Origin of the sequence: Blautia sp. 210820-DFI.6.14 (genome assembly GCF_020558815.1) — a bacterium.
GTDB lineage: Bacteria > Bacillota > Clostridia > Lachnospirales > Lachnospiraceae > Blautia_A > Blautia_A obeum.
This window is the reverse complement of sequence record NZ_JAJCKS010000010.1, coordinates 57672-108480: the sequence shown is the minus strand read 5'-3', so window position 1 is coordinate 108480 and position 50809 is coordinate 57672. Positions and strand designations below refer to the sequence as shown.

Annotated in this window: 41 protein-coding genes, 2 tRNA genes and 1 other annotated feature (1 of these 44 running past the window's edge); of the genes, 37 read left to right on the top strand and 6 right to left on the bottom strand. The window is 43.3% G+C overall.

The window, feature by feature from the left end; all coding sequences use genetic code 11:
• The first annotated feature begins 182 nt into the window (after positions 1-182).
• The gene (locus tag LI112_RS09690) at positions 183-371 is read left to right on the top strand and encodes a 4Fe-4S binding protein (RefSeq protein ID WP_046415770.1); all 189 of its coding nucleotides are present in this window, start codon (positions 183-185) and stop codon (positions 369-371) included.
• A gap of 68 nt (positions 372-439) precedes the next feature.
• Here LI112_RS09690 and LI112_RS09685 read toward each other — a convergent pair whose 3' ends face one another.
• Positions 440-703, bottom strand: coding sequence for a LysR substrate-binding domain-containing protein (locus tag LI112_RS09685; RefSeq protein ID WP_227190641.1), 264 nt, complete (start codon positions 701-703; stop codon positions 440-442).
• 261 nt (positions 704-964) lie between these two features.
• Here LI112_RS09685 and nhaC point away from each other — a divergent pair, with 261 nt between their 5' ends.
• Genes nhaC through LI112_RS09665 form a run of 4 tightly spaced genes read left to right on the top strand, consistent with a single transcriptional unit; the run spans position 965 to position 5927 of the window.
• On the top strand, positions 965-2410 hold the full coding sequence (nhaC, locus tag LI112_RS09680) for a Na+/H+ antiporter NhaC (protein ID WP_227190640.1): 1446 nt from the start codon (positions 965-967) through the stop codon (positions 2408-2410).
• A 5-nt stretch (positions 2411-2415) separates the two neighbouring features.
• Positions 2416-3594 (top strand): beta-aspartyl-peptidase, encoded by a 1179-nt coding sequence (iadA, locus tag LI112_RS09675; protein ID WP_227190639.1) that lies wholly within the window; start codon positions 2416-2418, stop codon positions 3592-3594.
• Between the two features lie 53 nt (positions 3595-3647).
• Positions 3648-4808, top strand: coding sequence for a beta-aspartyl-peptidase (gene iadA / locus LI112_RS09670; RefSeq protein ID WP_138344083.1), 1161 nt, complete (start codon positions 3648-3650; stop codon positions 4806-4808).
• Positions 4809-4832: 24 nt separating this feature from the next.
• Complete coding sequence (locus LI112_RS09665; protein ID WP_227190638.1) at positions 4833-5927, top strand: GGDEF domain-containing protein; 1095 nt, start codon at positions 4833-4835, stop codon at positions 5925-5927.
• Positions 5928-6172: 245 nt separating this feature from the next.
• Here LI112_RS09665 and LI112_RS09660 read toward each other — a convergent pair whose 3' ends face one another.
• On the bottom strand, positions 6173-6622 hold the full coding sequence (locus LI112_RS09660; RefSeq protein ID WP_227190637.1) for a MerR family transcriptional regulator: 450 nt from the start codon (positions 6620-6622) through the stop codon (positions 6173-6175).
• Positions 6623-6649: 27 nt separating this feature from the next.
• Complete coding sequence (locus LI112_RS09655; RefSeq protein WP_138344080.1) at positions 6650-7615, bottom strand: P1 family peptidase; 966 nt, start codon at positions 7613-7615, stop codon at positions 6650-6652.
• A 153-nt stretch (positions 7616-7768) separates the two neighbouring features.
• Between LI112_RS09655 and LI112_RS09650 the strand changes: the two genes are divergently transcribed.
• Both LI112_RS09650 and LI112_RS09645 read left to right on the top strand, forming a co-directional pair.
• Positions 7769-8245: a flavodoxin gene (locus LI112_RS09650; RefSeq protein WP_138344079.1), complete on the top strand. Its 477-nt coding sequence runs from the start codon at positions 7769-7771 to the stop codon at positions 8243-8245.
• A gap of 193 nt (positions 8246-8438) precedes the next feature.
• Complete coding sequence (locus LI112_RS09645) at positions 8439-9092, top strand: trimeric intracellular cation channel family protein (protein ID WP_227190636.1); 654 nt, start codon at positions 8439-8441, stop codon at positions 9090-9092.
• A 109-nt stretch (positions 9093-9201) separates the two neighbouring features.
• On the opposite strand, the gene LI112_RS09640 is transcribed toward LI112_RS09645, so the two are convergent.
• Both LI112_RS09640 and LI112_RS09635 read right to left on the bottom strand, forming a co-directional pair.
• The gene (locus LI112_RS09640) at positions 9202-10944 is read right to left on the bottom strand and encodes an ammonium transporter (protein ID WP_227190635.1); all 1743 of its coding nucleotides are present in this window, start codon (positions 10942-10944) and stop codon (positions 9202-9204) included.
• Positions 10945-11194: 250 nt separating this feature from the next.
• Positions 11195-13306, bottom strand: a complete 2112-nt coding sequence (locus LI112_RS09635) for a glutamine synthetase III (RefSeq protein WP_227190634.1) — start codon at positions 13304-13306, stop codon at positions 11195-11197.
• Between the two features lie 294 nt (positions 13307-13600).
• Between LI112_RS09635 and purF the strand changes: the two genes are divergently transcribed.
• The 30 genes from purF to LI112_RS09485 all read left to right on the top strand — a co-directional run bounded on the left by purF (position 13601) and on the right by LI112_RS09485 (position 50622).
• On the top strand, positions 13601-15010 hold the full coding sequence (gene purF / locus LI112_RS09630) for an amidophosphoribosyltransferase (protein ID WP_055065544.1): 1410 nt from the start codon (positions 13601-13603) through the stop codon (positions 15008-15010).
• Positions 15011-15176: 166 nt separating this feature from the next.
• Positions 15177-16814, top strand: coding sequence for a CTP synthase (locus LI112_RS09625; protein WP_005426374.1), 1638 nt, complete (start codon positions 15177-15179; stop codon positions 16812-16814).
• Between the two features lie 74 nt (positions 16815-16888).
• Entirely contained in the window at positions 16889-21442 is a 4554-nt protein-coding gene (gltB, locus tag LI112_RS09620; protein ID WP_227190633.1) for a glutamate synthase large subunit, read from the top strand.
• Positions 21443-21457: 15 nt separating this feature from the next.
• Entirely contained in the window at positions 21458-22942 is a 1485-nt protein-coding gene (locus LI112_RS09615) for a glutamate synthase subunit beta (RefSeq protein ID WP_138344074.1), read from the top strand.
• 128 nt (positions 22943-23070) lie between these two features.
• Entirely contained in the window at positions 23071-24378 is a 1308-nt protein-coding gene (gene glnA / locus LI112_RS09610) for a type I glutamate--ammonia ligase (RefSeq protein WP_005426380.1), read from the top strand.
• Positions 24379-24432: 54 nt separating this feature from the next.
• Entirely contained in the window at positions 24433-24981 is a 549-nt protein-coding gene (locus tag LI112_RS09605) for an ANTAR domain-containing response regulator (protein WP_138344073.1), read from the top strand.
• A gap of 33 nt (positions 24982-25014) precedes the next feature.
• Positions 25015-26346 carry an aspartate--tRNA(Asn) ligase gene (aspS, locus tag LI112_RS09600; protein ID WP_138344072.1) on the top strand — a complete coding sequence of 444 codons (1332 nt, stop codon included), beginning with the start codon at positions 25015-25017 and terminating at the stop codon, positions 26344-26346.
• 23 nt (positions 26347-26369) lie between these two features.
• Positions 26370-26663, top strand: a complete 294-nt coding sequence (gene gatC, locus LI112_RS09595) for an Asp-tRNA(Asn)/Glu-tRNA(Gln) amidotransferase subunit GatC (RefSeq protein ID WP_022388178.1) — start codon at positions 26370-26372, stop codon at positions 26661-26663.
• Between the two features lie 31 nt (positions 26664-26694).
• Positions 26695-28170 carry an Asp-tRNA(Asn)/Glu-tRNA(Gln) amidotransferase subunit GatA gene (gene gatA, locus LI112_RS09590; RefSeq protein ID WP_227190632.1) on the top strand — a complete coding sequence of 492 codons (1476 nt, stop codon included), beginning with the start codon at positions 26695-26697 and terminating at the stop codon, positions 28168-28170.
• On the top strand, positions 28167-29612 hold the full coding sequence (gene gatB, locus LI112_RS09585) for an Asp-tRNA(Asn)/Glu-tRNA(Gln) amidotransferase subunit GatB (RefSeq protein ID WP_055065552.1): 1446 nt from the start codon (positions 28167-28169) through the stop codon (positions 29610-29612). The genes gatA and gatB overlap by 4 nt, the downstream gene beginning before the upstream one ends.
• 20 nt (positions 29613-29632) lie before the next feature.
• A complete protein-coding gene (locus LI112_RS09580) occupies positions 29633-30847 on the top strand; it encodes an LL-diaminopimelate aminotransferase (RefSeq protein ID WP_055056737.1) in 1215 nt (404 codons plus the stop codon).
• Positions 30848-31024: 177 nt separating this feature from the next.
• Complete coding sequence (locus tag LI112_RS09575; RefSeq protein ID WP_138344070.1) at positions 31025-32293, top strand: M18 family aminopeptidase; 1269 nt, start codon at positions 31025-31027, stop codon at positions 32291-32293.
• Positions 32294-32312: 19 nt separating this feature from the next.
• The gene (locus LI112_RS09570; protein ID WP_227190631.1) at positions 32313-33161 is read left to right on the top strand and encodes a Cof-type HAD-IIB family hydrolase; all 849 of its coding nucleotides are present in this window, start codon (positions 32313-32315) and stop codon (positions 33159-33161) included.
• A 46-nt stretch (positions 33162-33207) separates the two neighbouring features.
• Entirely contained in the window at positions 33208-34260 is a 1053-nt protein-coding gene (locus tag LI112_RS09565) for a tyrosine-protein phosphatase (RefSeq protein WP_227190630.1), read from the top strand.
• Between the two features lie 141 nt (positions 34261-34401).
• The gene (gene ilvN, locus LI112_RS09560) at positions 34402-34899 is read left to right on the top strand and encodes an acetolactate synthase small subunit (protein ID WP_055065555.1); all 498 of its coding nucleotides are present in this window, start codon (positions 34402-34404) and stop codon (positions 34897-34899) included.
• Between the two features lie 89 nt (positions 34900-34988).
• Positions 34989-36008: a ketol-acid reductoisomerase gene (ilvC, locus tag LI112_RS09555; protein ID WP_005426401.1), complete on the top strand. Its 1020-nt coding sequence runs from the start codon at positions 34989-34991 to the stop codon at positions 36006-36008.
• A 451-nt stretch (positions 36009-36459) separates the two neighbouring features.
• The gene (locus LI112_RS09550) at positions 36460-36951 is read left to right on the top strand and encodes a signal peptidase I (protein ID WP_173904184.1); all 492 of its coding nucleotides are present in this window, start codon (positions 36460-36462) and stop codon (positions 36949-36951) included.
• A 1-nt stretch (position 36952) separates the two neighbouring features.
• Positions 36953-37582 (top strand): TasA family protein, encoded by a 630-nt coding sequence (locus tag LI112_RS09545; RefSeq protein ID WP_227190629.1) that lies wholly within the window; start codon positions 36953-36955, stop codon positions 37580-37582.
• Positions 37583-37607: 25 nt separating this feature from the next.
• On the top strand, positions 37608-38165 hold the full coding sequence (locus LI112_RS09540) for a hypothetical protein (protein ID WP_227190628.1): 558 nt from the start codon (positions 37608-37610) through the stop codon (positions 38163-38165).
• A gap of 15 nt (positions 38166-38180) precedes the next feature.
• On the top strand, positions 38181-39395 hold the full coding sequence (locus tag LI112_RS09535; RefSeq protein ID WP_005425586.1) for a hypothetical protein: 1215 nt from the start codon (positions 38181-38183) through the stop codon (positions 39393-39395).
• On the top strand, positions 39392-41533 hold the full coding sequence (locus LI112_RS09530; RefSeq protein WP_227190627.1) for an isopeptide-forming domain-containing fimbrial protein: 2142 nt from the start codon (positions 39392-39394) through the stop codon (positions 41531-41533). The genes LI112_RS09535 and LI112_RS09530 overlap by 4 nt, the downstream gene beginning before the upstream one ends.
• A 75-nt stretch (positions 41534-41608) precedes the next feature.
• Positions 41609-41682 (top strand) — tRNA-Pro (locus LI112_RS09525).
• Between the two features lie 82 nt (positions 41683-41764).
• Positions 41765-42026, top strand: a binding site (T-box leader).
• Positions 42027-42115: 89 nt separating this feature from the next.
• Entirely contained in the window at positions 42116-43771 is a 1656-nt protein-coding gene (locus tag LI112_RS09520; RefSeq protein WP_227190626.1) for a 2-isopropylmalate synthase, read from the top strand.
• Positions 43772-43962: 191 nt separating this feature from the next.
• Positions 43963-44781 carry a xanthine dehydrogenase family protein subunit M gene (locus LI112_RS09515; RefSeq protein WP_195967253.1) on the top strand — a complete coding sequence of 273 codons (819 nt, stop codon included), beginning with the start codon at positions 43963-43965 and terminating at the stop codon, positions 44779-44781.
• A complete protein-coding gene (locus tag LI112_RS09510) occupies positions 44771-45238 on the top strand; it encodes a (2Fe-2S)-binding protein (RefSeq protein ID WP_005425595.1) in 468 nt (155 codons plus the stop codon). Before LI112_RS09515 ends, LI112_RS09510 begins: the two co-directional genes overlap by 11 nt.
• A 2-nt stretch (positions 45239-45240) precedes the next feature.
• Positions 45241-47550, top strand: a complete 2310-nt coding sequence (locus tag LI112_RS09505) for a xanthine dehydrogenase family protein molybdopterin-binding subunit (RefSeq protein ID WP_227190625.1) — start codon at positions 45241-45243, stop codon at positions 47548-47550.
• Positions 47547-48590 carry a DUF6077 domain-containing protein gene (locus LI112_RS09500; protein ID WP_227190624.1) on the top strand — a complete coding sequence of 348 codons (1044 nt, stop codon included), beginning with the start codon at positions 47547-47549 and terminating at the stop codon, positions 48588-48590. The genes LI112_RS09505 and LI112_RS09500 overlap by 4 nt, the downstream gene beginning before the upstream one ends.
• A 15-nt stretch (positions 48591-48605) precedes the next feature.
• Entirely contained in the window at positions 48606-49424 is an 819-nt protein-coding gene (locus LI112_RS09495) for a hypothetical protein (protein ID WP_227190623.1), read from the top strand.
• A 122-nt stretch (positions 49425-49546) separates the two neighbouring features.
• Positions 49547-49618, top strand: a tRNA-Arg gene (locus LI112_RS09490).
• Positions 49619-49701: 83 nt separating this feature from the next.
• Positions 49702-50622 (top strand): SH3 domain-containing protein, encoded by a 921-nt coding sequence (locus LI112_RS09485; protein ID WP_227190622.1) that lies wholly within the window; start codon positions 49702-49704, stop codon positions 50620-50622.
• A gap of 53 nt (positions 50623-50675) precedes the next feature.
• Here LI112_RS09485 and LI112_RS09480 read toward each other — a convergent pair whose 3' ends face one another.
• Positions 50676-50809, bottom strand: the end of a protein-coding gene (locus tag LI112_RS09480) for an N-acetylmuramoyl-L-alanine amidase family protein (protein ID WP_117628508.1). 400 nt of this gene lie beyond the right edge of the window; the window shows 134 of its 534 coding nt (coding positions 401-534); its start codon lies beyond the right edge, outside the window; the stop codon is at positions 50676-50678.

The window sequence follows — 50809 nt, the reverse complement described above, 5'->3', positions numbered from 1 at the left end:
ATGATAGGGGTCTCCAAAACCTTTGGTGGGAGTTCGATTCTCTCATCCCCTGCTCTTAATAACGTTGGAAAGTCTTGTGAGTCAAGGTTTCTGGCGTTTTTTGTTTTTGAAATTTTATATAGGTAATCAAAAAGGTAACCACATTTGTAAGTGACATAGATAAGATAAAGGAGATACGACAGATGGACGAAGAGATTACATATTATATAAATACAGACTGCATTAATTGTGGCTTATGTGTGAAAGCCTGTCCGGAGCATTGCATTGACGTATATAAAAAGCCGGCAGTGATCGATCAGAGTAAATGCAGACATTGTGGGGCCTGTGCAGAGATTTGTCCACCGGGGGCGATCAGAGATTGGGATGAGTAAATAAAAAGAGAGCAAATACAGAATCTGCCATTATAGCAGTATATAATCTGTAGTTGTTCTCTTTTTTATTAGAAGTTTTCAATAAATTTAATTACTTTTTCGGTCGTAGTGTTCTGGTATTTACCTTTTTTCCAGATGACACCGATTCGCTGTTCGATGGAAGGCATGACAGGAATTCCTACAATATCAGGATGTGCCTCCACGATAGAACGATAGAGGAAAGTTCCAACCCGGTCAGATTTTATCATATTAAGTAAAGTAGTAATCTGACATGTATTGAGTAAAATGTGTGGAGTCACACCGACTGCCTTGAACTGCCTGTTCAGTGTCATGACCTGCACAGAATCCGTATTATTTTCCTTTCTGCTTTTTGTCCAGATGGTTGGACATTTTGCACAACCCTAAATAAAAAAATTAGTAGCATCAGAACTGCTGTTCTTTATACTACTAATTATAAAACTCACAAAAAATAAAAAAATATAAAGTTTTAGTTGTGGCCCGTCATCTTTTCTGATATAATAAGTCCGATTTTTAATACTCTGTCGTGATAAAAGTGAAACTGTCACGAAGGAGGCTAAAAGGAGAAACTACAAATGAAAGAAAAGAAAGAACGGGCCAAACGTCTGCCCACTTTTGCGGAATCGATCACACCGATCGTCGCAATGCTCCTGATCCTTACCATCGGAAAAGGCGTATTCGGCTACAGCACAGAGCCGCTTCTGATCATGGTAGCTGCAATCGCAGCATTTATCGCGTTCCGTGTAGGCGTTACCTGGGATGAGATGATGGATGAGATCTGCACCAAGATCGCAAAGGGCATGCCGGCCATCCTGATTCTTGTATGTGTTGGCGCTATGGTTGGTACCTGGATGGCAGCCGGTACCATTCCGATGATGATTTATTACGGCGTCCAGATCGTAAACCCGAAATTCATGCTGGTTACCGCGTTCCTGATCGAGGCAGTGGTTTCGGTTGTTACCGGTACCTCCTGGGGTTCCGTTGCAACCATGGGTGTTGCCCTGATGGGAATCGCAAGCGCCCTTGGCGTATCCCTTCCGGCTACCGCAGGTGCCTGCATCGCAGGTTCCTACTTTGGTGACAAGATGTCTCCGCTGTCCGATACCACAAATCTGGCTCCAATCGCGGCAGGCAGCACACTGTATGAGCATATCGGACATATGTTCTACACCACTGTCCCAGCAACCATCGTTTCCCTGGTGGTATATGCCATTGTTGGTATGAACGCAGATGTAAGCGCAGATATTACTTCTGACACCGTTACTACTTTATTAAGCCAGCTTTCTTCCATGTACAGCTGGAACCTGCTGATCATCATTCCGGTAGTGATCGTGCTGGGCGGCTCCCTGTTTCACAAGCCAACCATTCCGGTTATGCTTCTTTCTACCTTTGTAGCAGGCTTGGAGAGTGTCTTCATTCAGCACGTAGCGTTAGGAGATGTGTTAAATGCAACTGTAAACGGTTTTAATGTATCCATGATCCACCGTGCAGGATTTGACACCGAGACCTGTTCCGAGGCCGTAACCAAGCTGTTAAACCGCGGCGGTATGAACGGCATTATGAGTACCACACTTCTGGTATTCTGCGCATTCTGCTTCGCAGGTATCATGAGCCGGGCTGGCTGTCTGGATGTGGTACTCCAGAAGATCTTAAGCGTGGCAAAGAGTACCGGTGCGCTGATCACCGCAACCGTTGCAGCCTGCATTACCATGGCACTGACCACCGGTAACTCTTACCTTTCCATTCTGATTCCGGGCGAGATGTTCCGTGACGCTTACAAAGAGCGCGGGCTTGCGGCAAAGAACCTGTCCAGAACCCTTGAGGATGCCGGTACCGTAGTTGTACCGCTGATCCCGTGGTCCGCAGCAGGTGCTTACATGGCTTCCACCCTTGGCGTAGAGACTCTGGATTACCTTCCATGGGCAATCCTGTGCTACACCGGCTGGATTTTTGCGATCATCTGGGGCTTTACCGGATTTGGTATTGCCAAGCTCGATGATGAGAAGAAAAAGGAGAACTAAATACGATGTCCAGAGTGCTTTTGATTAAAAATGCGAATCTGTATGATCCGGATCCAAAAGGAATCCGTGATATCCTGATCGTAGATGAAAAAGTATTTTCTGTGGCAGAACACATCGATCCACCGGAACTTTCTGTTCCGGTGGAAGTTGTTTCTGCAGATGGAAAAACGGTAATTCCTGGTTATGTGGACCAGCATGTTCATGTAATTGGCGGGGGCGGCGAGGCGGGGCCTTATAGCCGGACTCCGGAAGTATTTCTTTCCGATGTAACCACAGCTGGAGTAACCACGGTTATTGGCGTTCTCGGAACCGACGGAACCGGACGCCATCCGGAATCCCTGCTTGCGAAAGTGCGGGGGCTGGAAACAGAAGGAATCAGCGCTTATATGCTGACTGCTTCCTACGAAATCCCGCTTAGAACCATGACCGGAGACGCAAGGCGCGATATTATCCTGATCGACAAAGTCCTTGGAATCGGAGAAATCGCGCTGTCAGACCACCGTTCCTCCCAGCCTACCAAGGATGAGCTGAAACGAATCCTGACCCAGGCGAGACTGGGCGGCATGCTTTCTGCCAAGGCCGGTGTGGTGCAGTTCCATATGGGAGTCGGAAAGAACGGAATCCAGATGCTGTTTGACATTCTGGATGAGACAGAGATTCCGCCCCGCCATATGATACCAACCCATGTAAACCGTGCGCCGCATCTGTTTGAGCAGGCAAAAGAGCTGGCGAGGCGGGGAGGCTATATTGACATTACCTCCGGAATCCGGGAGCAGGACGGCTTTACGAACTGCATCAAGCCAAGCGAGGCCATCCGCATCTGTATGGAAGAGGGTGTTCCCATGGAGCAGATCACCATGAGTTCCGATGGAAACGGAAGTATGAGTGTTCCGCTGCCGGATGGCGGCGCAAAGCTTCTGGTTACCCGGCTTTCTTCCCTGCATGAGGAAGTGCGTGATGCTGTAAAGGCAGGGGTTCCGGTGGAAAAAGCCATCCGCATCTGCGGGGAGAACCCGGCCAGAGCCAACGGATTATTCTCGAAAAAGGGCTGCATCCGTCCGGGCAGCGACGCGGATCTTGTGATCCTGGATGAGGAATTTCTGGTAGATACGGTATTTGCCCGTGGACAGAAAATGGTGGAGTATGGAAAAGCACTGGTAAAAGGCACCTTTGAGACAGACTGACAGAAGCTTTGAAATAGAAAAGCGGAAAAGAAAGAGACAGGAGAATTGACATTATGATCAAGTTATTGAAAAACGCGAATGTGTACGCACCGGAGAAACTGGGAAAGAAAGATATCCTTATTGAGGGGGAAAAAATCCTTCTGATGCAGGATACTATTGAGGGATATGAGGGACTTCCGGGAGTGGAAACCTATGATCTGGAGGGAAAGACCGTTGTTCCGGCTTACATTGACATGCACGTGCATATCACAGGCGGCGGCGGAGAGCAGGGTCCGGCATCCCGTGTACCGGAATCCCAGCTCAGTGAATTCTTCAAAAATGGTATTACCACGGTAGTCGGACTTCTGGGAACCGATGGCGTAACCCGCAGTGTGGAAAATCTGGTCGCAAAAGCTCGCGCCCTGACCGAAGAGGGCATGACCGTGTACACTCTGACCAGTTCCTATGGTTACCCGCCGACCACCCTGACCGGAAGTGTAGAGCGCGATATCATCCTGGTTCCGCCGATGATTGGTGTGAAGGTAGCGGTATCGGACCACAGAAGCTCCAACCCAGGCGGAGAAGAGCTAATCGCGCTGGCTACTGCAGCGCGCAGAGCCGGCTTACTCAGCAATACCCCTGGCCTGGTAACCATGCACATGGGTGACGGAGAGGGAAGACTGGATCCGATTTTCTATGTGCTGGATCATTCCGACGTTCCAGCCAAGAACCTGCTGCCGACCCACATCTTACGCAATCCTGGCCTGATTGATGCCAGCGCGGATCTGGTACGCCGTGGCGGCTACATTGACTGCACCGCCGGCGCCGATGATGTGGAGGTCGAATCCGATGCTCTGAAGCTCTATGAGCTGTTGCACCGCGAAGGTGTGAGCCTGGATCATGTAACCATGTCCAGTGACGCGTTCGGAAGCCAGCCGCGCTTCAACGAAGAGGGCGAGTGCATTGGCCTGACCTACGCGTCCCCGAAGTATCTGCACCGTACCATCCAGATTCTGGTAAGAGAGGGCATGCCGCTGGAGGATGCCTTACAGCTTCTGACCAGCACTCCGGCCGTACTCCTTGGCAAAGAAGGAATCAAGGGCTGTGTAGCGGAAGGCGCAGACGCAGACCTTCTGATACTGGATGAGAATCTCAACATCAACAGCCTGTTTGCCCGCGGCAAGGTCGCTGTGTGGGAGCAGGAAGTGAAGATGAAGGGCAGATTCGAGCAGTAAGGAAAAACATACAGGAGAAGGACTGTGACTGACTTATACTTTTTTATACTGACTGCCATCAACCTGTTCGTCCTGATTTTTATGTGCGGTCTGGTGAAGTTAAGCGAAACCCTGAATCCCAAACAGGCAAAAGGGTTTCTTGCCACGTTTATTCTGATTGGTGGAATCTCCATTCTGGAGATGATTTCCGTGCTGGTGGATGACGGACCGGTCTGGTTGCGCTGGCTGAATGTGATGTCCAACTATCTCGGATTCGGCCTGACACCGGTTGTCCCAATTTGTCTGGCTTATACGCTGGAACGTTCCAAGCGTATGTCCTGGGGGGTGAAAATTGCGGCGGCTGCAGAAATTCTGTATCTGCTGGTTCTGACGGTCTCCCTTTTCTCCAGCGGACTGGTATTTACGGTGGATGCGGCAAATCACTATTCCAGACAGAAGGGGTTCCACATCTACATGATCATGTATTATGCGGGAATTATGTATTTGCTGGTAAAAACGCTGGAGATGGCGCGAAACTTTCAAAATCGTGGGAAGGAGCTGATTTATGGTCTAACTGGGTTTCTGGCAGTGGGAACTCTGGTCCAGGTGCTGATTCCATCGGTACATATTACCTGGCTTTGTGTCACGCTCAATGCGGTGCTGTATTTTCTGTACTGCAATGAGATGTGGAACCAGTTAGACGGCCTGACCGGGTTGCTGAGCCAGAAGAGCTACTTAAACCGGACTCTGAATCTGCGTCCGGAGGACCGGATGCTGATTGTGCTGGATCTGGACGATTTTAAGTACATCAACGATACGTACGGCCATTTGGCTGGAGACCGGTGCCTGAGGGAAATTGCCGGATGCCTGAAAAAAGCCTATAGCCGTTATGGAAACTGTTACCGCATTGGAGGAGATGAATTCTGTGTTCTTTTGCGGGAACCGGAAAAGGAAGAACTCTGCAAAGAGAAATTCTTCTGGGTGATGGAAAAACGCAGAAAGGTGGTTTCCATTCTGCCGTTTGTCTCCTATGGCAGTGCGGAGCTTCTTGAGCAGGAGAGTATCCGCGACACCAAGGCGAGAGCAGACCAGAAAATGTATGAGGATAAAAAGGAACACAAGGAGAGAAAGGGCAGATGATGAACAGTCCCATTATCGAGTTTGATGTACACGGAATGCGCACGGAAGATGCGGTTGCGGCTATTCAGAAAAAGGTGGATCAGGCCGGAACTGCCGTCTACAAGATCCGGGTGATCCACGGATACAATGGCGGTACCCGGATCCGCTCAGCTATCCGGGAAGAGTTCAGTTATGGACGGGAACCGAAGGTAAAGCGCATCACAATGGGCGCAAATGAGGGGATTACGGAACTAAATAATAAAAAATTATGCGGATTTTGTCTTGTGGGCGTGAGCGTAGGCTTCCTGGATCTCTTCTGGCATGGAATCCGGGATCATCGCATGAAGCTGTTCTTCGCTGACACCTTTCATTGCCTGGTCATAAAACCAGCATTTGTATTTCAGCATATCAAGTGCCTGGTTCATACGCTCGATCTCAGCCTCGATGTTCTGACGCTGACGCTGGAACATGGCACGGCGCTGCGGGTAGGTTTCCTTCCCCATGGCGCACCATTCGATGAACTGGCGGATATCCTTGATCTCCATGCCGGATTTTTTGAGACAGTCGATGACACGCAGAGTCTCCAGCTCACGGTCGCTGAATTTACGGACTCCGGAGACACGCATCATATCCGGAAAAAGCCCCTCCTTATCATAATAGCGGAGCGTAGAGACAGGCAGACCAAACATTTCAGATACTTCTCCGATAGAATACATAATAAAAAACCTCCTGATGTTTTGAATTTAAAATTTAAGATCACGAAGCGCAGGATAACCATAAGCCGATTCTGCACTTCGAACAGCACAGAGGATCGCTTCTGACATGACATCAGCTGCAAGCGTGCCGACCATATCGCAGTCTGCAGCAACGGTTCCGACAGAAAGAGCGTAGATACTGTCGCCGTCGGCAGAAGTATGGACCGGACGGATGGAACGGGCATAGCCATTATGTGTCATACCGGCAATCTTGCAGAGCTGGCTTTTGTCGAAGCGTGCATTGGTGATGATGGCACCGATCGTGGTGTTGTCGACATATTTGTTTTCATGTACTTTATAGGACTGATAGAGTAGTTTTGCAGAATTAGCAAAAGAATTACGGTCTTCGCTGAGCAGACCGGCAACGATCCTGCCAGAGTGATGATCGTAAATATCGCCGAGTGCATTTACCGCAACGATCGCACCGACTTTAAGTTCACCGATCTGTACGGCGTAGCTTCCGATGCCGGATTTCATACAGAAATCCATCCCCTTAAATTTACCGACGGTTGCTCCTGTGCCCACACCGAAGTTTCCATCCTGGTAATTGTCAAGATAAGCATTCTTACAGGCTTCATATCCCATTGCCTTATCCGGGCGGCAGTGTGGATCGGCTACGGTCAGGTCAAAGAGATCCGACTGGCAGACAAGAGGTACTTTAGTCACACCTACATCAAAACCGATGTCCTTTTCTTCCAGAAACTGCATGACACCGCCGCCGGCATCCAGCCCGAATGCACTGCCTCCGCCGAGAAGTACGGCGTGGATCGTCTGTGCGCTGGCAAGCGGTTTGAGAAGTTCACTTTCTCTTGAAGCAGGACCGCCCCCGCGGACATCAAGTCCCGCACACATGCCGCTTTCACTCAGGATAACGGTACAGCCTGTTCCTCCCTCGACATTCTGTGCATTTCCAATGCGGATCCCAGGAAAGTCTTTGATACTGATAACATCCATGATATTCCTCCATAATCTGTAAAACCGTAAAATAAAACCGGAATTTACTCTTATATTTTACTCAAAGGTATTGACCTAAAGTCAGGTTTAAGTGCTATACTCATAGTAACAAATTAAAAATTCAATGTCAAACAGAATGGAGGAAACTTTATCATGTCAAAGAAATTAGTAGCATATTTTTCAGCAAGTGGAGTAACAGAAAAAATGGCAAAGACACTTGCAGAAGTGACAGGGGCAGATTTATTTGAGATTCAGCCGGCAGTTCCGTATACAACAGCAGATCTGGACTGGATGAATAAAAAGAGCCGCAGCAGTGTGGAAATGAGTAATCCGGATTCCAGACCGGAAATTGGAAATAAAATACCGGATATGGGACAGTATGATACGGTATTTGTAGGATTCCCAATCTGGTGGTATGTGGCACCGACCATTATCAATACATTTCTTGAGAGTTATGATTTCACAGGAAAGAAAATTGCAACATTTGCAACTTCCGGAGGAAGTGGAATGGGTAAGACAGACAGCATCCTGAAGAAATGTGCACCGAATGCGGACTGGAAAGAAGGAAAACGGTTCGGCAGTGCGGACAAAAATGCATTGAAAGCATGGGCTGAATCACAGGGGATGTAAGCCGGACAGATAAGATATGAATGCAGAAAGAGCGATACAACTTTTCTTCTGAAAGGAAGTGGGGGTGTACCGCTCTTTTTGTATACAAAAAAAATTCGCCGGATAAAAAAATATTGTAATATGTAATTGCAAGAATAAAAAAATATAGTATAATGAAATTTCATAGAACAGGGGAAACCGGAGAGGGAAAATTATGGATTATCAGCAGCTTATTACCTTTATTATGGAAATGGTCGGAACGGTTGCGTTTGCAGCTTCGGGAGCGATGATTGCAGTGGACCGGGCGATGGATATTTTTGGTGTGATCGTACTGGGAGTTACGACAGCCGTAGGTGGTGGAGCTATAAGAGATGTGATTCTTGGAATCGTACCACCGGCAATGTTCCAGAATCCAATCTATACACTGGTAGCGACAATTACATCGTGTGTGGTCTTTCTGATCTTGTATCTGAAAAAAGAACTTCTGCAGGGGCATAACCGGGAAACTTACGACAAGATCATGCTGGTCATGGATTCCATCGGACTTGGGATTTTTACAGTAGTAGGAGTGAATACGGGAATTTCACATGGCTATGTGAATTATATGTTCCTGTTGGTGTTTCTTGGAACGATCACCGGAGTTGGAGGAGGTTTGCTGCGAGATATCATGGCAGGAGTGCCGCCATATATTCTGGTTAAGCATATCTATGCCTGTGCATCAATTGTTGGTGCGATCGTCTGTGTGGTGCTGTACCGGAATTTTGGTGCAGTTGTTTCTATGGTCGGAGCATCTGCAGTTGTGATTTTAATTCGATATCTGGCAGCACATTACCGGTGGAATCTTCCGAAACTGACAAGAAGTGAATAGCAGAAAAATTAATACAGAGCATATGAAAAACAGCCCTTCCCGACATGGAGAAGAGCTGTTTTCGCTTAAAAGAGGAAATCCAATATATAGGTTATTTACTGTTTTTAAATTATTCCAGCGGCTGAGTATCCTGAAGAGCCTCGAATCCTTCTTCGCCGGTACGGATCTTAACGACGTTCTCGATATCGTATACAAATACTTTACCATCACCGTACTGACCTGTATGAAGTGTTTTCTTAGCTGTCTCAATAACAGTTCTTACAGGAATAAGGCTGACTACGATTTCAATCTTGATCTTCGGCAGCAGGTTCATATCCATTTCAACACCACGGTAGTAGGAGCGGGCACCCTTCTGTACACCACATCCCATAACGTTTGTAATGGTAATACCGGTAACACCGATTTCGTTCATTGCATGCATGAATTCTTCAAGCTTACTCTGACGTGTGATGATAACAACTTTTGTCAGTTTATGTACGCCTTCTCTTGGAAGTTCAGGAATAGTATCAGCAACTTCAGCAGGAGCAACGTTTGCGGAAGTATTTGCAGAAGGTGTTGCTTTTGTAACGCCCATAGGAGTTGGAACTGTCATAGTATCATGTACAACAAATCCGTCGTAAGCACTTGTAAGACCGTGTTCTTTGGAATCCAGACCTTCGATCTCTTCTTCAGCGGATACACGAAGACCAACGGTATGTTTGAGTGCCTGGAAGATGATTGTCATAGTAACAGCAACCCATGCAATGGTGATGATCATTCCGATAAACTGTACACCAAATCCGTGGAAACCACCGCCTACAAGAAGACCTTTCCATTCTGTACCTGTACCATCGGAGAAAAGACCAACAGCAAGAGTACCGAAGGCACCGTTTAATCCGTGAACGCCGACAGCACCAACAGGGTCATCGACTTTGAGTACTTTGTCAATAAATTCAATACCAAATACTACAACAAAACCAGAGATAATACCAATAATAGCTGCGGATGTCGGAGAAACTGTATCACATCCTGCTGTGATAGCTACCAGACCTGCAAGAGATCCGTTGAGGGACATGGAAACATCAGGTTTTTTGTATCTGATCCATGTGATGACAAGAACAGTTACTGTTGCAACAGCTGCTGCAAGGTTTGTAGTTACGAAGATTTTACCTGCACTTACAATGGCATCACCTTCCATGCTGACAGTAGATGCACCATTGAATCCGAACCAGCAGAACCAGAGGATGAATACACCTAAAGCACCGATGGTAAGGTTATGTCCAGGAATCGCTTTGGATTTTCCACTCTTGGAATATTTACCGATACGAGGTCCAAGGATGAGAGCACCGATAAATGCTGCAACACCGCCGACCATATGTACTGCACAGGAACCTGCAAAATCATGGAATCCCATCTGGCTGATGAAACCACCGCCCCAGATCCAGTGACCAGATACCGGGTAAACGATCAGGCTGATCAGGAAGCTGTAGATACAATAGGAAGAAAATTTTGTACGTTCTGCCATGGCACCAGATACGATAGTAGCGGATGTTGCACAGAATACAGTCTGGAAGATCAGAAATGCCCAGAACGGAACACCGTCAGGAAGCATTGCAGAACCATAATTAGCTTCTGTGGCAATACCGCCAATCTTTCCAAAGAATCCATTACCGGCTCCAAACATGATACCAAATCCGACGATCCAGAAGGTAGGAGTACCAATACAGAAGTCCATAAGGTTTTTCATAATGATGTTACCTGCATTTTTTGCCCTGGTAAAGCCAGTCTCTACCATAGCAAAGCCTGCCTGCATAAAGAAGACAAGTGCGGCACCTAAAAGTACCCAGATTGTGTTTACTGATGAATAGTCCATAAAGTTACCTCTCTTTCCCTTAAAAAGTTTAGCAGTTTAACAGTTTCTTAAAATAAAATTGAAAAGGCACGGGAATGATGAAAAATCATTCTCGCGCCTTTACGAATCAAATGTATATGTAAAACAGGGGATGTCTCGTATCGTGTGATTAATGGATGAGGAAATCGATAATGAATTATGAAGTAGTTCATGTTCATAATGACATCCCCCGGTTTTACCATTGTGAAATTATCAATGTATTCTCTTATTCTCAGTCGGAGATGGAGAATAACAGTTTGCCATAGGTTGGATATGGAAGAATAGAATCCGGAATGAGCGCTTCAGCTGCATCCGCAGAAACACGAACTTTTTCCATATCGGTGAGAACAACGCTCTGGTAGAGCTTTGCACTCTTGAGAAGATCTTTGCCAACTTCATATTCGGCCATTGCAGTATCTGCTTTCAGTGTTTCCAGATCTTTGGTCATTGTTTCGGCAAGCTCAGTCAGTCTGGAAAGAAGAGATGCTTCTGTGGATACAGAGATATCCGGAACAACAGATTTCTTGAGAGACGCTGTCTGAGCAAGTTTTTCCATATATGTAGTAATACTTGGAAGAAGATCTTTCTGAATGATCTCAACCAGTGTATTTGCTTCAATGTGAAGAGTTTTTACATAGTTTTCCAGTTTGATCTCATAACGGGAATGCAGCTCTGCATCTGTGAAAATATGATGGCTTGTAAGAAGTTTTTCATTCTTTTCATCGATGAAGTGCGGCAGTGCATCCGGTGTGGATACCAGATTATAAAGACCACGTTTTTTGGCTTCTTCCAGCCATTCATCGGTATAACCGTTTCCATTGAAGATAACACGTTTGTGGTCGATGATTGTCTGTTTCAGTAATTCATGTACGGCAGATTCCATTTCATCTGCCGGAACATCTTTCAGTTTCTCATAGAACTGACGCAGAACTTCTGCAACAGCAGTGTTGAGAATGATGTTCGGATTTGCAACAGAGGAAGAAGATCCAAGCATACGGAATTCGAATTTGTTTCCTGTGAATGCAAACGGAGAAGTACGGTTTCTGTCTGTATTATCTTTTACAAAGTGTGGAAGTACTTTTGCACCGATATCCATCTGAACAGCACCGTGTCCTGCGAAGAATTCATCGTTTTCGATTGCTTTGAGGACTTCTGACAGTTCATCTCCAAGGAAGATAGAAACAACTGCCGGCGGAGCTTCGTTAGCACCAAGACGATGGTCGTTTCCTGCACTTGCAACGGAAATACGGAGCAGATCTGCATAATCATCAACTGCTTTAATAACAGCTACAAGAAATACCAGGAACTGAGTATTTTCAGCAGGTGTTTTGCCAGGATCAAGAAGGTTGACGCCGGTATCTGTACTCATGGACCAGTTATTGTGTTTACCACTTCCGTTGATACCTTCAAATGGTTTTTCATGAAGCAGGCATACCATATTATGCTTGGCAGCAACTTTTTTCATGATTTCCATTGTCAGCTGGTTATGATCGACTGCAACGTTTGTTGTATCGAATACCGGAGCCAGCTCATGCTGAGCAGGAGCAACTTCATTATGTTTTGTTTTGGCCGGAATTCCAAGTTTCCAGAGCTCTTCATCAAGATCGTGCATATAAGCAGATACACGAGGCTTCAGAGTTCCGAAATAATGATCTTCCATTTCCTGGCCTTTTGGAGCCGGAGCACCGATCAGTGTACGTCCACAGAAAATCAGGTCTTTTCTCTTATTATAAAGATCTTTGTCTACCAGGAAGTATTCCTGTTCAGGACCTACGGTTGTGTTGATGTGTTTAACTTCGGTATTTCCGAGAAGACGAAGAATTTTCACTGCTTCTTTATTCAGAGTATCCATGGAACGAAGAAGAGGTGTCTTCTTATCCAGTGCCTCGCCGCTGTAAGAACAGAATGCTGTCGGGATGTAAAGTGTACGGTCTTTAATAAATGCCGGTGAAGTAGGATCCCAGGCTGTATAACCTCTTGCTTCAAATGTAGCTCGAAGACCGCCTGACGGAAAACTGGAAGCATCCGGCTCACCTTTTACAAGTTCTTTGCCGGAGAAATCCATGATCACCTGTCCATCTACTGTAGGGGAAATGAAACTGTCATGTTTTTCTGCTGTAAAGTTAGTCATTGGCTGAAACCAGTGAGTATAATGAGTAGCACCATGTTCCAGTGCCCATTCTTTCATGGCAACTGCTACGGAGTTGGCAACATCAAGTTCAAGATGAGTGCCGTTCTCGATTGTTTTTTTCAGCGCTTTGTACATATCTTTTGGTAATTTCTCACGCATGATCTTGTCATTAAAAACAAGACTGCCGTAAAGTTCAGGAATGCTCTGTGCCATAATTAAAATCTCCTTTCGATTCCATTAATCTTATTATCCTCAGATAAACAAAAAAGGCGCCTTGGAATTTAATCCAAAGCGCCGTTGCTTATGTGATGTAGTATACACAAAAAAATCAGGATGTCAATAATTTTTGTGAAAAAAATTTCAAATTTTTTGTTTGGGTAAATGAATTTATTTGTATGGATTTTTGAAGGGACAAGGGTTGACAAAAGTCGATCTTCTATTATAATTTCAGATAGATTCACAGGTGAAATTCACATTGATAAACATTGATAATGGGAGGAAATTCTGATGGCAGGAATTAAGGAAGCCTGTGGTGTATTTGGTATTTATGATCTGGATGGAGGAAATGTTGTTCCATCCATTTATTATGGCCTTACATCACTTCAGCATCGTGGACAGGAGTCTTGCGGACTTGCAGTTTCCAGAACAGACGGAGAGCGTGGCAATGTCCAGTTTCATAAGGATCTGGGACTGGTAAGTGAAGTTCTCAGGGAAGATACCATACGGAATATGGAAGGTGATCTCGGAATCGGACATGTACGTTATTCTACGACAGGCGCATCTGTGGCAGAAAATGCACAGCCTCTGGTATTGTCCTATATTAAAGGGACACTTGCACTGGCACATAACGGAAACCTGATCAATACCCCGGAACTGAAATGGGAGCTGATTCAGAACGGAGCGATTTTTCATACAACGACTGATTCGGAAGTTATTGCGTTTCATGTAGCACGTGAGCGAGTGCACTCCAAAACAGTAGAAGAGGCTGTCCTCAAAACTGCCCGTAAGCTGAAAGGTGGATATGCTCTCGTTATCATGAGTCCGAGAAAATTGATTGGTGTCAGGGATCCGTTTGGACTGAAACCATTGTGTCTTGGAAAACGCGATAATACTTATGTACTTGCATCTGAGAGCTGTGCACTTACCTCTGTGGGCGCTGAGTTTATAAGAGATATTGAGCCAGGAGAGATGATTACGATTTCCAGAAATGGTATTGAGTCTAATAAAGAATTGAGTACCGGTAAACATGCCCATTGTGTATTCGAATATATTTATTTCGCAAGACTGGACAGTATGATGGATGGAGTGAAGATTTATGATGCTCGTATCCGAGGCGGTAAATCACTTGCAAAATCCTATCCGGTAGAGGCTGATCTTGTTACCGGTGTGCCGGAATCTGGTATCCCGGCAGCAAAGGGATATTCGGAAGAATCGGGTATACCGTTTGGCTTTGCTTTTTATAAGAACAGCTATATTGGAAGAACATTTATCAAACCAACGCAGAAAGAACGAGAGTCCAGTGTACATTTGAAACTCAGTGTTCTAGATTCTGCGGTCAAAGGCAAACGAATCGTTCTGGTGGATGATTCCATTGTCCGTGGAACAACGATTGCAAACCTTATCCGTATGCTTAAAAAAGCAGGCGCACTGGAGGTACATGTACGAATCAGTTCTCCGCCGTTCCTGCATCCATGCTATTTTGGAACAGATGTACCATCTAATGATCAGCTGATTGCCAGCAATCACAGTGCACAGGAAATCTGTGAGATGATCGGAGCAGATTCTCTTGGATATATGCAGAGTGATTACCTGGAGGGAATGGCAGGTCACCTTCCATTATGTAAAGCCTGCTTTGATGGTAAATATCCGATGGATGTGGAAGCAGAACTGAACAAAAAAATTGACTGCGGATGTTGAAAATTATAGAAATTACATATTTACAAACGAAAAAAAATAAGGTATAGTAAATCTCATATTTTAAGATCTTATCTGACAAAGGCGTCAGAAGCGATAGAGGGAATTGTCACTTTGTCTGCTTCTGACGCCTTTTGTTTAAGATATAAAATGGAGGAGGAAATCGATAATGGCAGTAAAATACGTTTTTGTTACAGGTGGTGTTGTATCCGGTCTTGGTAAAGGAATCACAGCAGCTTCCCTTGGAAGACTTCTGAAAGCACGTGGATATCAGGTAACAATGCAGAAGTTTGATCCTTATATCAATATTGATCCGGGTACCATGAACCCAATCCAGCATGGAGAGGTTTTTGTTACAGATGATGGTACAGAGACGGATCTGGATCTTGGACATTATGAGAGATTTATTGATGAGAGCCTTGATAAAAACTCGAATGTAACGACCGGAAAGGTCTATTGGTCTGTATTACAGAAAGAACGTCATGGAGACTTTGGCGGAGGTACTGTGCAGGTCATCCCTCACATCACCAATGAGATTAAGAGCCGCTTCTACAGAGCGAAGGAACAGGATGAAGAAAAAATTGCGATTATAGAGGTTGGTGGAACTGTTGGTGATATTGAAAGTCAGCCGTTTCTTGAGTCTATTCGTCAGTTCCAACATGATGTGGGACATGACAACGCGATTCTGATTCATGTAACACTGATTCCTTATTTGAAAGCATCTGAAGAGATGAAGACAAAACCGACACAGGCCAGTGTAAAAGAACTTCAGGGAATGGGAATTCAGCCGGATGTTCTGGTATGCAGAAGTGAGCATCCACTGACTGATGAAATCAAAGGAAAGATTGCACTGTTCTGTAATGTACCGGTCAGCCATGTGCTGCAGAATCTTGATGTAGAATATCTTTATGAAGCACCTCTTGCCATGGAGCGTGAAAAACTGGCAGATGTGGTACTGGAATCTTTAAGACTGGAGAATCGCAAACCGGATCTTACCGAATGGACACAGATGGTCAATGACCTGCGCAATCCGGAAAGCACTGTAAATATTGCCATGGTAGGAAAATATACACAGCTTCACGATGCATATCTGAGTGTTGTGGAAGCACTGAAACATGGTGGGATTTCATGCAAAGCAAAAGTAGAGATCATATGGATTGATTCTGAAGAATTGAATGAAAAGAATCTGGATCAGATGCTTCATAAAGTAGACGGTATTCTGGTTCCGGGTGGATTTGGAAATAGAGGTACCGAAGGTATGATTCTGGCAGCACAGTATGCCCGTGTACACAAAATTCCGTATCTTGGAATCTGCCTTGGCATGCAGATGGCAATTGTTGAATTTGCAAGACATGTTCTGGGATATGAAGATGCGAACAGTATAGAACTGGATCCTGCAACCAAACATCCGGTAATTGCATTGATGCCGGATCAGGAGAGCGTAGAAGATCTGGGCGGTACGTTGAGACTTGGAAGTTATCCGTGTGTATTGGCAGACAGTTCCAGAGCACTTGAACTTTTTGGAAAGAAAGAAATTCAGGAACGTCACAGACATCGTTATGAGGTAAACAATGCATATCGAGAAGAACTTGCAGCGAAAGGAATGACGATTGCAGGAACTTCACCGGACGGACATATCGTAGAGATGATAGAGATCAAAGATCATCCATTTTATGAAGGAACACAGGGACATCCGGAATTTAAATCAAGACCGAACCATGCACACCCACTGTTCCGCGGATTTGTAAAAGCAGCAGATGAATATGCAAAACTGAAACTGAGCCGACAGGCACAAAATCAGGAATAAAAAATAAAAGGAGTGAGACAGGACGAGAAAAAGTCTTGTTTTATTCCTGTTACAAATAGAAAGGATAAATGACCATGCAGGAAGTAAGGAGAGAAGATCAGGGACTGTACCGTCGCGAATTCGAGCATGATAACTGCGGTATCGGTGCGGTTGTAAATATAAAAGGTAAAAAGACCCATGATACGGTTGCCAATGCGCTCAGAATCGTAGAACATCTGGAGCACCGTGCTGGTAAAGATGCAGAAGGTAAGACTGGTGATGGTGTCGGAATTCTTCTGCAGATTTCACATAAATTTTTCAAAAAAGCCTGTAAGAAAGAGGGCTTTGATATTGGTGGAGAAAGAGAATATGGTATTGCACAGTTCTTTTTCCCACAGCATGAGATCAAGCGTGCACAGGCAAAGAAAATGTTCGAGATCATTGTGGAAAAAGAAGGTCTGGAACTTCTTGGCTGGAGAACTGTTCCGGTAATCCCGGAGGTGCTTGGACATAAAGCCAGAGAATGTATGCCTTACATTATGCAGGCATTTATCAAAAAACCAGATGAGGTAGAAAAAGGACTTCCGTTTGACCGTATGCTCTATATTGCACGTCGTGAGTTTGAACAGAGTAACGACAATACTTATGTAGTATCTATGAGCAGCCGTACGATCGTATACAAAGGTATGTTCCTGGTAGGACAGCTGAGAACATTCTTTGCTGATCTTCAGAACCCTGATTATGAGTCTGCAATTGCGATGGTTCATTCGAGATTCAGTACGAATACAAATCCGAGCTGGGAGAGAGCTCATCCGAACCGTTTTATGGTTCACAATGGTGAGATCAATACAATCCGTGGAAATGCAGATAAGATGCTTGCCAGAGAAGAAAATATGGAATCTCCATATCTGAAGGGACAGCTCCATAAGGTTCTTCCGGTCATTGACCGTAAGGGATCTGACTCAGCTATGCTTGACAATACTTTGGAATTCCTTGTAATGAGTGGAATGGAACTCCCACTTGCAGTGATGATCACTATTCCAGAACCGTGGGCTAACAATGATACAATCTCACAGGATAAGAGAGATTTTTATCAGTATTATGCGACTATGATGGAGCCATGGGATGGACCGGCGTCTATTCTTTTCTCTGATGGTGATGTCATGGGAGCTGTACTTGACCGTAATGGTCTGCGTCCGTCAAGATATTATATCACCTCTGACGGCTACATGATCCTGTCTTCAGAAGTTGGTGTTATGCCAATCCCAGAAGAGAAGATTGTTCTGAAAGAGAGACTTCATCCTGGAAAAATGCTTCTGGTAGATACCGTCGCAGGTAAGGTAGTCGATGACGATGAGCTGAAAGAAAAATATGCAGCTATGCAGCCATATGGAGAATGGCTGAACAGCAATCTGGTTCAGCTGAAAGATATCAAAATTCCGAATGTACGTATGGAAGAATACACACCGGAGCAGCGTGCACGCCTTCAGAAAGCATTTGGATATACTTATGAGCAGTACCGTACTTCAATCAGAAATATGGCACTGAACGGTGCGGAAAGCATTGGTGCGATGGGTGTTGATACTCCGCTGGCAGTACTTTCTGATCAGCACAGACCGTTATTTGATTACTTCAAACAGCTTTTTGCACAGGTTACAAACCCGCCGATCGATGCGATCCGTGAGGAAATTGTTACCTCAACCAGCGTATATGTCGGCAAAGACGGAAACTTACTTGTACAGCAGCCTGAAAATTGTCATGTGCTGAAGATCGTGCATCCGATCCTTACAAATACAGATATGCTCAAGATCAAAAACATGAATCATGAGGGATTTAAGGTTGCAGTAGTTTCTACTCTGTATTATAAGAGTACAAAGCTGGAAAGAGCAATCGACCGTCTTTTTGTAGAAGTCGACAAGGCATATCGTGATGGCGCAAACATCCTGGTACTTTCAGACCGTGGAGTTGATGAGAATCATATGCCGATCCCGTCATTATTGGCTGTTTCTGCTGTACATCAGCACCTTGTAAAAACGAAAAAGAGTACATCACTGGCAATCATTCTGGAATCCGGCGAACCAAGAGAGGTACATCATTTTGCAACACTTCTTGGTTATGGTGCAAGTGCGATCAACCCTTATCTTGCACTTGAGACAATCCGTGAACTGATCGATAATCGTATGCTTGACAAAGATTATTATGCAGCAGTCGAAGATTATAATCATGCAGTCTTAAGTGGTATTGTAAAAATTGCTTCCAAGATGGGTATTTCAACGATCCAGTCTTATCAGGGATCACAGATCTTTGAGGCTATCGGTGTTTCTCAGGATGTGATTGATAAATACTTTACAGGAACTGTAAGCCGTGTTGGTGGAATCACTCTGGAAGATATTGAAGATAATGTAGAAAAACTGCATTCAGAAGCCTTTGATCCGCTTGGCCTTGATACTGATCTTACTTTGGACAGTGTGGGTGCACACAAGATGAGAAGCCAGGGAGAAGAGCATAAATACAATCCGCAGACAATTCATCTGCTTCAGGAATCTACCTGGACAGGCAGTTATGATCTGTTCAAACAGTATACTGCACTGGTAGACAAAGAAAGCCATGGAGCACTTCGTGGTCTTCTGGAATTCAATTATCCGGAAAAAGCAATCCCGATCGAAGAAGTTGAAAGTGTCGATGAGATCGTTAAGAGATTCAAGACAGGTGCGATGTCTTATGGATCAATTTCTCAGGAAGCACATGAGACACTTGCAATTGCAATGAACCATCTGCATGGAAAATCCAATACAGGTGAAGGTGGAGAAAGTGCAGAGCGTATTGCATCTGCAGGAAGTAAAGACGACCGTTGTTCTGCAATCAAACAGGTAGCCAGCGGACGATTCGGTGTTACAAGCCGTTATCTGGTATCTGCAAGAGAAATCCAGATCAAGATGGCTCAGGGTGCAAAACCTGGTGAAGGTGGACATCTTCCGGCTAAAAAAGTATATCCGTGGATTGCAAAGACACGTCATTCAACTCCTGGTGTGTCTCTGATCTCCCCGCCGCCGCATCATGATATTTATTCCATCGAGGATCTGGCACAGCTGATCTATGACCTGAAAAACTCTAACGTTTATGCAGATATTTCCGTGAAGCTTGTTTCTGAGGCAGGTGTCGGTACCGTTGCAGCCGGTGTTGCAAAAGCCGGTGCACAGACAGTTCTGATCTCCGGTTATGACGGAGGAACTGGAGCAGCTCCAAGAAGCTCGATCCACAATGCAGGACTTCCGTGGGAGCTTGGACTTGCAGAAACACATCAGACACTTCTTATGAATGGTCTGCGTAACCGGGTACGTATCGAGACAGATGGAAAGCTGATGAGCGGACGTGATGTTGTGATCGCAGCACTTCTCGGAGCAGAGGAATTTGGTTTCGCAACAGCTCCTCTTGTAACAATGGGATGTGTCATGATGAGAGTATGTAATCTGGATACCTGTCCGGTCGGTGTGGCAACACAGAATCCGGAGCTTCGTAAACGTTTCCGTGGTAAACCTGAATACGTAGAGAACTTTATGAGATTCATTGCTCAGGAAATGCGAGAATACATGGCACGTCTTGGCGTTCGTACTGTTGATGAAATGGTTGGACATACTGAGCTTCTTAAACAGTCTGCAGAAGCAGTTGCAGCAGAACCGCACAAAGGCAAACTGGACCTCAGTGCGATCCTCAATAATCCGTATGCAGGAAACGGACAGAAGGTTACCTTTGATCCAAAGGCTGTTTATAATTTTGAATTGGAAAAAACTCTGGATGAAAAAGTCCTTCTTAAAAAATGTGCAAGAGCTATCTCAAAAGCAGAACACGTCGAACTGGATGTGGATGTGACAAATACAGACCGTACCTTTGGTACGATTCTCGGTGCCGAAATCACCAGACAGACAGGAACCGGACTTCCGGATGATACGATTGTGATTAACTGTCACGGCGCCGGCGGACAGAGTTTTGGTGCATTTATTCCGAAAGGACTCACCCTGAATCTTACCGGTGACAGTAATGACTACTTTGGTAAAGGTCTGTCAGGTGGTAAGCTGATCGTAAAAGTTCCTGAAAAAGCAGCTTATAAACCGGAAGAAAATATCATCATCGGAAACGTTGCTCTGTATGGTGCTACCAGCGGTTATGCCTTTATCAACGGTGTTGCAGGAGAACGTTTTGCAGTTCGTAACTCAGGTGCCTATGCAGTTGTTGAGGGTGTCGGTGAGCATGGATGTGAATATATGACAGGTGGCCGTGTCGTAGTCCTTGGACGAACCGGAAAGAACTTCGCAGCAGGCATGAGTGGTGGTATTGCTTATGTGCTGGATGTTGATAATAAACTGTATAAGAATATTAATAAAGCAATGATCTCTATTGAAAAAGTGGAGAATAAATATGATAAAAAAGAACTTCGTGATCTGATCGAAGCCCATGTTGCGGCTACCGGTTCTAAACTTGGAACAAAAGTCCTTGATGACTTTGACTATTATCTGCCGCACTTTAAGAAACTGATTCCAAATGAATATAAGAAGATGATCACACTCAGCGCCAAACTGGAAGAAAAAGGACTGACAAGTGAACAGGCGCAGATGGAAGCATTTTATGAAAGCATTGGAGCAAAGCATTAAGGAGGATGAGGAAACATGGGAAAGCCAACAGGATTTTTAGAGTATAAAAGAGAGACAGCCAGAGTGCTGCCGCCAAAGGTCCGGATTGCCAACTTCAATGAGTTCCGGACTCCTCTCAGCAAAGAAAAACAGAAAACACAGGGGGCGCGCTGCATGGCCTGCGGCGTACCTTTCTGCCAGTCAGGTATGATGCTTAATGGAATGGCTTCCGGCTGTCCACTGCATAACCTCGTACCGGAAACAAATGATCTGGTATATACAGGAAACTGGAAACAGGCATATTTAAGACTTTCCAAGACACATAGTTTTCCAGAGTTTACTTCCAGAGTGTGTCCGGCTCTTTGTGAGGCGGCATGTACCTGTAATCTGGACAGTGAGCCGGTATCTACAAAAGAAAATGAAAGAGCAATCATTGAAACTGCGTGGCAGGAAGGATGGGTAAAACCACAGATTCCGCGCGTTCGTACAGGAAAGACGATCGCAGTAGTCGGAAGTGGTCCATCCGGTCTGGCAGCGGCACAGCAACTGAACCGAAGAGGACACAGTGTTACAGTTTATGAAAGAAGTGACAGACCTGGCGGACTTCTCCGTTACGGTATTCCGAATATGAAACTGGAAAAATCTGTCGTAGACAGAAGAATTCATCTGATGGAAGAAGAAGGTGTGAAGTTTGTTCTGAATACCAATGTCGGAAAAGATATCACTGCAGAAGAACTTCTTAAGAAATATGACCGCGTGATCCTTGCATGTGGAGCATCTAATCCGAGAGACATCAAAGTTCCGGGACGAGAAGCAAAAGGTATTTACTTTGCTGTAGATTTTCTTGGAAAAGTCACCAAGACACTTTTGGATTCCAATTTTGAAAAAACGCCATATGAACTTGCAAAAGATAAACATGTACTTGTGATCGGTGGTGGCGATACCGGTAATGACTGTGTTGGAACAAGTATCCGCCTTGGAGCAAAATCTGTTACACAGCTTGAAATGATGCCGAAGCCGCCGGTAGAACGTGCAGCGAATAATCCGTGGCCTGAGTGGCCGAGAATCCTCAAAACGGACTATGGCCAGGAAGAGGCAATTGCAGTGTTTGGCCATGATCCGCGTGTATATCAGACAACGGTTACGGAGTTTATTGCAGATAAGAAAGGAAATGTCTGCAAGGCGAAGATCGTTAAACTAAAAAGTCAGAAAGATGAAAAGACAGGAAGAATGATGATGGTTCCGGTAGAAGGAACGGAAGAAGTCATTCCGGCAGATGTGGTTCTGATCGCAGCTGGATTCCTGGGAAGCCAAAAGTATGTAACAGATGCATTTAAAGTAGCACTTACCGGACGGACAAACGTTGAAACAAAACCAGAAGCTTATGAAACTTCTGTACCAAGAGTCTTCACGGCAGGCGATATGCACCGGGGACAGTCGCTGGTTGTATGGGCAATCCGTGAGGGCCGTGAGGCAGCAAGAGCTGTTGATGAGTCCCTGATGGGATATACAAATCTGTAAAAAGAGAGTTGACAAAGATCATGCAGGTTGCTATAATACCTGCATGAACAAGGGCGTTCTTTTGGAGGGTAACCCTCCGAAAGTGCGCCCCTTTTTTATTTATTTTTAAATTATAAGGAGAGAATGTTATGGGGAATTATACCAGAGAGGAAATATTACAGATGGTTGAGGATGAAGACGTAGAATTTATCCGCCTTCAGTTTACCGATATGTTTGGGGCAATCAAAAATATCGCTGTAACCGCTCGGGAACTTCCTCGGGCGTTGAATAATCAGTGTGTGATAGATGGAGAACAGATTGCAGGAACCTCCGGATTAAAAGATGCAGATCTGTATCTCAGACCTGTACTTGATACATTTGCAATCCTGCCGTGGCGTCCACAGCAGGGAAAAGTGGCACGAATGATCTGTGATCTGTATTTTCCTGATGGAACGCCATACAAAAACAGTCCAAGATATATTCTGGAAAATGTTGCCGGAAAAGCGCAGGCTGAGGGCTATACCTGCTACATTGATCCGGAATGTGAATTTTTCCTGTTCCATACAGAAGATAATGGAAATCCAACAACGGTGACACACGAGCAGGCCGGATATCTGGATATCAGTCCGCTGGATCTTGGAGAAAATGCAAGAAGAGATATGGTGCTTACATTGGAAGATATGGGAATGGAAGTTGAATCCTCTCATCACGAGGCAGCACCGGCTCAGCATGAAATTGATTTTCGTTATGGCGAGATCCGTAAGATTGCGGACTGCATTACTACTTTTAAGATGGCTGTTCGTATTGTGGCAAAGAGACATGGCCTTCATGCGACATTTATGCCGAAACCAAAGGCAGAAGTAAATGGATCAGGAATGCATATTCAGTTTTCGCTGATTAAAGACGGAAAGAATGTGTTTGAGAGTCAGTCAAATCATGGAGAACTCAGCCAGGAGGCTTATTATTTTATTGGAGGCCTGCTTGCACACAGTAAGGAAATGGCACTGATCACGAATCCGATCGTTAATTCATACAAACGACTTGTTCCGGGATATGATGCTCCGACAGAACTTACCTGGACAGAGAATAATCAGAATTCACTTGTTCGCATTCCAGTTACCAGAGGCGAAGGAATCAGAGTAGAACTTCGAAGTCCTGATACTTCCGCGAATCCGTATGTTGTTCTGGCAATCTGCCTGGCAGCAGGTCTGGATGGAATCAAAAACAAGATCACGCCGACGAAATCATCAAACCTTGCAATGCAGGGACAACAGGCGGAGCATCTTCCGTCAACGCTGAAAGAGGCAATTGACTATTTTGAGGAAAGTACATGGGTAAAGGACGTGCTGGGAGAAGAGTTCTGCAAACAGTATGTTGCAGCCAAGAAAAATGAATGGCTGCGATATATACAGCAGGTAACTGACTGGGAAATTGCAGAATATCTGTATCGCCTGTAAGCATGTGGTCTTGTAGGAGAAACGTATGAGGTCTGAAGGAGGAGAGACACTGGTATGAGCAGCATTGTTATTGCATTACCCAAAATAGAAGATGCCAGAAAAATCCGCAGTGTTCTGGAATGCCACGGATTAGCGGTAGCCTCTGTATGCAGTACTGCATCGAATGCTCTTTCCAGCGCATCTGAATTAGGAAATGGTGTTTTGATCTGTGGGCATCGTCTTCCTGATATGAATTATCTGGATCTGGCAGAGTGTATGCCAAGGGATTTCGAGATGCTGCTTCTGGCGTCTGCGAGGGTGATATGTGAAGTACCACCATCGATTCTGTCAGTAGAAATGCCAATGAAAGCCAGTGACCTGATCAATACGGTAAATATGATTCTTATGCAGCAGGAACGTAAGCGACGCAAAGAGAAAAAGAAACCAAAGCTTCGTTCCGAGAAAGAACAGAATTATATATCCAATGCAAAAATGATGCTGATGCAGCGAAATCACCTGAGTGAGGACGATGCATACCGGTATATCCAGAAATCAAGTATGGATTCCGGAACCAATATGGTAGAAACAGCACAGATGCTTCTGATGCTGTTATACGAAAGTTAAATAAAAAAGACTAGATATATGGAGGATGAGGAAATGGAGTTTTTGAACGGTATTTGCAAAAAAGAAGTAACCGAGTGGGATGAACTGACTGGTACTTCTCTCTTAAATCAGGAAGTAGTTCTGGAAGGAGCCGTTCACAGCATCCGTAATATGGGCGATGTGGCTTTTGTGATCCTGAGAAGAAGAGAGGGACTTTTTCAGACTGTTGTAGAAAATGAAAAAGCAAATCTTTCCATTCATGATCTGAAAGAGGCTATGACTCTCCGTGTGAAAGGAATTCTCCATGAGGAAGAACGAGCACCTCATGGAAGAGAAGTCCGTGTTCAGGAGATCGAGATTCTTTCATCACCGGCGGAACCAATGCCGCTGGCAATTGATAAATGGAAATTAAATACATCTCTGGAGGCAAAACTGAATTTACGTCCGATCGCACTCCGTAATATTCAGGAGCGTTCTAAATTCAAGATTCAGGAAGCTCTGGTACGTGCGTTCCGTGATTTCCTCTATGAGCAGGGCTTTACAGAAATTCATACACCTAAGATCGGAGCAAGAGGTGCCGAGGGTGGAGCAAACCTGTTTAAATTCAGCTATTTCCACAAACCGGCTGTATTGGCACAGAGCCCACAGTTTTATAAACAGATGATGGTGGGTGTGTTTGACAGGGTATTTGAAACAGGTCCGGTATTCCGTGCAGAAAAACATAACACGAAACGTCATTTGAACGAATATACCAGTCTCGATTTTGAAATGGGTTATATCGATGGATTTGAAGACATTATGGGTATGGAGACGGGATTTCTTCAGTATGCAATGGAACTTCTGAAGAAGGATTATGCAAAAGAACTTCAGATCCTGAAGATTCAGCTTCCAAAAGTAGATCAGATTCCAGCAGTTCGTTTTGATAAAGCTAAGGAACTGGTTTCCGAAAAATATAATCGTAAGATCCGCAATCCATATGATCTGGAACCGGAAGAAGAAGCTTTGATCGGAAGATATTTCAAAGAAGAATACGATGCAGATTTTGTGTTTGTTACACATTATCCGTCGAAGAAACGTCCATTCTATGCAATGGATGATCCACAGGATGATAAATTCACACTGAGTTTTGATCTTCTGTTTCATGGACTGGAAGTTACAACAGGTGGTCAGCGAATCCATGACTACAATCAGCTGAAAGCAAAGATCACTGCACGAGGCATGGAAGAAGAAGGTATGGAACAGTATCTGGATACATTCAAACATGGTATGCCACCTCACGGAGGACTTGGTATCGGTCTGGAGCGTCTGACTATGCAGCTTCTTGGTGAGGAAAATGTCCGTGAGGCATGTCTGTTCCCGAGAGATCTGAACAGACTGGAACCGTAACTGTTTGCAGGGAGGAAAAAATAATGGCAAAGATCATAGATGATGAAACAATTGAAAATGTATGTATTCTGGCGAAGCTCTCTCTCAGCGATGAGGCTAAGGAAAAAGCAAAAGAAGACATGCAGAAGATGCTGGATTATGTAGAAAAACTGGATGAACTTGATACAGATGGAGTAGAACCACTGTCTCATATCTTTGGTGATCAGAATGTTTTCCGCGAAGATGTGGTAACAAACGGGGATAACAAAGAAGCAATGCTTGCAAATGCACCAAAAGCAAAAGAAGGACAGTATCAGGTACCGAAGACTATCGGATAATGAAAGGGAATTCATATAGAGGAGAAAGATTATGGAACTGGAATCGATGACAGCTCTGGAGCTGGCGGCAAAGATCAGACAGCGGGAAGTCAGCATCCTGGATGGTGTGAAGGAAGTCTTTGACCAGATTGAGAGCAAAGAAGATAAAGTGCATGCATATCTTGATACGTATAAAAAAGAAGCATATGCACGTGCAAAAGAAGTAGAAAAAGGAATTCAGGATGGAACATATACAGGACCGCTGGCCGGTGTTCCGATTGCGGTGAAGGATAATATCTGTATAAAAGGTAAAAAAACGACCTGTGCATCAAAGATACTTGAGAATTTTGTGCCGCAGTATAATGCAGAAGTAATTGATCGTCTGGAAAAAGCAGGGATGATCATTATCGGAAAGACAAACATGGATGAATTCGCAATGGGAAGTACTACAGAGACTTCTGCCTATGGAGTTACAAGAAATCCATGGAATCTGGAACATGTGCCGGGAGGTTCATCCGGCGGTTCCTGTGCTGCTGTAGCGGCTGGAGAAACGTTTATGGCACTTGGGTCTGATACTGGTGGTTCCATCCGTCAGCCAAGTTCTTTCTGCGGTGTGACTGGAATCAAACCGACGTATGGAACCGTATCCCGTTATGGTCTGGTTGCCTATGCTTCTTCACTGGATCAGATCGGGCCGGTGGGAAAAAATGTAGCAGATTGTGCGGCACTTCTGGAAGTGATTTCCGGACATGATCCGAAAGACAGTACATCTCTTGATCGCAAAGATCTCGATTTTTCAAAGAGCATTGAAGAGAAAAAGCTTCTTGGAATGAAATTTGGTGTACCGAAAGAATTTCTTGCCAGGGGCCTTGATCCGGAAGTCAAAGAATCTTTCATGAATACACTGAAAACATTGACAGAACAGGGAGCAATCGTTGAATTTTTCTCTGTAGAGACGATGGAATATATGATTCCGGCATATTACATTATTGCCAGTGCAGAGGCAAGCTCTAATCTGGAACGTTTTGATGGTGTAAAATATGGATATCGTGCAGCTGAATATGAAGGGCTGCATGATATGTACAAAAAGACAAGAACAGAAGGTTTCGGTGAAGAAGTAAAACGTCGTATCATGCTTGGATCGTTTGTCTTAAGCTCCGGTTATTATGATGCATACTATCTGAAAGCACTTCGTACAAAAGCTCTGATTAAGCAGGAGTTTGATCAGGCATTTGAAAAATATGATGTGATCCTGGCTCCGGCTGCTCCATATACAGCACCGAAGATCGGAGAGAGTCTCCAAGATCCACTTGCAATGTATCTTGGCGATATTTATACGGTTGCCGTAAACTTATGCGGCCTTCCAGGAATCACAGTTCCGTGTGGTCAGGATAAGGCCGGAATGCCGATTGGTATTCAGATGATCGGTGACTGTTTTGGAGAACATAAGATTCTCCGTGCAGCAGCTGCTTATGAAGCAGTGAGGGGCGCTTTCCCTGCTCCGGCGAAAGGAGGCAAAAAGGCATGAAACAGTATGAAACAGTCATTGGCCTTGAGGTCCATGTAGAACTTGCGACAAAAACAAAAATTTTCTGCGGATGCTCCACGGAATTCGGGGGAGCACCGAATACACATACCTGTCCGGTCTGCACCGGTATGCCGGGGTCTCTGCCGGTACTGAATAAGAAAGTAGTAGAATTTGCACTCAAAGCAGGAATCGCAGCAAACTGTCAGATCAATCAGTATTGCAAATTTGACAGAAAGAATTATTTCTATCCAGATAACCCGCAGAACTATCAGATTTCTCAGCTGTATCTGCCAATCTGTCATGATGGCTGGGTAGAGATTGAGACATCTGCCGGAAAGAAAAAGGTACGTATCCATGAGATGCATATGGAAGAGGATGCCGGCAAACTGATCCATGATGAATGGGAAGACTGTTCCCTTGTGGATTATAACCGAAGTGGTGTTCCGCTGATCGAAATCGTATCTGAACCAGATATGAGAAGTTCAGAGGAAGTTATTGCCTATCTGGAAAAACTTCGCTGTATGATGCAGTATCTTGGTGTATCTGACTGTAAACTCCAGGAAGGATCTATGCGTGCAGATGTCAACCTTTCTGTGCGCGAGGTAGGAAGTGAAACGTTCGGAACCAGAACTGAGATGAAAAACCTGAACTCTTTCAAAGCAATTGCAAGAGCGATTGAAGGAGAAAGAGAACGTCAGATCGAACTGATCGAAGAGGGCAGAGCTGTTGTACAGGAAACACGTCGCTGGGATGACAACAAAGAATCTTCTCATGCAATGCGTTCCAAAGAAGATGCAAAAGATTATCGTTATTTCCCGGATCCGGATCTTCCGCCAATCCATATCTCCGATGCATGGATTGAAGAGCTGCGTGAATCACAGCCGGAACTTCGTGAAGAAAAACAGCTTCGCTATCAGTCTGAATATGATCTTCCGGCATATGATGCAGGAATCCTTACGGAATCCAGACATCTGTCCATGTTGTTTGAGAAAGTGGCAAAACTTTGCGGCAGCCCGAAAAAAGCAGCAAACTGGTTTATGGGAGAAGTTCTCCGTCTGACCAAGGATAAAGCTCTGGATGTGGAAAAAGTTTCCTTTACACCGGAGCATCTGGCTGATCTGATCCAGATGGTGGAAAAGAAAGAAGTCAGTGCACAGAATGCAAAGAAAGTTTTTGAAAAAGTTTTCGAAGAAGATATTGATCCGGTAAGTTACATTGAGGAACATGGTCTGAAGATCGTTGAAGATACCGGTCTGCTCAATGATACTCTTCAGAAGATCCTGGATGAGAACCCGGGACCACTTGAGGAGCTGCTTGGCGGTAAAGAAAAAGTCTTTGGTTTCTTTGTTGGAAAGATGATGCGCGAACTGAAAGGTAAGGCAAGTCCGGATGCAGTACGCGAGGCACTTGTCAAAGAAGTTGAAAAAAGAAAAAATCAGTAAATTACAGGAGAATAAATATTATGGTAACGGTTAATAAAAATTATCTGAAATTACCAGGCAGTTATCTTTTTTCTACAATTGCAAAAAAAGTAGCTGCCTATCAGGAAGCAAACCCGGATGTTCAGATCGTCCGTCTTGGTATTGGTGATGTCACACAGCCTCTGGCTCCGGCGATCATAGATGCACTCCACAAATCTGTAGATGAGATGGCTCATGCAGAGACATTTCATGGCTATGCACCGGATCTTGGATATGAATTTTTAAGAAGTGCAATCGTAAAAAATGATTATGAGGCACGTGGCTGCCAGATCAGTGCGGATGAAATCTTTGTATCTGACGGTGCAAAGAGTGATTCCGGAAATATTCAGGAAATTTTTGGAACAGAGAACAAAGTTGCAGTCTGCGATCCGGTATATCCTGTATATGTAGATACGAATGTCATGGCAGGACGCACCGGTGATTATAATAAGAAAAACGAAAACTTTGATGGTGTGATCTATATGCCTTGCCTGGAATCAAATGGATTTCTTCCGGAACTGCCTGTAGAGACACCGGATCTGATCTATCTCTGTTTTCCGAATAATCCAAGTGGTGCAGCAATCACAAAAGATAAACTGCAGGAATGGGTAGATTATGCAAATGAAAATGGTTCTGTGATCATTTACGATGCCGCTTATGAAGCATATATTACAGAAGAAAATGTTCCGCACAGTATTTATGAGTGTGAAGGTGCACGCACCTGTGCGATCGAACTGCGCAGCTTTTCCAAAAATGCCGGATTTACAGGTGTTCGCCTTGGATTTACGGTCGTTCCGAAAGATCTGGTAAGAGAAGGCGTTGCACTGCATGATCTGTGGGCAAGACGTCATGGAACAAAATTTAATGGTGCACCATACATCGTACAGCGCGCAGGTGAAGCTGTTTATTCACCAGAAGGAAAAGCACAGCTGAAAGAGCAGGTTGCATATTATATGAGAAATGCCCATACGATCTATAACGGACTTAAAGAGGCTGGATATTCTGTATCCGGTGGCGTAAATGCTCCATATATCTGGCTGAAGACACCAAACAATATGAGTTCCTGGGATTTCTTTGATTATCTTCTTGAAAATGCACATGTAGTAGGAACTCCTGGTTCAGGCTTTGGAGCGCATGGCGAAGGCTTCTTCCGACTGACTGCGTTCGGAAGCTATGAGAATACACAGGAGGCACTTAGAAGAATCAAGGCCTTATAAATTTGTATAAAGAATAGAGCGAAAAAGCTTCAAAAGAGGTGGTTTTTGACAAACTGCCTCTTTTTCGTTGCCATAGAAAAAAATATACCGTATAATCTTAATGCATATATTTTTTATCAAGAACGTAGCCGGATTTTATGAAATACAACCGGATACCGGTCAAAGGAGTTGTAATAGATGTACATAGAAACAACAGAAAAACTGCTTGATTTTATAGAGAAAAGTCCAACAGCATTTCAGGCAGTGGACGAAATGCAGAAGAGATTAACAGAAAATGGATTTGAAGTGCTTTCGGAAAAAGAATACTGGAAGCTGGTTCCGGGAGGAAAATATCTGGTGACCAGAAATAATTCTGCTCTGATTGCTTTCTGTATCCCGGAAAAGGAATCCAGAGTATTTCATATCATGGCGAGTCACAGCGATTCACCATCTTTTAAGATTAAGGAAAATCCGGAAATAAAAGTGGATAACAGTTATGTAAAACTAAATGTGGAAAAATATGGCGGAATGTTGATGGCACCATGGTTTGACCGACCACTTTCGGTTGCTGGAAGAGTGATCATCCGCAGAAATGGCGGACTGAAAGAAAAACTGGTAAATATAAAACGTGACCTGGTAATGATCCCAAATCTTGCAATCCATATGAATCGTGAAGCGAATAATGGAGTGTCTTATAATCCACAGAAAGATCTTCTGCCATTATTTGCAGCGGGAAATACAGATCGGACATTGCTTGAAATCATTGCTGAACAGGTTGGCATCAAAAAGGAAGACATTATCAGTCATGATCTGTTTTTATATAATCGCATGCCGGGAACTGTCTGGGGTGCGGACAGGGAATTTGTTTCATCTGCACGTCTGGATGATCTGCAGTGTGCATTTGCTTCCATGGAAGGATTGCTTCGTGCGCAGAATTATGGATCAATTGCAGTGCATTGTGTGATGGATAATGAGGAAGTCGGAAGCGGAACAAAGCAGGGAGCTGCGTCAACATTCCTGAAAGATACGCTTTTTCGTATCAATATGGGACTTGGAAGAACTTACGAAGAATACCTGATGACACTGGCCGGAAGTTTTATGGTTTCTGCAGATAATGCACATGCACTTCATCCGAACTATACGGATAAGACAGATCCGACCAATCATCCGGTACTGAACAAGGGAATTGTCATTAAATTTAATGCAAACCAGAAATACTGTACAGATGCAGTATCTGCAGCGATATTTAAGGAGCTGTGTACAAAAGCTGGTGTACCATATCAGACCTTTGTGAACCGTTCTGATATTGCAGGGGGATCAACTCTTGGAAATATTTCCAATACGCAGGTTCCGATGAATACGGTGGATATCGGTCTGCCTCAGCTGGCCATGCATTCACCCTATGAGACTGCCGGTGTGAAGGATACTGAATATCTGGTCAGAGCAGCAGAAGAACTTTTTGCGTAAAAGTTTTGGATGAAATATTATGCAGAAGAAATGGCAGAACGAAAAGAAGGACAGAATGATGAGCGATAAAAAAGCAGTTTTTTTTGATGCAGATGGGACAATCTGTGATATAGAAAAAGGAGTACCAGACAGTGCGATAGAATCAATTAAGAAACTGATTGCAAATGGGCATCAAGCATGGCTGTGTACGGGCAGAAGCCGTGCATTTGTGCCGTGGTATCTTGAACGGATTCCATTTACAGGGATGATCAGCGCATGTGGTGCTACGATTGAAAAAGATGGAAAAAGACTTTATAACAATGAAATGACGCCGGAAGTAGCTGAAAAGTCTGTGGAGATTCTTCGAAAATATGGACTGATTCCAGTAATGGAAGGTGCAGATTATATGTATTATGACAAAGATGAATATACCACAGAGGTAAACTGGTATGCGAATCTGATCACAGAAGCTCTTGGACCAAAATGGCGTCCGATCAGAGGCAATGAACACTGTATGCATATCAATAAGATCAGTGCCAAGATGCAGGACGGATGTGATGCGGATCAGGCTTGCAGAGAACTGTCTCCATACTATGATGTGATTCACCATGAAAATAACGCATTTGTCGGAACTACGATTGAACTGGTTCCAAAGGGATGCAATAAAGCAGTCGGAATTGCAGCGGTGTGCAGGAGCTTTGGAATAGAATGGGAAGATACCGTAGTATTTGGAGACAGCAACAATGACCTTTCTATGTTTGAATATGCGTCCACAAAAGTTGCTATGGGTAATGGTTCGCCTAAAATCAGGGAACTGGCAGATTATGTTACAACAGATATGTTTCACTATGGAATTCAAAACGGGCTTACAAAACTTGGACTTATCTGAGCAGTGTAAATACAGTGTACAGTAGAGTTATATAGAGGGAGAGATTATGAAATACGGGAAAATAAGAATAGAGGATGGCAACTTTATTTTTTCCAAACATATGATGATGAATTATCTGCCGTGTAAAGATATCATCTGGGCATACAAACGAAAAGAAGGCGTAGAAGGTGGGGCACAGAAGCAATACAGTACCAGTTCACTGGTGATCATTACAAGAAGAAAGAAAAGATATCAGTTTGAGATGACGGACAGGGAGATACAGAACTGTATACAGCTTATGCGGGCCCTGAATCCTCAGATGGTAACAGGGTTTCCTCAGGGAAGCCGGATTCCGATGCAAAGTCTTCCGAATACCAGAGATTTTGGTGCATTAGAAACAGAGGATGGCAGACATATTCTGCCGAAACGCCTTCTTCGTAGCGGAAGTCTGTATCATATATCTATTACGGATCAAGATATGCTGACACATGAATATCATCTTTCTACGGTTGTGGATTTCAGAACCCGGATGGAATGTCTGGAAAAGCCGGATACTATTATTGAGGGTGTACAATATCATGAGATTCCGATCGTTGATGAGGAAACACTGGGAATTACCAGATCAGGAAGCCCGACAGAACTTCTGAGGAATTTTAAAGAAATTCCTGAAGAATTCATGCTGAAGCAATATGAATCATTGGTTCATGATGAATACAGCATCAAACAGTATGCACGTTTTCTGGATGTACTTCTGCATCAGAATGAGGGAGCTGTGCTCTGGCACTGCAGTGCAGGTAAAGATCGTGTCGGTGTAGGAACCGCTCTTCTTCTCTGCGCATTGGGAGTACCGAAAAAAACGATTTACGAGGATTTTATGAAAACAAACATGTATCTGGATAAAGAAATGGAATATATGATTCGTTTTCTTGAAACCAAAATGATCGTGGACAATCAGGTCATGGATAAGATACGTCTGTTTTACAGAGTCAAGGAAGAGTATCTGGATATCGTATTTGAAACAATAAAAAAAGATTTTGGTTCCATGGATATGTTTATGAAAAAGGCTCTTTATATGAATCCCAAAAACATCGAAGTCTTACGAAAAAAATATCTTGTATAAAAATGCATAAAATGTCAAAAAAATGCAATGTATACAAAATTTTTCGTTGACAAACGATTTAATGTTGCTATAATAAAAAACATGCAAACAATTTTACAATGGAATTGTTTACAAGTTTAAAGTGTTGAAAGCAGGTGCGTTATGCATAAGAGAATTTTGTCCCTGTTAGTAGATAACACTGCAGGTGTACTGAGCCGTATTTCCGGACTGTTTAGCCGCAGAGGTTATAATATTGACAGCCTGACAGTCGGCGTGACTGCGGATGAACGTTATTCCAGAATGACTGTTGTATGCAGTGGTGATTCCATGATTTTGGAACAGATTACCAAACAGCTTGCGAAGCTGGTTGATGTAAGAGACATCAAGGTTCTTGAGCCTGATAACAGTGTGAGCAGAGAACTGGTTCTTGTCAAAGTTGCGGCCAGACCGGAGCAGCGAGAGGGAATCATTTCTATTGCAAATATTTTTCGTGCCAATGTCATTGATGTTGGGAAGACTTCGCTGGTCATTGAGATGACAGGAAGTAAGAGTAAGTTAGGTGCTTTTATTGATCTCCTTGGTGAATATGAGATACTTGAACTTGCAAGAACTGGTATCACAGGACTTTCCAGAGGTGCCAGTGATGTAAAATTCCTGTAGGATATTTTACATACTGTTTTTAGTTTGCTAAGGGGTACAGCCCTTTAACGATAAATATTATTTTACAAATAGCTTAGGAGGAAACAAAGATGGCAAACAGGATTTTTTACCAGGAAGACTGTAATTTAGGATTATTGGATGGTAAGACCATTGCAATTATCGGCTATGGCAGCCAGGGACACGCACATGCACTTAACTTAAAAGAATCAGGCTGCAATGTCATTATTGGTCTGTATGAAGGAAGTAAGTCCTGGAAGAGAGCCGAAGAGCAGGGCTTTAAAGTATATACAGCAGCAGAGGCTGCAAAACAGGCAGATATCATCATGATTCTGATCAATGATGAAAAACAGGCAGATATGTACAAAAAAGACATCGAGCCAAACCTTGAAGAGGGTAACATGCTGATGTTCGCTCATGGTTTCAACATTCATTTTGGATGTATCGTTCCACCAAAGAATGTAGATGTTACTATGATCGCACCAAAGGCACCAGGACATACAGTAAGAAGCGAATATCAGGCTGGAAAAGGAACTCCATGTCTGGTTGCAGTAGAACAGGACTATACAGGAAAAGCGCTTGACAGAGCACTTGCATATGGTCTTGCTATTGGTGGAGCAAGAGCTGGTCTTCTTGAAACAACATTCCGTACAGAAACAGAAACAGACCTCTTCGGTGAGCAGGCAGTTCTCTGTGGTGGTGTTGTTGCACTTATGCAGGCTGGTTTCGAAACTCTTTGCGAAGCTGGATATGACCCGAGAAATGCATATTTCGAATGTATCCATGAAATGAAACTGATCGTAGACCTGATCTATCAGTCTGGATTCAAGGGAATGAGATACTCTATCTCCAACACAGCTGAATACGGTGACTACATCACAGGACCGAAGATCGTTACAGCAGAAACAAAGAAGGCAATGAAACAGATCCTGACAGATATCCAGGATGGTACATTTGCAAAAGACTTCCTGCTTGATATGTCTGACGCTGGAAGACAGGTTCACTTCAAAGCAATGAGAAAACTTGCTTCTGAACATCCGTCAGAAAAAGTTGGTGAAGAAATCCGTAAACTGTACAGCTGGAATGGCGAAGACAAACTGATCAACAACTAAGAAAATTCGTGTAACGAATTTTCGATACTCAAACGTAGTGTAACGGAGTTTGAGGTTCACGTATTAAATACGATTATAGAAACGACATGTTCAATTTTAGTTGGACATGTCGTTTTTTGTTATATCAGATGTGAGATGACTCCCACCTCTGCAGGTGGTGAGCAACAAAATTATATCAGTGGTGGGATTCAATCTCCCATCTGATATAGCCTCCGGCAGGATTGCAGAGATGCACAGAAGAATATGTCATGCATTGCATGACGTGCATCTCGCAGCAAGAATGCCGAGGGCATTCTTGAATTTTCTGTCAGAATATGACGAACGAATTTTATTGACATTTAATGCCACAGAGCATAAGATAAAGGCATCTTAAGACAATCTTTTTATCAATTCATGCAGATCTGCAAACAATCCATTTTAGATTTACAAAATAACACAGGAAAGGAGAAATATGAGAACGGCAGAAAAAGCCGGAAGAATTTTTTTTACACTGATCGGGATATTGGGTGTGATGTTACTGCTTCTTCCACAGATTGGTATTTCTGTTGATTCGATCATGTCAGGGTCAATGGAGCCGGTACTGAGAACAGGAGGAATCGTTTTTACGGATACGAAGGAACGAAGACCGGAAATTGGTGATATTGTTACTTATCAGGTCGGTGAAACCAGAGTGACACACAGAGTGATCCGAAAAGAACACAAAGGATATGTAACAAAAGGTGATGCAAACAATAGGGCAGATCCGACGGTTGTGACTGCGGATCAGATTATAGGTAAAGTGATATTTTCGCTTCCCTGTCTTGGTTATGCAGCAGTATTTGTCAGACAGAGAACGATATTTGGAATACTGACAGTCATGATCTTACAGGAAATGTTTTTCCTGCTTATACAATGGAAAGGAGAGCGCAGCAGAAAAAGCGCAGAAAGAATCTATGAAAAATAACATGAAAAAAATTTTACTTCTGACAGGTGTTTTATGTCTGGCTTCAGTTGGTGGAGTATCCGCATATCTGACAGACTATGATAAGGTTTCCAATCAGTTTACAGTAGGAAAGGTAGATGTGGAACTGACAGAAGATAACTGGAAACCTGATGACCATAAAAAGATAGAGCCGGGAAAGGTAATCAGTAAAGATCCAAGGATTAAAAATACCGGAATTAATGATGCTTATGCATATCTGGAAGTTTCAATACCGACAGCAAATGTGATTGCGGCGGCAGATAATGGAAGCCGGCTAGAAAAAAGAGTACAGGAACTTTTTTCATTTCAGTCAAAAGCCAGCTGGACAAAACTGAATTCACAGAAGGTTGGAAACAAGCAGGTATATGTTTTTGCGTATAATAAAATTCTCAAACCGCAGGAAACAACAGAATCGCTATTTGACACGGTGAAATTCCTGAATATCATTGAAGGACAGCTGGATGGTCAGCAGTTGGAAATTCCGGTAAGAGCTTATGCAATCCAGGCATCCTACACCGGAGGTGATGCTGAGAATGTGGTTGAACAGGCAAGAAGTGCATATCAGAAATATGTAGATCAGAACAAAAACCAGCCGGGACAAGTTACAGAATAATAATGTGGAAAGCAGGTGATAACATATGACAGGCAAAAAAAGAATATTTGCCGGTATGGGGATTTTGCTGGGAGTCCTTGTCGGAGTGCAGGGAACCGCTGCTTATCAGTCTGCATATGATAAGGCTGTAAATATTGTGACACCAGGAAATATTTCATCAGAAATTGGAGAGGACTTTCCGAATCCACCCACGATCGTTCCGGATAAGGATATTGACATAGCCAAGAAAATATGGGTGTCAAACAATCCTTCTGGACAGAACCAGACCGGTACAGACTGTTATGTACGTGTGGCTGTCGGATATTCAAACAGCGATATTGGAAAAGCTGTTACTATGAAAAATACAGATAGCGAAAATTGGATTTACGGAGATGATGGATTTTATTATTATAAAAAGATCCTCAGGGAAGGCGAGTCAACAACACAGCTTTGCACAGGATTTCTTATTGATCATGCCAGAGTTGAAAAAAAATACTGGAAACTGTTGAATGAATTCCAAATACAGGTATATCAGGAATCGGTAGAAGCAAGACCGTTTGATAATTATCAGAAAGCCTGGGAGTATTATACTGGTGAATTATAAAAGGCAGGTGAAAATATGAGAAAATCAGTAAAAATCATAACAGGTTTTCTTTTGACGGCTATCCTTTCGGCAGCGGCGGTATTCGCATCTTTTTCGGACAGGCTTGATGTAGTGAATCATATTTCCGTGGGAGATGTCAGTATATCTATTTCGGAATATGCCAGGAAGGGAAAGGGCGAGGTAAAGTATACGCAGCCATCGGAGGTGGTTCCCGGTCAGACGATATCCAAAATACCGAGAATTAAAAACAATGCACTTCCCTGCTGGATCAGGGCCAGAATCACATATGCCGGGGAAAACGGAAAACTGGAACGCCTGAAAGATGAAAACATTGGAGGAATCTCAGGTGAATGGGTAAAACGTGGAGAATATTATTATTACACGAAAGTATTGAAAAAACAGGAGAGCACAGATCTGTTTCAGAATATTTCAATCCCAGATACCTGGACGGAAGAACATGCAAAACAGAAAATTGCAGTGGATATTCAGGCTGATGCGATTCAGGCTGCTAATTTCAAACCGGATTTCAGTGCAATGTCACCATGGGGAAATCAGGTGATACAGAAATGTGTGCATGAGCAGGATGGTACATTGACCTGTAAAAAAGGCAATACAAAATTATCTGTAGAATTTAATGGAAAAGCACACAAATTGATTGCTGTACCGGATGATTTTTTTACAAACCTGGAATCTGCCATGCCAGGAGATATACTGAAGGATGCTGTTCAGATTGCAAACACAACAGATCAGGAAGCCGAACTCTTTTTTCAGACGAATACGGATGGAAGATCAGAAGAACAGATGAATATGTTGAAAAAAGTTCGTTTTGAAATCAGTCAAAACAAAAAAATTCTTTATAAAGGAACTCTTGATGCTGCTGAACTTGCAAAGGCGAGATCTCTTGGAAAATTTAAAAGCGGGCAGAAAGGAAGGCTGGAGTTTCAGCTTGAAATTCCACGGGAATGGGATAATGCGTATGCATTGAAAAAAACAGATATCACATGGATATTTGCGGTAAAAGAAAATGAAAAAAAAGAATTCTCTTCTTATGAGAGTGTGGGCAGTGAGAGTGCTGGTGGAGCTGCACAAGAAAAAGATATAAAAACACGGAGAAAAAATCCCGTCAGGACAGGAGATGATTCTGAACCGTTGGTACTTCTCATTCTTCTTCTGGGTTCCGGAGCGATCACTTTGTGTATCAGATGCTTTAAAGGAGGAAACGAATCATGAAGAAAAAAATAGCGGGAATCATATTGGCTTCGGTGCTGACATTTTCTGTGATGGCAGGAGTTCAGGCATCTGCAGAAGACAGGCTGTGGGAAAACAGTATGGAGGCAGATGGTGTGGAAGATGATATTTCGCAAAACCAGACAGAAATGAAAGATGGTGATGATTCGACATCTGAAGACAACGAAGAAAATACAGAAAATGAAGGAATTGATTTGTCCGAAAGTGATACAGAAGCTGAGGAAGATCCATCAGAAGCAAAAGAAGAGACAGAAATTTCTTTTGAAGAAGAACAGGAGAACATAGATGCTGAAGTAGAAGAGAATCCAGAACAGGAGCTGGAACTGAATGCTGAAATGGGAGAAGAAGATCTTTTCATGGATAATGAAAAATCAATTGCTACATATGCAGGAAGTGGTATTCCCGTAGAATGGGTAGGACCAAATTACAAAATGCGACCGGAATATGCTTTTACCTATGCTTTTCGAAAAGGAGTTACACAGCTTTCTTATATAAGCAGAAAAAACGACAGCCTGAACAATAAAATACACAACTGGTTTGGAGACAATAAGGGATATACGACAGAATATTGTCAGAGTTTTTATGCCTGCGCAATTGGTAATACAAGTAATACGGATGCCATTACAGCAATCTATAGCAATGTAGGCGAGTATCAGGGACAGATCGTAGATCTGAAAGTGACCGTACCGGCCTGGGGAACCGTGAATAATGACCATGTTGGAAAAGATAAAACAAAGATTACACCATGTGTGCTGTTTTACAAAGACAGAATTGCATTTAATACCATTTCAGTTGGAACAGTAAGATTTCAGTTTGAATTCCTGAAGCATAATACAAGTGTGCAGATTTATCCCAAAGGACATATAACGGCAGTAGATCTGGACAGTGGGCAGGGAATCAGGACATATGACAGTTGGGGCGTTGATCATATATACCTCAGGAGTGGTTATGATTATCTGAGAACAACAGAGGGAACGACAGCAAATGGAAATGCATTTCGTGAGATACGTGGAAAAGCAGATGGAGGAAATATAACTACAGATGATGTGGAGGGCTGGTGTCAGCTGGACTTTAATGGCTCTTTTATTATCAACTGGCTGGCACAGGATTCATGGAAAAACAGTACAGGCGCGCAGAATGCATTTTACCTTTCAACGGGGCAGACGATTGGAAGCTATGAACCGAATCCGGGACCCGAAAAAAGGGTTGGAGATGAAAATGCTTCCTTTGATTCCATGGCAAGGCATACATTCACAGATAATGATCCGGCATATGAGATTACAGAGGGAAAAAACTTTGATTATGTGATCAGACAGCAGCTTCTTCCGGGAAATTACAGCTCTTTTGAATTGAAAGATGTTCTGGATTCCTGCCTGAAATATCGAAGTGCCAGTGTCATGACTGCACTGGGAAATGATGTGACTCGCTTTTTTAATATTGAAAATCGTTCCAATACGATTGTTTTTCGTGCTGATTCTAATTTCCTCAAAACAGACGAAGCATATAACAATGTGACGTATTATTTCAGGATAAAAGTGCAGGCAGGAAGCAACCAGGAAATTGATTCGCATAATCATTATCAGAGATCGAATGAGTTTTATGCGATTGAAAATACGGCATCGAGAACAATTGTTTCAGACAGGATGCAGGACACGCAGAATACAAATCAGTCGTGGGTAAAAGGAAATACAGTGCTTACTGATGGCGAGATCACTGTGACAAAAAGAATCAGGGAAGCAGATATCACATGGGCACACGGAAACCCGGTATTTCGATTCAGAATAACGGGAAAAGATCAGTTGGGAGCAACGCATGTTTATGAAAAATATGTGGAATTTAAACCTGGAAAATATGCAATGGCAGGAGAAGATGCAGTGATGAAATGTTCTTTTGCCGGAATTCAGCCAGGCACATATACGGTCAGTGAGTTGCCGACATTGCGCTATCAGTTTGAGTATATTTTACCGGATACAGCCAATGTGACAGCTTCTGATAAAACAGGAATTGTTTCGATAAGCATGGCGCAGAGAAAAGCTGCGTTAACTTTTAAAAATAAGAAAACAAGGTATGATCGTTACAGTCATACAGATGTAGTTACAAATATAGTTCCGGTATCATGAGAGAGGGGCATCTGCCCTCTCTCAATCTAAAAAATAGTTGCAAAATAAAAAACGGATTGTTATAATAACATCCATCGGGGTATGGCGTAGCTTGGTAGCGCGCACGGCTGGGGGCCGTGAGGTCGCAGGTTCAAATCCTGTTGCCCCGATTGACCCAGAAAGACTGAGACAAAAATTCACTCTTGACAAGGAGCAGTGGACATGTTAGTCTTTAGTCATCGACAAAATATGCAAAATGCTTTGATGAGGAATAGTACATGAGGACCGGAGCACAGAGAACTGTCGGGTGGTGTGAGACAGTAGAAAGAAGTCATGGAACTCGCCTTGGAGCATCTGTCCGAACTCCCGAATATCTGGAAAGTAGGCGCAGACGGTATCCACCGTTATATGGAGAGGATATAAGAATTATACAAAATATTCCGTATCCCATGAGTGTATGAACCGTTCATAAATAAGAGTGGTACCGCGAAGACAGATGTCTTTCGTCTCTTACAGCAGTCTGTAGAGATGAGAGATTTTTTTTTGTTCAGAAACAGAAAACATACAGAGAATTTATATGTTAGAGAAACAGGAGGAAAAAACATGAAAAACGTAACAAAATACCAGAGACAGTATTATATGCCGCCAATGAAATGTATGAAATGGGCAGAGAAGGAATATGTGGGCAAAGCTCCGATCTGGTGCAGCGTAGACCTTCGTGACGGAAACCAGGCACTGGTCATTCCGATGAGTCTGGAACAGAAAATCGAGTTTTTCAAACTTCTTGTAAAAATCGGATTTAAAGAAATTGAGGTAGGTTTTCCGGCAGCTTCTGAAACAGAGTATACATTTGTACGTACACTGATTGAGCAGAATCTTATTCCGGATGATGTAACAATTCAGGTTCTGACACAGGCAAGAGAACACATTATCCGTAAGACTTTTGAGGCGGTCAAAGGTGCACCGAAGGCAATCGTGCATGTCTATAATTCAACATCTGTAGCACAGCGTGAGCAGGTATTCAGAAAATCAAAAGAAGAGATCCTGAAAATTGCTGTCGATGGTGCCAAGCTTCTGAAAGAACTGGCTGATGAAACAGAGGGGAATTTCCAGTTTGAATACAGCCCGGAAAGTTTTACCGGAACAGAACCTGAATATGCATTGGAAGTATGTAATGCAGTTCTTGATGTATGGCAGCCAACACCGGAGAATAAGGCAATCATTAATCTGCCTGTAACTGTAGAACTGTCTATGCCACATGTGTATGCGAGTCAGATTGAATACATGAGTGAGAATATGAAATATCGTGAAAATGTAATTCTTTCTCAGCATCCACATAATGACCGTGGATGTGGCGTTGCAGACTCTGAACTTGGTCTGCTTGCTGGTGCAGACAGAGTAGAAGGTACGCTGTTTGGAAACGGAGAACGTACAGGAAATGTGGATGTAGTGACACTTGCCATGAATATGTTTGCACAGGGAGTTGATCCGGAACTGGATTTCTCTGATATGCCACATATCTGTGAAGTATATGAAGAATGTACCGGAATGAAAGTGGATGAAAGAAGTCCATACAGTGGAGCACTGGTATTTGCGGCATTCTCAGGATCTCACCAGGATGCAATTGCAAAAGGAATGCACTGGAGAGATGAAAAAGATCCGAATCGCTGGACGGTACCATATCTGCCGATTGATCCGACTGATGTTGGAAGAAATTACGATGCAGATGTTATTCGTATCAACAGTCAGTCAGGTAAAGGCGGAGTTGGCTATATCCTGGAAACAAAATACGGCCTGAACCTGCCGCCTAAGATGCGTGAAGCTATGGGGTATGCAGCAAAAGCTGTTTCCGATCACAGCCATAAAGAACTTCATCCGGATGAAATCTTTAATCTGTTTAAAACTACATTTGAGAATGTTGTAGAACCATATAGTATCAATGAGGTGCATTTCCAGCAGAAAGATGGAGGCATTACGACACAGGTAACATCTACCTTTAACGGAAAGACTATTATTACAGAGGCAACCGGAAACGGACGTCTGGATGCGGTCAGCAATGCACTGAAGAAGGCATACGAAATGAAATTTACGCTGGTAACCTATCAGGAGCATGCACTCGAAAAGAGCAGTAGTTCCAAGGCAATCGCATATGTAGGTATCCAGAAACCGGACGGAACACTTTCCTGGGGTGCTGGCGTTGATCCGGATATCATTCGTGCATCCATTGATGCGCTGGTAACTGCAATCAACAACCGATAATCACAATCAGAACAGCCCTTTCCTTTTCAAAAGTTAGTTGTAAAAACTGTTGTTAAGGACAGGGCTTTTTTATGCATGTTTCACAGAATAAATTGTTTCTATGGAAAAATGAAAAAATTTCTGCTAAAATTAGATAACGTATGCCTATACATATTGAAGTTTGGATGAATAAGAAAGGAATCGGTACACAGATGCTAAAGATTAAAAGCTATGTGAAGGTAAAAAGCATTGCAGAAGCGTATGAACTGAATCAGAAAAAAACAGCACTGGTTCTTGGCGGTATGGTCTGGCTGAAGATGGGAAATCGTAATATTTCTACAGCAATCGATCTTTCCGGCCTGGGGTTGGATACAGTGCAGGAAACAGATGATGAGTTTGTGATCGGCTGCATGACACCGTTGAGAGAACTTGAAATAAATAAGAGACTGAATGAGTATACACATGGAGCAGTCAGAGAAAGTCTGCGTCATATAGTTGGCGTACAGTTTCGAAACTGTGCAACAATTGGAGGAAGTATCTGGGGACGGTATGGATTCTCAGATGTACTGACAATGTTTCTGGCAATGGATACATGGGTGGAATTGTATGATGCAGGAAGAATTCCACTGACAGAATTTGTAAACCGCAAAAAAGATAATGATATTCTTGTGAATATCATTGTACGTAAACAGCCGTTGTTTGTCTGTTATATGAGTCAGCGAAATTCAAAGACGGATTTTCCGGTACTGACTTGTACGGCGTCGCTGATCGGCGAGGAAGCGAGAACTGTTATTGGCGCAAGACCGGCACGTGCGGTTGTTGTGGAAGATAAGGAAAGTATCCTTAAAAATTTCAAGCATATGACCAACAAACAGCGCAGAGAAGCGATTGAAAAGTTTGCTGAATATGCGGCAGAACATGTGACTACGGCAGGTAATATGCGGGCTTCCGCAGAATACAGGACTCTTCTGGTAAAGGTATTGATAAGAAGAACCTGGGAAGCAGTAGGAGGAATGAAGAATGAATATTAGTTTCTGGCTGAACGGAGTTTACCGACAGGAAGAAATTGAGCCTGGAATGTTGCTGATTGATTTTTTGAGAGAAAAAGGATGTTACAGCGTCAAAAGAGGCTGTGAAACTGCAAATTGTGGACTTTGTACAGTGCTGGTTGAAGACAGACCGATTCTTTCATGTTCCACATTGGCTGCTCGTATTGATGGGAAAAAAGTAGTGACGATGGAAGGAATGCAGAGAGAAGCACAGGAATTCGGGAGCTTTCTTGCAAATGAGGGCGCAGAACAGTGTGGCTTCTGTAATCCTGGATTTATTATGAATGTATTTGCCATGCTCCATGAGATCAAAGAGCCGACGGAAGAACAGATTAAGGAATATCTTGCCGGAAATCTGTGCAGATGTTCCGGGTTTGTTTCTCAGACAACAAGTATCCTCAAGTTTTTAAAATATAAAAAAGCACAGGAGGACGCATAAAAATGAAATATGTAAATCAGCCTGTACGTAAAACAGACGCAATGTCGCTGGTGACAGGAAAACCAGTTTATACGGATGATCTGGCACCAAAGGACTGCCTGATCGTTAAGATATTAAGAAGTCCGCATGCAAATGCATGGGTAGAAGAGATCAAGACTGGAAATGCAGAAAAAGTTGCAGGTATCGCATGTGTTCTTACTTATAAAGATGTTCCACAGAAGCGTTTTACTCTGGCAGGACAAACTGCACCGGAAATGAGTCCGGATGATCGTCTGATTCTGGATCGTCATGTTCGATTTATCGGAGATGCGGTTGCAATTGTAGCAGGAGAGACAGAAGATGCAGTAGACAAAGCATTAAAAAGAATTAAGGTACAATATCGAGTGGAAGCACCAGTATTGGATATGCATAAAGCAAAAGATAATCCGATTCTTGTACATCCGGAAGAAGACTGGAAACTAAAGATTCCGCTTGGTGGAGACCATAAGAGAAATCTGTGTGCAACTGCACTGGAAGAGCATGGAGATGTGGACAAGGTGCTCAGCGAATGCAAATACACAGTAGAACATACTTATCATACCAGAGCGAACCAGCAGACTATGATGGAAACCTTCCGTACAGCCTGTTATATGGATCATTTTGGAAGACTGATCGTACTTTCTTCTACGCAGATTCCTTTCCACGTAAGACGAATTGTTGGAAGAGCACTGGATATTCCGGCTTCCAAAGTGCGTGTTATCAAACCACGAATTGGTGGAGGATTTGGAGCAAAACAGACTTCCGTCAGTGAAATTTATCCGGCAATTGTTACATGGAAGACCGGTCGTCCGTCCAAGATAATCTTTTCCAGGTATGAATCTATGATCTGCTCCTCACCACGCCATGAAATGGAAATTACCGTGCGTGCAGGTGCAGATGAAAATGGTATCATTAGAGCAATTGATGTCTATACGTTGTCTAATACGGGGGCTTATGGTGAACACAGTTCTACTACAGTGGGACTGAGCGGACACAAATCAATTGGCCTTTACAGACACACAGAAGCTTATCGTTTTGCATTTGATGTTGTTTATACGAATGTGCAGGCAGCAGGGGCTTATCGTGGATATGGTGCAACGCAGGGGATTTTTGCTGTTGAATCTGCAGTAAATGAGCTGGCTCACAAAATGGGAATGGATCCGGTAAGAATCAAGGAATTAAACATGCCAGTTGAAGGTGGACCGCTTCCGGGTTATTCGGATGTACCTTATGCACAGAGTTGTACGATGGATAAATGTATGGCCAGAGCAAAAGAAATGATGGACTGGGATTCTAAGTATCCATTCCGTGATATGGGAAATGGTAAAGTCCGTGGAGTCGGAGTGGCAATGGCCATGCAGGGATCTTCTATTGCCGGTGTTGATGTTGGTGGTGCAGATATCAAATTGAACGAGGATGGTTCATATACTCTTGCACTTGGATGTACGGATATGGGAACTGGCTGTGATACGATCATGGCGCAGATCGCGGCTGACTGTCTGGAAACTCCGATGGAAAACATTGTTGTATTCAGTGTAGATACTGATATTTCACCATATGATTCAGGATCTTATGCATCCTCCACTACTTATACGACAGGTGTGGCAGTCATGAAAGCCTGCAAAGAGCTTCGAGGTAAAATATGTGAAGTTGGTGCACAGATGTTGGGAACAGATGTAGATAAGGTTGCGTTTGACGGTTCGTATGTATTTGTGGATGAGGATGAGGAAGAAGAGAAAAAAGTTTCTCTGGAACAGGTGGCGTTGAAAGGCACCTTCTTTAATAATATTGAACTGCAGGTGGTCAAACAGCATTCTTCACCGTTGTCACCGCCGCCGTTTATGGTTGGCATGGCAGAAGTTGAGGTGGATACGGAGACAGGTGAGGTAGATGTGCTGGATTACGTGGCAGTTGTTGACTGTGGTACCCCAATTAATCCAAATCTGGCACGTGTACAGACAGAAGGTGGTATTGCGCAGGGAATCGGTATGGCCCTTTTTGAAGACGTACAGTATACCGATAAAGGAAAAATCCGAAATAACTCCTTTATGCAGTATAAGATTCCAACCAGAATGGACATCGGAAAGATTCGGGTGGATTTTGAAAGCAGTTATGAAGAGAGTGGGCCGTTTGGAGCAAAATCTATCGGAGAACTTGTGATCGATACACCATGTCCGGCGCTTGCAGAAGCTATTTATAATGCAACCGGAGTACGGGTTCGAGAACTTCCGATCACACCTGAAAAAATAGCGATGGGAATTTTGAAAAAGAAAGGAACCAACGAAAATTCATGACAAATATGATAATGGGAACCCTGCTGGCGGTGGGATATCTTGTTATGTTCTGGCTGTTTGGAGCACTGGTCCCAGAAAAGTTCCAGTCAGGGAAATTCCCGGTTATGTGTATTAACGGATTTTTGCTTTATTATACTCTGTTTGAAATTGTGGCATTTCCAATGAAATATCTGTGCTGTTCGCTGAAACAGTTGACGGTAATCTGGGGATGCCTGCTGATCCTTCTCTTTTTCTTTGTAATATGGAAAAGACGGAGAGTTCTGGCAGACAGTGTCAGGACAATACCGGGCAGTACGCAAAAGAATATATCCGTGCTTATTCTGTTGCTGACAGCAGTAGGCCTCGCAGTGTTGCTTGGATTTAATACCAATACACTGTCAACGTATGATTCAAACAATTATATTGGACTGCCGGTAGCATCCGTGTATTCTAATACACTGGACAGAGTGGCACCTTATTCAGGAACTCTGTTGGAGGCACCGGAACAGTTCTATATTATGAATACAGATACGTTGCAGAGTGCAATTGTTTATCAGGTACTGAATATTCATCCACTTATGGAACGTAAATGGAGCTTTACGATTGCGATGGTGATTCTTTTTGAGATGGGACTGTACCAGTGTGCCAATGGATTTTTTAAGAAAAAGGAAGCAGAAAAAACAGTGTTTGTGATACTGGCAGATCTGGTGCTTTTGTTTTCGTACAGTCTTGGTGGGGTTTCTCAGTATTTTGCATATCGAACCTATGAAGGAAAAGCAATCATTGCATATCTGTATATGACTGTGATTTTTGGATTCTGTCTGGCAATATACAGAAAGGAGACGAGTCTGTGGCCATGGTGCGGACTGTTTCTGTGTGGAACAGGTGGAATTGCGTTCAGTAATTCTGCGCTGTTTATTGTGCCATGCATGATCGGAGCTACATTATTTCCGTATGTTTTATGTGATGGAATACTGAAAAGACAGTGGCATCTGCTGAAAAGATATATAATTGTGTTGCTGCCGTCAGCATTTTGGATGCTGCTCAGCCATTTGGTATAAAAGGAGGAAGAATGATTGGAAAATTTAAATGAAACAATACAATTTCTGATACAGTCCCTCCAGACCTATACGGGAAACAATCCGATTTGGATCCTTTATCCGGTGGCGCTGATCCTAATCTGGTTTCTTGGAAAAAAAGGAGATCGAAAATTATTTATCGGTGTTTTTGTAACAGAATGTCTTACGATCTTTAATCCGTTTGTTGTGAAAGTCCTTCTGGATGTATTTGGATTTGGAACACGTTTTGTCAGATTTCTGTGGATCATTGTCTTCTTTATTACAATAGGTTATGCTCTGACTTTACTCATTTTTGCATCTGCAAAAACATGGCTACGGATTTTGACAGGTGGAATCTGTCTTGCATTGATCGTAACATTGGGAATTCCTGTTTTCAAGGGAGCAGAAGATTTTCCATATAAAAAGGCAACCAATGCGTATTTTATTGGACAGGAGATCCTGGATCTTTCCAGTATTATGCACAGTGAAGGAATTGAGCAGCCAAGAATACTGAGCGATGGACTGCTTCTTGTTTACAGACAGTATGATCCAGATGTGAGATCTTATGTGAGTCGTCGTATACTTCAGAAGATTGAAAAAACTTCCGAAGAAAAATTTATGAAGAAGAAAAAGATCAAAGATTGGATGAAAAAGATTGTAGCAGTCTATTATTATCATGATTATTCTCTTCCGGCAGAAGAATTTCAGAGTTTGGTCAGAGGAAGTAAAGTGGATTATATTATATCCGCAACGCCGGAGCTGGATGAGTATCTGTCGGGGACGACTATGTATGTGCTTGGACAGACCGAAAACTACCGTGTCTGGAAAGTAGTATAAATCGTAGTATTAAAACAAAAATGTATATATTCTGAATTAATAGTTGAAAAAGTAGGAATAATTCAAAAACTTTACAAATACTCAAATATGTGCTATATTATAAAAAGCTTTAGGAAAAGCTTGCACCTGTAGCTCAGTGGATAGAGCAGTGGTTTCCGGTACCATGTGCGGGGGTTCGATTCCCTTCAGGTGTGTTGCACGAGGTAATGGGTCTGCCTCGGTGCGTTGTAAGTTACTGTGAACAAAGTGAACAGTAATAATTAAGGAGGACAAGAACTTGGATAATTTCAGGGAATGGTTATCAGATAACCTTCGCTATTTTATGCTTGGCGGAGTGATTTTGATAATCGTAGCTGTATTGTTCTTTAGCATACGTGCTTGTACCGGAAGTGGAAAGGGGACTTCGGACGGAGAACAAACTACAGCACAGGACAACAGCCAGGGAAATGATCCTTCTTCTCCGGAAGATGATGGGGAGACAAACGACGGGAAGAAAGAAGAAGACACGAATCCCTTGGAGGATGGCAGTGAAGAAGTTACTGCACTTATGAACAGCTACTACAAGGCTTTAGGGGAAAAAGATATTACGACATTAAGAACACTGGTAAATAATCTGACACCTTCTGATGAATCCAGAATCACAAATGCAAAGGATTATATTGAAGGATATCAAGTCAGCAAAGTGTATATGAAGAAAGGGATGGACGACAATTCGTATGTTGTATATACGAAAGGAAGTTTCATCTGTAAGGGGATTGATACACCGGCACCGTCTCTTTGGAGTTCTTATGTTGTAAAAGACAGCGATGGTACCTATAGAATTTTGGGTGACCTTGAACAGAACACAACAGTTTCCACTTATATGGATTCGCTGAAATCTGATGAAGATGTAAAGAAGCTTACAGCTGAGGTGCAGGCGGAATATGAGCAGGCACAGAAGGATGACACAGCTCTTGCACAGTTCCTTGACGGACTGGGTGAAGAAGCAGATACTTCTTCTTCTGAGACGAGTGCAGACGGCACAATGCTGACAGTTACAGAAGGGTGTAATGTCAGAGCTGAAGCAAATAGTGACAGTGAAATTATTGGTGGTCTTGACGAAGGGGATCAGGTTCAGAAAATGGGACAGGAAGGTGACTGGATCCAGATTGAATATGATGGTCAGACCGGATATGTATACAGTGGATTGCTTCAGTAAAATATTTAGACAGAATAAAAGACACGGGATGGATCCTGTGTCTTTTTCAATGCTTATTTTTTTAGAGAACCGTCTGCCTGTAGTTCATAATTTTGATCATCTACTGTGATCGTTCCGGTCTGCATGATACCATCCAGATCCATGTAATAACGTTTGCCATTATCATCCACCCATCCGGTCTGCATGA

What these genes read in the sequence shown, in the direction of transcription:
- glnA (WP_005426380.1), top strand. Translation starts at nt 23,071, where the DNA reads ATGGGGAATTATACCAGAGAGGAAATATTACAGATGGTTGAGGATGAA.
- LI112_RS09515 (WP_195967253.1), top strand. Translation starts at nt 43,963, where the DNA reads ATGCTAAAGATTAAAAGCTATGTGAAGGTAAAAAGCATTGCAGAAGCG.
- LI112_RS09505 (WP_227190625.1), top strand. Translation starts at nt 45,241, where the DNA reads ATGAAATATGTAAATCAGCCTGTACGTAAAACAGACGCAATGTCGCTG.
- LI112_RS09545 (WP_227190629.1), top strand. Translation starts at nt 36,953, where the DNA reads ATGAAAAAAATTTTACTTCTGACAGGTGTTTTATGTCTGGCTTCAGTT.
- LI112_RS09565 (WP_227190630.1), top strand. Translation starts at nt 33,208, where the DNA reads ATGAAATACGGGAAAATAAGAATAGAGGATGGCAACTTTATTTTTTCC.
- LI112_RS09615 (WP_138344074.1), top strand. Translation starts at nt 21,458, where the DNA reads ATGGGAAAGCCAACAGGATTTTTAGAGTATAAAAGAGAGACAGCCAGA.
- iadA (WP_138344083.1), top strand. Translation starts at nt 3,648, where the DNA reads ATGATCAAGTTATTGAAAAACGCGAATGTGTACGCACCGGAGAAACTG.
- LI112_RS09580 (WP_055056737.1), top strand. Translation starts at nt 29,633, where the DNA reads ATGGTAACGGTTAATAAAAATTATCTGAAATTACCAGGCAGTTATCTT.
- gatB (WP_055065552.1), top strand. Translation starts at nt 28,167, where the DNA reads ATGAAACAGTATGAAACAGTCATTGGCCTTGAGGTCCATGTAGAACTT.
- LI112_RS09645 (WP_227190636.1), top strand. Translation starts at nt 8,439, where the DNA reads ATGGATTATCAGCAGCTTATTACCTTTATTATGGAAATGGTCGGAACG.
- LI112_RS09655 (WP_138344080.1), bottom strand. Translation starts at nt 7,615, where the DNA reads ATGGATGTTATCAGTATCAAAGACTTTCCTGGGATCCGCATTGGAAAT.
- LI112_RS09520 (WP_227190626.1), top strand. Translation starts at nt 42,116, where the DNA reads ATGAAAAACGTAACAAAATACCAGAGACAGTATTATATGCCGCCAATG.
- aspS (WP_138344072.1), top strand. Translation starts at nt 25,015, where the DNA reads ATGGAGTTTTTGAACGGTATTTGCAAAAAAGAAGTAACCGAGTGGGAT.
- iadA (WP_227190639.1), top strand. Translation starts at nt 2,416, where the DNA reads ATGTCCAGAGTGCTTTTGATTAAAAATGCGAATCTGTATGATCCGGAT.
- LI112_RS09605 (WP_138344073.1), top strand. Translation starts at nt 24,433, where the DNA reads ATGAGCAGCATTGTTATTGCATTACCCAAAATAGAAGATGCCAGAAAA.
- LI112_RS09575 (WP_138344070.1), top strand. Translation starts at nt 31,025, where the DNA reads ATGTACATAGAAACAACAGAAAAACTGCTTGATTTTATAGAGAAAAGT.
- LI112_RS09500 (WP_227190624.1), top strand. Translation starts at nt 47,547, where the DNA reads ATGACAAATATGATAATGGGAACCCTGCTGGCGGTGGGATATCTTGTT.
- nhaC (WP_227190640.1), top strand. Translation starts at nt 965, where the DNA reads ATGAAAGAAAAGAAAGAACGGGCCAAACGTCTGCCCACTTTTGCGGAA.
- LI112_RS09660 (WP_227190637.1), bottom strand. Translation starts at nt 6,622, where the DNA reads ATGTATTCTATCGGAGAAGTATCTGAAATGTTTGGTCTGCCTGTCTCT.
- LI112_RS09550 (WP_173904184.1), top strand. Translation starts at nt 36,460, where the DNA reads ATGAGAACGGCAGAAAAAGCCGGAAGAATTTTTTTTACACTGATCGGG.
- LI112_RS09690 (WP_046415770.1), top strand. Translation starts at nt 183, where the DNA reads ATGGACGAAGAGATTACATATTATATAAATACAGACTGCATTAATTGT.
- purF (WP_055065544.1), top strand. Translation starts at nt 13,601, where the DNA reads ATGGCAGGAATTAAGGAAGCCTGTGGTGTATTTGGTATTTATGATCTG.
- LI112_RS09510 (WP_005425595.1), top strand. Translation starts at nt 44,771, where the DNA reads ATGAATATTAGTTTCTGGCTGAACGGAGTTTACCGACAGGAAGAAATT.
- LI112_RS09535 (WP_005425586.1), top strand. Translation starts at nt 38,181, where the DNA reads ATGAGAAAATCAGTAAAAATCATAACAGGTTTTCTTTTGACGGCTATC.
- gltB (WP_227190633.1), top strand. Translation starts at nt 16,889, where the DNA reads ATGCAGGAAGTAAGGAGAGAAGATCAGGGACTGTACCGTCGCGAATTC.
- ilvC (WP_005426401.1), top strand. Translation starts at nt 34,989, where the DNA reads ATGGCAAACAGGATTTTTTACCAGGAAGACTGTAATTTAGGATTATTG.
- LI112_RS09540 (WP_227190628.1), top strand. Translation starts at nt 37,608, where the DNA reads ATGACAGGCAAAAAAAGAATATTTGCCGGTATGGGGATTTTGCTGGGA.
- ilvN (WP_055065555.1), top strand. Translation starts at nt 34,402, where the DNA reads ATGCATAAGAGAATTTTGTCCCTGTTAGTAGATAACACTGCAGGTGTA.
- gatC (WP_022388178.1), top strand. Translation starts at nt 26,370, where the DNA reads ATGGCAAAGATCATAGATGATGAAACAATTGAAAATGTATGTATTCTG.
- LI112_RS09685 (WP_227190641.1), bottom strand. Translation starts at nt 703, where the DNA reads ATGACACTGAACAGGCAGTTCAAGGCAGTCGGTGTGACTCCACACATT.
- LI112_RS09650 (WP_138344079.1), top strand. Translation starts at nt 7,769, where the DNA reads ATGTCAAAGAAATTAGTAGCATATTTTTCAGCAAGTGGAGTAACAGAA.
- LI112_RS09530 (WP_227190627.1), top strand. Translation starts at nt 39,392, where the DNA reads ATGAAGAAAAAAATAGCGGGAATCATATTGGCTTCGGTGCTGACATTT.
- LI112_RS09625 (WP_005426374.1), top strand. Translation starts at nt 15,177, where the DNA reads ATGGCAGTAAAATACGTTTTTGTTACAGGTGGTGTTGTATCCGGTCTT.
- LI112_RS09570 (WP_227190631.1), top strand. Translation starts at nt 32,313, where the DNA reads ATGCAGAAGAAATGGCAGAACGAAAAGAAGGACAGAATGATGAGCGAT.
- gatA (WP_227190632.1), top strand. Translation starts at nt 26,695, where the DNA reads ATGGAACTGGAATCGATGACAGCTCTGGAGCTGGCGGCAAAGATCAGA.
- LI112_RS09640 (WP_227190635.1), bottom strand. Translation starts at nt 10,944, where the DNA reads ATGGACTATTCATCAGTAAACACAATCTGGGTACTTTTAGGTGCCGCA.
- LI112_RS09635 (WP_227190634.1), bottom strand. Translation starts at nt 13,306, where the DNA reads ATGGCACAGAGCATTCCTGAACTTTACGGCAGTCTTGTTTTTAATGAC.